This is a genomic window from Ruegeria sp. SCSIO 43209 (assembly GCF_019904295.1).
GTDB lineage: Bacteria > Pseudomonadota > Alphaproteobacteria > Rhodobacterales > Rhodobacteraceae > Ruegeria.
The window spans coordinates 403,700-461,370 of sequence record NZ_CP065362.1 but is presented as its reverse complement, the minus strand read 5'-3'; the positions used below and the strand labels follow the sequence as shown (position 1 = coordinate 461,370).

The 57,671-nt window shown below is 58.0% G+C and carries 44 protein-coding genes (1 of these 44 cut by a window edge); 23 read left to right on the top strand and 21 right to left on the bottom strand.

Translation table 11 applies throughout. The features are described 5' to 3' along the window. Positions 1-333: 333 nt before the first annotated feature. From I5192_RS21445 to I5192_RS21410, 8 genes are all read right to left on the bottom strand, one after another. Positions 334-1,839, bottom strand: coding sequence for a M81 family metallopeptidase (locus tag I5192_RS21445; protein ID WP_223118518.1), 1,506 nt, complete (start codon positions 1,837-1,839; stop codon positions 334-336). Between the two features lies 1 nt (position 1,840). After that, a complete protein-coding gene (locus I5192_RS21440; RefSeq protein WP_223118517.1) occupies positions 1,841-3,484 on the bottom strand; it encodes an amidohydrolase in 1,644 nt (547 codons plus the stop codon). Positions 3,485-3,487: 3 nt separating this feature from the next. After that, entirely contained in the window at positions 3,488-4,432 is a 945-nt protein-coding gene (locus I5192_RS21435; RefSeq protein ID WP_223118516.1) for an ABC transporter ATP-binding protein, read from the bottom strand. Next, positions 4,429-5,409, bottom strand: coding sequence for an ABC transporter ATP-binding protein (locus I5192_RS21430; protein ID WP_223118515.1), 981 nt, complete (start codon positions 5,407-5,409; stop codon positions 4,429-4,431). The genes I5192_RS21435 and I5192_RS21430 overlap by 4 nt, the downstream gene beginning before the upstream one ends. Then, positions 5,406-6,263, bottom strand: coding sequence for an ABC transporter permease (locus I5192_RS21425; RefSeq protein WP_170512064.1), 858 nt, complete (start codon positions 6,261-6,263; stop codon positions 5,406-5,408). Before I5192_RS21425 ends, I5192_RS21430 begins: the two co-directional genes overlap by 4 nt. Positions 6,264-6,274: 11 nt before the next feature. Then, entirely contained in the window at positions 6,275-7,213 is a 939-nt protein-coding gene (locus I5192_RS21420; protein ID WP_170394255.1) for an ABC transporter permease, read from the bottom strand. An 86-nt stretch (positions 7,214-7,299) separates the two neighbouring features. Beyond that, positions 7,300-8,865 carry an ABC transporter substrate-binding protein gene (locus I5192_RS21415; protein WP_223118514.1) on the bottom strand — a complete coding sequence of 522 codons (1,566 nt, stop codon included), beginning with the start codon at positions 8,863-8,865 and terminating at the stop codon, positions 7,300-7,302. Between the two features lie 25 nt (positions 8,866-8,890). Further along, positions 8,891-10,867, bottom strand: a complete 1,977-nt coding sequence (locus tag I5192_RS21410) for a CocE/NonD family hydrolase (protein ID WP_255612224.1) — start codon at positions 10,865-10,867, stop codon at positions 8,891-8,893. Between the two features lie 131 nt (positions 10,868-10,998). Here I5192_RS21410 and I5192_RS21405 point away from each other — a divergent pair, with 131 nt between their 5' ends. Further along, positions 10,999-11,802: a helix-turn-helix transcriptional regulator gene (locus tag I5192_RS21405; RefSeq protein ID WP_170422944.1), complete on the top strand. Its 804-nt coding sequence runs from the start codon at positions 10,999-11,001 to the stop codon at positions 11,800-11,802. Positions 11,803-11,867: 65 nt separating this feature from the next. Here I5192_RS21405 and I5192_RS21400 read toward each other — a convergent pair whose 3' ends face one another. After that, positions 11,868-12,905, bottom strand: coding sequence for a zinc-dependent alcohol dehydrogenase family protein (locus I5192_RS21400; protein WP_223118673.1), 1,038 nt, complete (start codon positions 12,903-12,905; stop codon positions 11,868-11,870). 384 nt (positions 12,906-13,289) lie between these two features. Between I5192_RS21400 and I5192_RS21395 the strand changes: the two genes are divergently transcribed. Together I5192_RS21395 and I5192_RS21390 are read left to right on the top strand one after the other, a co-directional pair. Further along, a complete protein-coding gene (locus I5192_RS21395; RefSeq protein WP_223118512.1) occupies positions 13,290-26,501 on the top strand; it encodes an autotransporter outer membrane beta-barrel domain-containing protein in 13,212 nt (4,403 codons plus the stop codon). Positions 26,502-26,519: 18 nt separating this feature from the next. Then, complete coding sequence (locus I5192_RS21390) at positions 26,520-26,999, top strand: invasion associated locus B family protein (protein WP_170407630.1); 480 nt, start codon at positions 26,520-26,522, stop codon at positions 26,997-26,999. A 173-nt stretch (positions 27,000-27,172) separates the two neighbouring features. Here the strand turns inward: I5192_RS21390 and I5192_RS21385 are convergent, their stop codons facing one another. From I5192_RS21385 to I5192_RS21370, 4 genes are all read right to left on the bottom strand, one after another. Further along, positions 27,173-28,534, bottom strand: coding sequence for an aminotransferase class III-fold pyridoxal phosphate-dependent enzyme (locus I5192_RS21385; RefSeq protein WP_255612223.1), 1,362 nt, complete (start codon positions 28,532-28,534; stop codon positions 27,173-27,175). A gap of 29 nt (positions 28,535-28,563) precedes the next feature. Then, on the bottom strand, positions 28,564-29,667 hold the full coding sequence (locus tag I5192_RS21380) for a mandelate racemase/muconate lactonizing enzyme family protein (RefSeq protein ID WP_223118511.1): 1,104 nt from the start codon (positions 29,665-29,667) through the stop codon (positions 28,564-28,566). Between the two features lie 13 nt (positions 29,668-29,680). Next, a complete protein-coding gene (locus I5192_RS21375) occupies positions 29,681-30,796 on the bottom strand; it encodes a mandelate racemase/muconate lactonizing enzyme family protein (RefSeq protein WP_223118510.1) in 1,116 nt (371 codons plus the stop codon). 71 nt (positions 30,797-30,867) lie between these two features. Next, on the bottom strand, positions 30,868-33,342 hold the full coding sequence (locus I5192_RS21370; RefSeq protein ID WP_223118509.1) for an FAD-dependent oxidoreductase: 2,475 nt from the start codon (positions 33,340-33,342) through the stop codon (positions 30,868-30,870). Between the two features lie 214 nt (positions 33,343-33,556). On the opposite strand from I5192_RS21370, the gene I5192_RS21365 reads away from it, so the two are divergent. Together I5192_RS21365 and I5192_RS21360 are read left to right on the top strand one after the other, a co-directional pair. Next, positions 33,557-34,648 carry an aromatic ring-hydroxylating dioxygenase subunit alpha gene (locus I5192_RS21365; RefSeq protein ID WP_223118508.1) on the top strand — a complete coding sequence of 364 codons (1,092 nt, stop codon included), beginning with the start codon at positions 33,557-33,559 and terminating at the stop codon, positions 34,646-34,648. Positions 34,649-34,849: 201 nt separating this feature from the next. Then, positions 34,850-35,233: a carboxymuconolactone decarboxylase family protein gene (locus I5192_RS21360; RefSeq protein ID WP_170394285.1), complete on the top strand. Its 384-nt coding sequence runs from the start codon at positions 34,850-34,852 to the stop codon at positions 35,231-35,233. Positions 35,234-35,319: 86 nt separating this feature from the next. Here the strand turns inward: I5192_RS21360 and I5192_RS21355 are convergent, their stop codons facing one another. After that, positions 35,320-35,613 carry a hypothetical protein gene (locus I5192_RS21355; RefSeq protein WP_170407642.1) on the bottom strand — a complete coding sequence of 98 codons (294 nt, stop codon included), beginning with the start codon at positions 35,611-35,613 and terminating at the stop codon, positions 35,320-35,322. A 218-nt stretch (positions 35,614-35,831) separates the two neighbouring features. Here I5192_RS21355 and phnC point away from each other — a divergent pair, with 218 nt between their 5' ends. From phnC to I5192_RS21330, 5 genes are all read left to right on the top strand, one after another. Further along, positions 35,832-36,647, top strand: coding sequence for a phosphonate ABC transporter ATP-binding protein (gene phnC / locus I5192_RS21350; RefSeq protein ID WP_170394291.1), 816 nt, complete (start codon positions 35,832-35,834; stop codon positions 36,645-36,647). A 57-nt stretch (positions 36,648-36,704) separates the two neighbouring features. Beyond that, entirely contained in the window at positions 36,705-37,616 is a 912-nt protein-coding gene (phnD, locus tag I5192_RS21345) for a phosphonate ABC transporter substrate-binding protein (RefSeq protein WP_170509511.1), read from the top strand. Positions 37,617-37,681: 65 nt separating this feature from the next. Continuing rightward, complete coding sequence (phnE, locus tag I5192_RS21340) at positions 37,682-38,557, top strand: phosphonate ABC transporter, permease protein PhnE (RefSeq protein ID WP_223118507.1); 876 nt, start codon at positions 37,682-37,684, stop codon at positions 38,555-38,557. Next, positions 38,554-39,879 (top strand): phosphonate ABC transporter, permease protein PhnE, encoded by a 1,326-nt coding sequence (phnE, locus tag I5192_RS21335; RefSeq protein ID WP_170422924.1) that lies wholly within the window; start codon positions 38,554-38,556, stop codon positions 39,877-39,879. The genes phnE (I5192_RS21340) and phnE (I5192_RS21335) overlap by 4 nt, the downstream gene beginning before the upstream one ends. Then, positions 39,879-40,496 (top strand): DapH/DapD/GlmU-related protein, encoded by a 618-nt coding sequence (locus tag I5192_RS21330; RefSeq protein ID WP_223118506.1) that lies wholly within the window; start codon positions 39,879-39,881, stop codon positions 40,494-40,496. Before phnE (I5192_RS21335) ends, I5192_RS21330 begins: the two co-directional genes overlap by 1 nt. Here the strand turns inward: I5192_RS21330 and phnF are convergent. Beyond that, a complete protein-coding gene (phnF, locus tag I5192_RS21325) occupies positions 40,493-41,212 on the bottom strand; it encodes a phosphonate metabolism transcriptional regulator PhnF (protein WP_223118505.1) in 720 nt (239 codons plus the stop codon). The two genes, I5192_RS21330 and phnF, sit on opposite strands and share 4 nt — an antisense overlap. An 81-nt stretch (positions 41,213-41,293) precedes the next feature. On the opposite strand from phnF, the gene phnG reads away from it, so the two are divergent. From phnG to phnN, 7 genes are read left to right on the top strand one after another with little or no spacing between them, the layout of a single operon-like run. Then, positions 41,294-41,749 carry a phosphonate C-P lyase system protein PhnG gene (gene phnG / locus I5192_RS21320; RefSeq protein ID WP_170394307.1) on the top strand — a complete coding sequence of 152 codons (456 nt, stop codon included), beginning with the start codon at positions 41,294-41,296 and terminating at the stop codon, positions 41,747-41,749. Further along, positions 41,749-42,312, top strand: a complete 564-nt coding sequence (phnH, locus tag I5192_RS21315) for a phosphonate C-P lyase system protein PhnH (RefSeq protein WP_170818202.1) — start codon at positions 41,749-41,751, stop codon at positions 42,310-42,312. The genes phnG and phnH overlap by 1 nt, the downstream gene beginning before the upstream one ends. Beyond that, positions 42,312-43,400, top strand: coding sequence for a carbon-phosphorus lyase complex subunit PhnI (locus I5192_RS21310; RefSeq protein ID WP_223118504.1), 1,089 nt, complete (start codon positions 42,312-42,314; stop codon positions 43,398-43,400). Before phnH ends, I5192_RS21310 begins: the two co-directional genes overlap by 1 nt. Further along, positions 43,397-44,248 carry an alpha-D-ribose 1-methylphosphonate 5-phosphate C-P-lyase PhnJ gene (locus I5192_RS21305; protein WP_170509531.1) on the top strand — a complete coding sequence of 284 codons (852 nt, stop codon included), beginning with the start codon at positions 43,397-43,399 and terminating at the stop codon, positions 44,246-44,248. Before I5192_RS21310 ends, I5192_RS21305 begins: the two co-directional genes overlap by 4 nt. Next, positions 44,245-45,015 carry a phosphonate C-P lyase system protein PhnK gene (gene phnK / locus I5192_RS21300; protein WP_170394315.1) on the top strand — a complete coding sequence of 257 codons (771 nt, stop codon included), beginning with the start codon at positions 44,245-44,247 and terminating at the stop codon, positions 45,013-45,015. Before I5192_RS21305 ends, phnK begins: the two co-directional genes overlap by 4 nt. A gap of 3 nt (positions 45,016-45,018) precedes the next feature. After that, complete coding sequence (gene phnL / locus I5192_RS21295; RefSeq protein ID WP_223118503.1) at positions 45,019-45,702, top strand: phosphonate C-P lyase system protein PhnL; 684 nt, start codon at positions 45,019-45,021, stop codon at positions 45,700-45,702. Next, positions 45,699-46,250 (top strand): phosphonate metabolism protein/1,5-bisphosphokinase (PRPP-forming) PhnN, encoded by a 552-nt coding sequence (gene phnN / locus I5192_RS21290; RefSeq protein WP_223118502.1) that lies wholly within the window; start codon positions 45,699-45,701, stop codon positions 46,248-46,250. Before phnL ends, phnN begins: the two co-directional genes overlap by 4 nt. Here the strand turns inward: phnN and I5192_RS21285 are convergent. After that, positions 46,226-46,897, bottom strand: a complete 672-nt coding sequence (locus tag I5192_RS21285; RefSeq protein ID WP_223118501.1) for a DUF1045 domain-containing protein — start codon at positions 46,895-46,897, stop codon at positions 46,226-46,228. The genes phnN and I5192_RS21285 overlap by 25 nt on opposite strands. 49 nt (positions 46,898-46,946) lie before the next feature. On the opposite strand from I5192_RS21285, the gene I5192_RS21280 reads away from it, so the two are divergent. From I5192_RS21280 to I5192_RS21270, 3 genes are all read left to right on the top strand, one after another. Continuing rightward, complete coding sequence (locus I5192_RS21280; RefSeq protein ID WP_223118500.1) at positions 46,947-48,089, top strand: alpha-D-ribose 1-methylphosphonate 5-triphosphate diphosphatase; 1,143 nt, start codon at positions 46,947-46,949, stop codon at positions 48,087-48,089. A 445-nt stretch (positions 48,090-48,534) separates the two neighbouring features. Next, positions 48,535-49,683, top strand: a complete 1,149-nt coding sequence (locus I5192_RS21275; RefSeq protein ID WP_170732767.1) for a TolC family protein — start codon at positions 48,535-48,537, stop codon at positions 49,681-49,683. 371 nt (positions 49,684-50,054) lie between these two features. After that, complete coding sequence (locus I5192_RS21270) at positions 50,055-50,399, top strand: hypothetical protein (RefSeq protein ID WP_223118499.1); 345 nt, start codon at positions 50,055-50,057, stop codon at positions 50,397-50,399. A 464-nt stretch (positions 50,400-50,863) separates the two neighbouring features. Here I5192_RS21270 and I5192_RS21265 read toward each other — a convergent pair whose 3' ends face one another. Next, complete coding sequence (locus I5192_RS21265) at positions 50,864-51,862, bottom strand: zinc ABC transporter substrate-binding protein (protein WP_223118498.1); 999 nt, start codon at positions 51,860-51,862, stop codon at positions 50,864-50,866. A gap of 56 nt (positions 51,863-51,918) precedes the next feature. On the opposite strand from I5192_RS21265, the gene I5192_RS21260 reads away from it, so the two are divergent. The 3 genes from I5192_RS21260 to I5192_RS21250 are packed head-to-tail and all read left to right on the top strand — an operon-like array spanning position 51,919 to position 53,977. After that, positions 51,919-52,431, top strand: coding sequence for a Fur family transcriptional regulator (locus I5192_RS21260; protein WP_223118497.1), 513 nt, complete (start codon positions 51,919-51,921; stop codon positions 52,429-52,431). Positions 52,432-52,433: 2 nt separating this feature from the next. Continuing rightward, on the top strand, positions 52,434-53,180 hold the full coding sequence (locus tag I5192_RS21255) for a metal ABC transporter ATP-binding protein (RefSeq protein WP_170407697.1): 747 nt from the start codon (positions 52,434-52,436) through the stop codon (positions 53,178-53,180). Then, positions 53,180-53,977 (top strand): iron chelate uptake ABC transporter family permease subunit, encoded by a 798-nt coding sequence (locus I5192_RS21250; protein ID WP_170801716.1) that lies wholly within the window; start codon positions 53,180-53,182, stop codon positions 53,975-53,977. Before I5192_RS21255 ends, I5192_RS21250 begins: the two co-directional genes overlap by 1 nt. 14 nt (positions 53,978-53,991) lie before the next feature. Here the strand turns inward: I5192_RS21250 and I5192_RS22715 are convergent, their stop codons facing one another. The 4 genes from I5192_RS22715 to I5192_RS21230 all read right to left on the bottom strand — a co-directional run. Beyond that, the gene (locus tag I5192_RS22715; protein ID WP_223118496.1) at positions 53,992-54,573 is read right to left on the bottom strand and encodes an XRE family transcriptional regulator; all 582 of its coding nucleotides are present in this window, start codon (positions 54,571-54,573) and stop codon (positions 53,992-53,994) included. A gap of 147 nt (positions 54,574-54,720) precedes the next feature. Continuing rightward, positions 54,721-55,500: a carnitinyl-CoA dehydratase gene (locus I5192_RS21240; protein ID WP_170407705.1), complete on the bottom strand. Its 780-nt coding sequence runs from the start codon at positions 55,498-55,500 to the stop codon at positions 54,721-54,723. Between the two features lie 3 nt (positions 55,501-55,503). Further along, the gene (locus tag I5192_RS21235) at positions 55,504-57,519 is read right to left on the bottom strand and encodes an acetate--CoA ligase family protein (RefSeq protein WP_223118495.1); all 2,016 of its coding nucleotides are present in this window, start codon (positions 57,517-57,519) and stop codon (positions 55,504-55,506) included. 7 nt (positions 57,520-57,526) lie between these two features. Further along, positions 57,527-57,671: the 3' portion of an acyl-CoA dehydrogenase family protein gene (locus I5192_RS21230; RefSeq protein ID WP_223118494.1), read on the bottom strand. 1,016 nt of this gene lie beyond the right edge of the window; the window shows 145 of its 1,161 coding nt (coding positions 1,017-1,161); the start codon falls outside the window, past its right edge; it ends in the stop codon at positions 57,527-57,529.

Here is a 57,671-nt window from a genome sequence, read left to right as displayed (position 1 = left end):
GGGCTCAAGACGCGCTTTATGTTCGCCAGCCAACCAATATAAGTCAGACATCTTCACCGCTCGATTTCGAACCGTGAATCGCGCTAGCAAGGTCCGTTCGCTGGGTCGGGATTTGCTGCAGGGTTGCTCTGTCAAAGCTTGGTCGTAATGGGCTTGGGTTTCTGCCGAACAGAAGCGGTTTAAGCCCTATCTTCTGTAGGTTTGAAGCGAGTGATGACGCAGCATTGTCAAAACGTGAAGCGAGAAGTTTCCAATCTCTTAGTTTACGAGCGGGATCTCGATGCAGTTTCTGCGCCTGCTATGTCGATTGCGAGCTGCGATGCGGGGGGGAAATCAATGGTTTCTGGTTTTGGGTCCACTTGTTTCGATGCGGCGTTTGCCTGCGATGTTGTAGTAGGGGATCTGGTCCAGATCGCAGAGAAAGGTGCCTGGAGCGGCAACGGCTTTCACGTCGCTTGCGATGGGTTGGAAATCCGCCCGGAAATGTGTGGTGCTTTTGACACAGATCACTGAATAGGATGTGGGATTCAGGCCGATATGGGTGAAATGAGCGCGGTCTAGGCATTGGTTGCGCACACTGGTGACGACCAAGTCTATCTTCGCGCCAGACTCTATCATCCTCAGAGCGGCCGTTTTGCCAAGCGTCGCGATGCCGCCTCCGTACATCTCACCTGAGTATCGGCAGATGCCATCTCCGATGGCCAGAACTTCGAACTTTGCCTCAACGGGGTGGAGCCCGGGCAGACCTGATTTTCCGCCGATGGCCAGGTTCAGTTTTGCGCCTTGGCCTGCACGATGCGCTTTCTCTGCGCTTTCGGCGTCGTGGAAGAGACCCATCAAAACCTCCTGCGCTTCCCCCTCGATCAAAGCGGCCAGAAGTCCGGTGGTATCGGATGTGCCGCCTGCGCCTGCGTTGTCCTGTACATCCGCTAACACGAGCGGTTTGTCGCGATGCGAACGACAGGCCAGAACGGCTTCGTCCAACGACAACATAGAGCAGTCCACATCAGGTTCGCGGGCCAGAAAAAGGTCGACTATTTGATCTACTGCGGCGGTCGCTTGCGCGGCACTGGTCGCGTAGGCAACGCAGGACGGACCAGTATCGGGATAATCTGCCGCTGTAAAACCCAGTGCGATTTCTGCATAGACATGGGCCTGTTCGAACCGGGTGGGCAACTGATAAATCTCATCAAACGGTGCGGCCCAGGTGTATTGCGCATGTAATGGGATCAGATAGGGCACCTGCCGGAAGGCTTTGTGCAGCTTTTCTCCTGCCAGTAGCCTTTGCAGAACCGGTACGCATCGTGCACCGGTTTCGCCCATATCGAGGTGCGGGTACGTGCGGAAAATTGCCAGATAGTCCGCCTGCGAGATCATCTGGTCAGAGATATTGGCATGCAGGTCCAGGCTCGCCACGACCGGAACGTCCTGCCCTACCAGATCACGTACTCGGCGCAACAGTTCTCCCTCACCATCGGCAAGGCTTTCAGTCACCATGGCACCGTGCAGGTCGAGATACACTCCGTCCAGCGGTCCCGCGCCGCGAAGGCCATCCAAGATCATAGTACATATCTTCTCGAACGCGTGATCCGTGACATGAGCGCTAGGTTCTGCCGCACACCACAGGATTGGGAAAAGCTCGAAACCTGCCTGGTTCGCGGCGGAAGAAAACCCGGCGATGGGTAGGTTCATGCCTTTGGTGTCTGCGATGACACGCGCGCCATGCAACATTTCGGGCCAGGAATCTGCCATCTCGAACTCGGGCAGACCCGCTTTGGTCGCTCCGAAGCAGTTGGTTTCGTGTTGAAATCCGGCAATGGCAATGCGTTTGGCTGTCATTCTAAAATTCCAGTTCTTTTCTGGATTTGGTGGCGCCAAACACAATCTGTCCTCGCCGGATGGTTGCAACAATTGATGTGTCGAGCAGCCGTTCAGGATCATCTAGGGGATTGCGAGAAAGGATGGCGAAATCTGCCAGTTTTCCGGGCTCAATCGAACCGCGCTGATCTTCTTTAAACACTTGCCACGCCGCATCGATGGTTTGTGCCCGTAGCGCAGACAGTACGCTGACCTTTTCCTTTTCACCCAGTTGCCGGCCGGATGCAGTCAGTCGATTCACCGCGCAATGCGCCAGATGGATTGGCCGCGTTGGCGTAACCGACGCGTCATTGTGGATCGTATAGCGTACACCGTATCGTTCCGCAGTTGCGGCTGGCGAAATCCGTTCAGCGCGTTCCGGGCCGAGGAAGGTATCGTAGTGTCGGTCCCCCCAGAAATGCACATGTGCTGAAAAGAAGCTGACAGTTATTCCAAGCCGCGCCATGCGGTCCAGTTGATCGTCGCGCAGAACCTGGCCGTGGATGATGGTATGGCGGTGATCGTCTCGCGGATGCGCTAACAAGGCCTTGTCCACCGCATCGATGAACATCTCGGCCCCGGCATCCCCGTTGCAATGGCAGTGGATCTGAAACCCCATAGCGTGTAGACGGAGAACCTCGGTATCCATGTCGACCTGCGTGGCATAGATCATGCCACAGGGGTGATCGGGGTCCAGCGACTTGTAGTAGGGCGCAGACAGATAGGCAGTCTGCAATTGGAATGCGCCATCGGTAAACAGCTTGCGCGCACCCAGCGTAAAATGTGGGTTTCCGGGCCAGTTATCGTCGATCCAGCCCTGGCTCAGAGCCGGTTCCAGATCGGCAATTGGCAATAATTCCAAATCAATGCCGGGATCCTGATCGGCACGAAGGCTGGCAAAGTGGTCGAGCATAACCTGCGATGCCCAAGCGTTCTGTGCATAAGTTACTCCGTGGGACAAATACTCATCACGGCAGGCGTTGAACCCTTGCCAGAACCTGTCCCGGCCGATCAGAAAATCAGTATCGCCCATTTCGCCCATGGCCGACAGCCCTTCGACCAGCCCCGTCAGGGCGCCGGTATCGGGGTCGCGGCCATAACGCCCTCCGGCCGGGTCCGGGGTGTCGCGATTGACGCCATGCAGCTTCAGCGCCATCGAATTGGCCGCGCCGTTGTGACCCGAAGCATGCAGAACCCAGATTGGATGCGCCGTTGAGACATCATCCAGTTCGGCCCGGGTAGGCATGCGGCCTTCTGAAATGGCGGTGTTGTCGAACAAAACGCCCATAACCCAATCGCCCTCGGGCGTCTCTTCGGCCCGGCAGCGCAGCTTTTCCAAAGCTTGCGCCATATCCATACACACGCCGCGCGGAGGTGATGCAAGATCAACCCGAAACAGCTGGATGAAGCCGGGATCTGGGAAGTGGCCGTGCGAGTCGATGAAGGCTGGGATCAGGGTCTGGCCAGCTAGGTCATATACACCCGCATCGGATGACATCCGCCGACGCAGCGTTGCTTCGTCCCCCACCGCAATGATGACATCGTCCCGCACCAACACCGCCTCGGGTCGGGAATTGTCGGCGTCCATCGTCAGGATGGGACCGCCGAAATAGAGTGTTTCCCTCATCCTTTAGTGACCCGGAGCAGGCGCACCCGACAAGGGTGCGAGACAGCGCAGCCCGTGGCCCGCCGCAATCTCCCATTGCGGTGTCTGTGTGCAGATGTCTTTGGCAAACGGGCATCTTTCGCGGAACTCACAACCCGACGGGCGTTGCAAGAGGCTGGGCGGCTCACCTTTGAGCGCGATCCGTTCAAGGCGCGCATCGGGGTCCGGCTCGGGGTTGGCGCTGAGCAGGCAGCGGGTATAGGGGTGGCGCGGATCGTCGAAGATCGCCTCGGTTGTGCCTTCCTCGACCAGTCGACCCAGATACATAATGCCCATGCGGTCTGCCACGTGGCGCACCACGTTCAGGTTGTGGGTGATGATCACCATCGCCAGGCCCAGGCGTTCCCGCAGGTCGTTGAGCAGGTTCAGCAGCTCACCCTGTACCGAAACATCCAACCCTGCCGTTGGTTCATCCGCCAGGATCAGTTTCGGCTCCAGCGCCAAAGCGCGGGCAACACCAACCCGTCGTGCCTGGCCACCGGACAATTGATAGGGGTAGCGGTCCGCGAAATGCACCGGCAGGTTCACCATTTCCAGCAGACGCTTGGCTTCGGCATCCAGATCGCGATCTTTCATGCCCTGAATGCGATAGGGTTCCGTGATCAGGCTTCGAATTGTCAGGCGTGGTGACAAGCTGCCCACAGGGTCCTGAAACATCATCGCCATGTCTTTGCGCAGCGGACGCATTACCCGTTCCGGCGCGCCTCGTATCTCTTGCGTGTCAAACACGACCGAACCGGCCTGCGCCGGGGCCAGGCCCGCAATCGTACGGATGACAGTTGTCTTGCCCGAACCGCTTTCGCCGACAAGCGCATAGGTTTCGCCAGCTTCGACCTCAAAGCTGACGCCCGCCAGCACGTTGACCGGGCCATAGCTGGTTTGCAGGTCTTGGACATTCAGCAGGCTCATGTCACGGCCTCCTCATGGTTCAGCCAGCAGGCGGCGTGATGCCCTTCTTTCAGACGATCCAAGGGCGGAACGTCCGTTGCGCAGCGTGGCATCGCCTGATCGCAGCGGTCGCGGAAAATACAGCCGCCGGGCAGGTTGGCCAGATCGGGCACTTCGCCCGGAATAGTTGGCAGAACCCGCGCGCGTTCCTTGATATGGCCGGGATCACAATCAATCAGACGGCGTGTGTAAGGGTGCTTGGGATTGTGAAAAATCTCGCGCACCTCGCCGCTTTCGACCACGGCGCCTGCGTACATTACCACTACGCGATCACAGAGTTCCGCGATCACACCCAGATGGTGCGAGATGAACAGGATGGCGCAATCGAACTCGCGCTGCAGCTCTTGCAGGCGTTCGATGATCTGCACCTCAAGCGTGGCGTCCAGCGCGGTGGTCGGCTCATCCGCGATCAGCAGGTCGGGTTTCGACATCAACGCCATGGCAATCGCGATCCGCTGTCGCATTCCGCCAGAAAACTCGTGGGGAAACCGCTTTAAGCGCGCTTCAGGGTCCGGAATTCCAACAGCCCCCAGCATCTTTGCCGCATTGGCCAGTTTTACCTGCCTGCTTGTCTTTGATCGATGCTGAATATCAACCATCTGCTGGCCAATGGTCAAAACCGGATTGTGGGTCTGCATCGGGTCTTGAAAGATGATCGAGATATCTGACCCGCGCAGATCCCGCATCCTGCGTTCAGGCACTTGCAACAGGTCTTGCCCCTTAAAGCGTATTTCGCCTTGCCGGAACCGCGTGTTCGGTGCGGTCAGCCGCAGGATCGACGAGATCAAGGTTGATTTTCCGCAACCAGACTCACCGACAATACCCACGATCTCACCTTTGCGGATGTCAAAGGTGATATCCCGCAATGCCTTGAGATCTCCGCGTGCCGTTTCATAATCGACGCTGAGGTTCTCGATTTCCAGAAGAGTTTCGGTCATCGCTGTTTCCTCAGTTTGGGATCAACCACGTCGCGCAGGGATTCCCCTAAAAACGTAAAGCCCAGGGTTGCCAGAATGATCGGCAGACCGCCGCCCACCACCAGCCAAGGTGTCTGTCGGATCAGGGAATACCCGTCCTTCAGAAGTGCGCCCCAACTGGGGGTTGGGGGCTTCACGCCAAGCCCGAGAAAGGACAGCCCCGCCTCAAGCGCGATCACCGTCGGGATGTCCATAGCAGCCAGGACGGCCAGAACCCCCACGATATTTGGTAGCATGTGCACACCCAAGATGCGGGCCATGCTGGCCCCCATCGAACGCTCGGCCAGAATGAACTCGGAATTGCGCAACGTCAGGGTCTGCGTTCGCGCCACACGGCCATAGGTTGGGATCGAAGTCGCCATCACCACGAACACAACCGTTTGCAAACTGGGACCGACCAGGGCCACAACGGCCAGCGCAAACATTACGGTCGGGAAGGACCGGATGGTGTCAAAGAACAACATCAACAGGTTGTCGAGCCATTTTGGCCCATACCCCGCAATCATTCCCAAGGTTAGGCCAATTGCCATAGCACCAAAGACGGCAGGCAAGGCGACTTTCAACGCAACCTGACCGCCGGCAATCACGCGGGAAAACGTATCGCGGCCAAGTTGGTCCGTACCCAGAAGGTGCTCGGCAGACGGGCCTTGCAACCGGGCTTTGATATCCATGGCCACAGGATCATAGGGCACAATCCAATAGGCGAAAATCGCACAGAAGACGATGGTGCCGACAATGACCAAACCAATCAGACCCAGAGGGTCGCGGGCGACGCCGACAATGATCTGACCAAGTTCAGAACGAGATTTTTCCATTTCGGCTTTCCTCAATGCGCTTGTCTAGCGCGTGGGTCGAGCCACGCATTGATCAGGTCCGCCAGTGCGGTCGACACGACGAACAAACCGGTTGAGATCAGAACCGAGCCCATGACAATCGGGTAATTGCGGGTGGTTATGCTGTCGATCACCAGCTTGCCCAGACCCGGGCGCGCGAACACTATTTCGGCGAATACGGCCGAGCTCAGCAGGAAACCCATGCCGACGCCGATCACCGTGACAACCGGAAGAATGGCGATACGCAAGGCATAAACCATCACCACGCGGCGCTCTGCGATACCGAAGGCTCGTGCGGTCCGAACGTGGTTTTCGCCTAAGACTTCCAACATCGAGGCGCGCACCAACCGCGCGATGTAGCCCACCCAGCTTAGCCCGATGGCAAAGGCGGGCAAGACGAGGTGATCAATGCGGCCCCAGAAGCCTTCGCCCGCGCCGATGGCTGGAAACCACTGAAGATGCACGGCAAAGACCAATAGCGACAGAAGTGCTACGACAAAGGCGGGTGCTGCAACAAAACTGACCGAAATCGCCGCCGCAATGCGATCGATCAGAGTGTTTGGATGGGCAGCGGCATATGCCCCAAGTGCAATTCCCAAAGTGGCGGACCACAGGATCGACGCAAAGATCAGTTCCAGAGTGTAGGGTAGCTGCTGGAACACGATATCTGTCACTGACCGGCCCGAGAATACGTCGATTCCCAGATCGCCACGGGCCAGGTTTCCATAGAATATGACCAGCTGTTTCCAGATTGGTTGATCCAGCGCCAACGCAGCGGTGAGCTGGGCCTGAAGCTCAGGTGTTGCGCGTGGCCCCAACATGATCTGGACCGGGTCCCCGGGGACGGCGCGGATCATCAGGAACATGACGGTAACCGCCACGAAGAGGATAAGCAGCGCTAGCCCGAAGCGGCGGGTTGCAAACTTCAACATGAAAAGCTGGCTCCTTGTGGATGGGTGGCGAGCTGTTTTGTCCGGCGGGCGTCAAATCCCGCCGGACGTAGCCGACCTTTGGGAGGTCAGGTCGCCTTGCCGAAGTACCGCAGCAGTGCCAGACCGTCGGGTCTTAGCGCGGGGGTGACACGCGCCGAATGAATCACCGGTGTCGCCTCGTGGGTGATAAAGCGGTAGGCACCACTTTCTTCCATCAGATACTGCGCCCGCTGATACATCTCAGCGCGTTTGGCCACATCCGCTTCCTTGAATGCCGAGTTGTGAATTTCGTCAAATTCAGCGTTGCTGAACCGCTCCCAGTTCCAGATGCCGACCTGTTCGGTGGTGAACCAGGCCGTCGCATAATATGGATCGGGGGTCATCGAGAAGCGGTTCAGAACCAGTTGCAGGTTCTCGTTGTCTCCGCTTGCCCAGAATGCACCGGATTCCAGTACGTTGACTTCGACCGTGATCCCGATCTGCGCCAGAGTTGCCTGAATGATCTGAGCCGTCGTGGTGAAAGTGGTCTTGTTCAGCGTGTCCAGCGTAAGCGTCACATTGGTCTCGCCAGATTCCGCCAGCAATTGCGCCGCTTTCTCGAAGTTTGCCGCCGGAGGGACCAGAGATTGCGGGCGGTGGCCCGCAAGGCCAGGTGCGATGATGCCTGTCGAGGGTTCAGCGGCTCCAAAATAGGCCGCCTCTAGGATGCTTGGTACGTCGACTGCATGTTGAATCGCCTGACGCAGTTTTGGGTTCTGAAGCTTGGGGTGATCCAGATTCATGCCCAACCAGACATAGAACAGTGAGGGTTTCTCGACCAAAGATCCGCCGTTCGGAACACCGGCCCGATAGCGTTCGACCGATCCCAGCGAAACCCGAGTCATGTCCAGTTCGCCCGCCTCAAAGGCGATCTCGGCGGTGTTTTCGTCGTCGATCGGCAGGATTTCGATTGTGTCCCATGTTGGTGCGTCACCCTTCCAATCCGGGTTGCGCTTAAGCACGGTTTTTTCTTTGGGTGACCAGCTGTCCCGCAGATAAGGGCCGGATTCAGCGACCGGATCAGCCCCGATGCGGCCCCCTGCGGCCTCGACCGCAGCTTTCGAGACGATGTTGCCGGTTATGTAGGGCAGGGCGATCGACCAAATCGGAGCAAACGGCTCGTTCAGAACGATGGTACCTTCGCGTTCGCTGCTCACTTCGACATGGCTGAACGGACCCAAATCGGGCTTGTTCGGGCTTTCGGTCGCATCGTCCACGATGCGCTCCATGCTGAATTTCACGTCTTCAGCGGTCATCGCACCGAAGCCATTGGTGAAACCGATATCATCGCGTAGGGCGAACTTGATATGGGTCGGGTCAACCTGCTCGATCATCGCCGCCGCATCCAGCTGCCAACCCCATTCCTCGCCGGGCTTGTATTGGATCAACTTGTTGTAAATCGAGGCATGCACTTCTTCTTCGACAACACCGACGGAATGTGCGGGGTCCATGTTCTGGGCATCACCGTAGGCGCGCACCCGCAACACCCCGTCATCAGCGGCGAAGGCGCGATTGGCCCAGCTTGCAGGCAGCGCGGATGCCGCCCCAAGCGCAGTTGCCCCTTTCAAGAAGCCCCTGCGCCCGACATTTGCTTTTGTCCATTCGATTTTCATGATGTTCTCCCTTGGGTCAGATCGTTTACAGAAGCCTGCGCGGGATGGTTTCGTTCCATTCCTTTGTCAGAACTTCTGTTTTGTCCGCGCCTTCGGTGGCGCGCAGTTTTCGATGCAGATAGAAATTCTCGACGTCACAGGTCATCGCGTTTTCGGTGCTGATCTCGACCTGCCATTCGTCCCTCTCGAACGTGAAACGCCAGCCCGCCGTGAATTGCGCGGTCGCTGGGTCATCAGGATGGATCGCATAGCGCATGGCGACGTGGCTTCCGACGATCAGGCCGTGGCCGGGGTCCTGTGCTTTGCCGTAGTCGTCGAATGTCTCAAGTATGACGGTTCCGTCCGCTTCGATGCGCCGTTCGGATCGGCCCGACGGCGCGCGCAGCTCGGTGCTTTGCAACGTCGGATAATCCTGCGCTGGTCCGGGATGTGCAGGATCAGCTTCCTCAGACATCGTCCGAACCGGCAAATACAGCGCCGAACCTTGCAGTTGCAACGTCACCTCTGCTGCTTCTGGCGCGGGCCAAACGATTGGCCAGTAAGAGGTAGACAGCGCAAGACGCAGGATTTGACCGGGTTTCACGCGATGCGCGCACTCATTTAGTGCAATTTCCGCACTGTAGACCTGACCGGGAATCAACGCTTCAGGGGTCTCGTGGCTCTTGTAGTGCGTCAGGTTCAGCGCCCGATAGGTGATCCGCTGAGAAACCCCATCCGGGGCGACATCACACAATCGCGCAATCAGTTGGGCTACCGGTCTGTCCACGGTGAAGGACAGTTTCAGTCGCGCCCGTCCAAGCAGTTCAAGCGGCTTGTCCAGCGGTGCCGTATCGAAACAAAGCGACAGTGCGTCATCGGCTGCCTGATCTTCGGCCAACTCATTGTCGATCCGCATGCCCGGGCAGAAATACCCGCCAGCCTGTCCGATATGGGCCGGATTCGATACGGTTGTCTCGGCCGTAATGGCGACGTCGGAAAACCCACCCAATCCCAAATGCCAGACTTCATCACTGACATTGGGCGACGGCCATTCTGTCTCGGCGATCCAGCGGCCCTGCCTGGGTTTGTTCTTTTTGCTCGGGCCAAAATGATCCTGCATATAGGTTCGGTAGGCGGGCAGGTCTTCGGCGCCATTCTGCTGCCCCTTCAGCCAGCGATCAAACCAGCCGATCACCTCGGAGTGGAAATCCCCAGCCTCTAGTTTCGAGATATGCGGATAGCGGTGCTCCCACGGTCCGATCAGCGCTTTTGACGGCACGGCCAGATTTGCTGCCAGCGCTGGCGGAGCGTTGACATATGCATCCGACCAACCCGTTATCGCAAGAACCGGAGCTTGAATCGCCGACCAATCCTCGCAAACCGAGCCATGTTTCCAGAACGCGCTGCGCGTTGGATGACGCAGCCAATCGGCTGCTGAGAATGGTACATTCTCAAGTCGGGCAAGCCAGTCTTCTCGCCAATCAGATCGCAGCTCGGGGTCTGCGGGCCGTGTCAAATAGGCGAACATCTGACTGCCCCAGTTGATATTGTCGCTTAACAGGCAGCCGCCCATGAAGTGTATGTCATCGGCGTACCGATCCACGGTCGAGGCAACACTGACCACCGCCTTGAGCTCGGGCGGATGGCGAAAGGCCAGCTGCAGCCCATTGAACCCTCCCCAGGAGATACCGATCATCCCAATGTTTCCGTCGCACCAGTTTTGTGCGGCGATCCAACTCAGAACGGCTTCACCATCGCGGAGTTCCTGTTCCGAATACTCGTCGTCGAACTGCCCCTCGCTATCACCGGTCCCGGCAATGTCGACGCGGATGCAGGCGTATCCTGCCTCGGCAAATACTGGATGAGTGGTTGCATCTCGCGGCGCAGTTCCATCCCGTTTGCGATAGGGGAGGTATTCCAGAATGGCGGGTGACGGCCCGGTTTCGGGCAACCAAATTCGTGCAGCCAGTTTCCGACCATCCGGCAGGGGGATCCAGGTGTTTTCGATGATTTTTGTGGACATTCGGAGCGAGGTCCCGTTGTTGCGTTTGGTACAGCCAACCCGCATTCCGAAAATTATTGAACTGAGCTACTTTACGCGCTTTTATTCAATCTTTAGCATTATAGCGTCAAAACGCGAAAGAAATGACGCTTATGTCCGAAAGTTTTTCCGCAAATTTACGGTCTTTGTGCGCCGAGCGAGGCAATATCTCGCAAGTCTGTCGAGAAATCGGCCTGAACAGGCAGCAGTTTAATCGCTACCTCAACGGCGAAAGCTTGCCATCTGCCCACAACCTACGCCGTATCGCTCGGTATTTCGATCTGCCTGAGGCACAGCTTTTTGCGCCTCGGACGGAGTTTGAAGAAACATTAAAAGACTCGATCGTCCGTCGGAAAGAAACTCCTGCCAGCTTGTTTGTTAAGCCGTACAGTGATCAGGTGAAGAATCTCAGACGCTATGTGGGCTTCTATCATTCTTTCTTTTGCACCCCGTCTTGGCAGGGGCGCATTTTTTGTTCTCTGATTCGACTTAAGGAGGTGGATGGCGTCGTGACGATCCGCTCGCACGAAAACGCCACGTCCCCGGACAAAAGCGTTCGGCAGATTTCGCGCTACGAAGGGCTGGTTGCCCTGCGCGGTAACAGGATCTTCGCCACCGAACATGAATGCGGCAAGGAAGGAAGCATTGCGCAGACCATCCTTTATTCCGCCCATCGCCAACAGCTAAAATACTTGCGTGGCATGACAATGGGTGTGGCTTGGCGGCCGTTTCCACACCCTTATGCGGCGAAAACAATCTGGAAACGGCTTGATGAGCGCATTACCGCCCGTGAAGCGCTCACTGCCTGCGGTGTCTATTCAGAACAGAGTAAATCAATCGACCTGGCGGTCCGAAAGTACCTTTTGGGATCAGGCGATGCCCATTTTTCAGCGATACCAACAGAACTTGCCAATTGAGTGATGCATTTTTAAATCGCCGTTTAGTGGCGCCATTTTCGCACGGGGCGGATCCTGTTTGTGACTCAGAACCTTGTGATGACCGTCGCACCGATTGAGGTAAACTTATCCATCCCTATCAAGGCCTTGGGCGCGTCTTCCAGGCTGATTTTTTCCCCCACCAACCGGGCCGGATCCAACTTGCCATTTTTAATCATGTCGAGCATCGCGCCATAGCGATGCGCCTGCATCCCGTGCGAACCAAGCAATTCGATCTCTTGTCCTACGATCTTTGGCATGGGTACTGCTGGCGAAGCGTGATCACCCAGCATCAGACCGACCTGAATGTGCTTGCCGCGCGGACGCAGGCAGAGGATTGAGTTGGTCATAGTGACGGGATGACCCAAAGCGTCGATTGACACATGGGAGCCGCCTTTGGTGATTTCGCGGATCGCTTCGGGAACATCAGCATCTGTACCGTTAATGGTCGCAACTGCACCCAGTTCTTGCGCAAGTTCGAGTCTGGCTTCGTCTAGATCAACCCCGATGACATTGGCCCCGACGGCGGCAGCAATCATAACGGCTGACAGACCGACCCCACCGCAGCCATGTACGGCAACCCATTGACCGGCCGAGACCCTTCCTTGATCGACGACCGCGCGGAATGAAGTGGCAAACCTGCAGCCAAGGCTGGCGGCGGTTGCAAATTCCATGGTTTCAGGCAGCGCGACCAAATTAAGGTCAGCCTGATGAATTGGTACATATTCCGCGAAACTGCCCCAATGGGTAAAGCCGGGTTGCTCTTGATACAGACAGGTTTGCTGATGCCCTGCGTGACATTCGCTGCACGTTCCGCAGCCGCAGACGAAAGGCACGGTTACCTTGTCGCCAACTTTCCAGTTCTTTACATCCCGTCCGACGGCTTCGACCACGCCAGCCAACTCATGACCGGGTATGTGAGGCAGCTCGATATCACTGTCATGCCCCATCCACCCGTGCCAATCGCTACGACAAACGCCGGTGGCTTCGACCTTCAGAACAACGCCATGAGTATCGGGTGCAGGGTCGTCGACTGTGACAACCTTGGGGGTTTGTTGGAACTTCTCGAACAGGACAGCCTTCATAGTGTGCTCTTTCATTTTTTCGAAAAGTTGTGTGAACCTAAACCAACTCAGCCGAACTGATCCAGCCTTAGGGATGAACCCAGGTTGTGGCATTTTAGCACTATTTTAACCAAATCCAGTTTTAGACAAATTTAAGAAATCCACTCTCCTTAAACTTGCGCATATCTTTCTTTAGGTGGTGATGGGGAAATTCCCAAAAGCAATGTGTTGCTTTTGGGTGCAGCTCTTCTTTGCCTTCTGTGCTGGTGAATTGGGTTGTAGGGTCTCAAGGTGTCAAAGTTTTCAAACCTGCTGTTTGCGCTTTCTATTTTTCTATTTAATTCAACACCTTTGCTTGCCGCGCCGACCGCAGATTCAATTGTTGGAGACACTGTTAACAACCCTGTGACTGGTCTGGATACGACAGTCACCGCACTGATCGTGGATCCCGCTTCAACACCTACAGCCGGGACGACGGCTTTTGTTGAGACGGCGGATGGCTATGTGTTTCTCGTCAAAGATGCCGGCGATACAATTTACAACTCCGACAATCCCCCACTGGCATTTGAGATTGTATCCATAACGGGAACAACGGCTCAGATCAGTAATTCTGGTGCGACCGGAACGGCCAGCTTGTCCACTCAGCTGACCCTGTCTCAGTACAACAGCAACTTCAACAGTTCGGGTACTCCTGGCTCTGTCACCCCGCCGGTGAACGTCTCCGGACCCAACGGTGTGAGCCAGGTCGTTTACGGGCGAGATGGCAGCAATGGGCGCGATGGTGCGCTTGTTGTGCCACCAAGTTCAGGTGGAAACGGTGCCGATGGCCCAACCCAGACACAAACCCTGAGCGGGAATGTCAACGCAACCAGCAATGTCGGTTGGCAAGTGGGTAGCGTTGGCGGTGACGGTGGTCAGGGCGGCGACTCGTATCTGAGCTTTTGGGACGGGCGCGATGGCGGCGACGGCGGGGAAGGCGGCACGGTTAACGCAACACAATCCTCCAGCAGCACGATCCAGACATCGGGCGACGGCTATGACGGTATATTTGCCTTCAGCCGCAGCGGCGAGGCTGGTGATGGCGGAAGCGGCTTCGCGGCTCCGGGTGGGGGCACCGGTGGCCACTCGGCAGATGGTGGCGATGTAACAGTTACGCAGCGGGGTGACATTTCTACGTCCGGCGACTCGGCTGATGGCATCTATGCGCTGAGCGTGTCGAACAATGGCGGTAATGGTGGGTCACAATGGGGGCTGGTTGGCTCGTCCGGTAACGGAGGCTATGGCGGTAGCGGTGGCACCGTAACGGTAAACACGGCCTCAAGCGGTAGCATCTTGACGACCGGCGACTACGCGAACGGGATTTACGCCCAATCCATCGGCGGTTCGGGGGGGTCAGCGGGGACAAGTGGCAACTTGTTGGTTTCGCTCATTGGCGGGGCCGATAATGGCGGAAATGGAGGCAGGGTTAACGTCTCGCACGGTGGCGCGATTGAAACACAAGGTGATTTCGCGCGCGGTATTGTTGCCCAGTCCATCGGCGGCGGCGGCGGTTCGGGCGGAACTGCAGGCGGTCTGGTATCCCTTTCTCTTGGTGGCGTGGGCTCGAACGGCGGTAGCGGGGACTCGGTGAATGTCACTGTGCAAGGTTCGGGAAGCATCCTGACTTCGGGCATTGGGGCTGACGGTGTCATGGCGCAATCCATCGGCGGCAGCGGCGGAACCGGTGCAAACTCCTATGGGCTTGTTGCGATTGGTGGCACAGGATCTCGGGGCGGAACGGGCGCTGCAGTGAGCGTCAGCAACTACGGGCGTATTGTAACCGAAGACGACAACGCCCGCGGGATTATCGCGCAATCCATCGGCGGCGGTGGCGGTGATGGTGGCTCGTCCGGTGGAATGGTCTCGGTCGGTGGCAATGGCAGCGGCGGTGGCAGCGGGTCCACTGTGACGATCGTGAATGACGGGATCATCACCACTTCGGGTGATGATGCGATGGGTATTCTGGCCCAGTCGATTGGTGGCGGTGGCGGCAATGGTGGTTCGTCCGGTTCGGTAGGTGCGTTTGTCGGGGTAGCCATCGGTGGTGATGGCGGGGCCGGAGGGACCGGTGGCAATGTCAATGTAACCTTATCCAACACCGATGGCAGCCAGCCGTCGGCTATCCGGACTTCGGGCGCGCGCTCGGCAGGTGTATTTGCACAATCCGTCGGCGGCGGTGGCGGCAACGGTGGCGGAGCGGTCTCGGTTGCGGTTGGCGCATTTGGCGCGGCATCGGTCTCGGTTGGTGGGTCCGCTGGCAATGGTGGCAACGGTGGGACGGTCACGCTTAGCGGCAGCGGTTCAGCTTCTGTACAAACCGGTGGTGACGACTCGGTTGGGGTGATGCTGCAATCTGTTGGCGGTGGTGGCGGCAATGGTGGCTATGCCGTATCTGTCGCAGCGTCAGGCGGCCCGGTATCGGGTTCGCTGGCTGTTGGGGTTGGCGGTGACGGTGGTACGGGCGGCACGGGTGGTCCGGTCACGGTTGGCCAGTTCGATGGTAGTGGCGTCGCAACAGCAGCTGGGTTTGAAGGCACTGTCGTCACGACCGGAAACCGGTCGACAGGTATGCTGTTTCAGTCCGTCGGCGGTGGTGGTGGCAATGGTGGATTGGCGGTCGCCACGACCGGTGGCGCCTCGGCACTATTTTCGGGCAACGTATCAGTTGGAATTGGCGGCAAGGCCGGCAGTGCGGGCAATGGTGGACTTGTTCAGGTCTATACCAATGCTGACGTGACCACGACTGGCACAAGCTCCAGCGCGATCATCGCCCAATCCGTGGGTGGCGGTGGCGGTAATGGTGGTGGAAGCATCGCGGCCGGTATCAGCGCAAGCGGAGGCGCTGCGGTCGGGATCAACGTCGGTGTCGGCGGAGATGGTGGAGGTGCCGGTATCGGTGGCAACGTCACTTTGCGTGCCGGTGGGACCTCAATCGAAACCAGTGGCGCATTCTCCAGCGGTGTCGTTGCGCAATCCGTTGGCGGCGGCGGTGGTAATGGTGGTTATGCCATCGGTGCCAGTGCCGATATTGCGGGCGGCGCTGCCGGGTCCATCAGTGTAGGCCTCGGCGGTAAAGCTGGCGGTGGAGGTGCGGGCGGTACAGTGACGGCCCAAGTTGATGCGGATGTTACAACCCGTGGGGACGATGCCGGTGCGGTCGTGGTTCAATCCATCGGCGGTGGCGGTGGCAATGGCGGCTTCAGCGTCGCTGCTGGCTTGGCGGCCGGCGGTGGCGGTGCCGGAACGATTGGAGTCGGACTTGGCGGCGACGGAGGCAGCGGCGGCATAGGCGGTACGGTAACCGGCGTGCGCGTCAACGGCGACGTTCGGACCGAAGGTGCACGCTCGACGGCTGTCGTTATTCAATCCATCGGCGGTGGCGGTGGTAATGGTGGTTTCAATGTCACCGCCGGAGTGGCAGCGGCAGGAGCCGGTGCTGGGTCAATTGGCGTCGGGCTCGGCGGCAACGGCGATACAGGCGGCAATGGCGGCGTGGTTGAAGGCCAGGTTGCAGGAAACGTCACAACAGTGTCCGAAGGTTCAGGCGGCGTAGTTTTCCAATCCATCGGCGGCGGTGGTGGCAATGGTGGCTTCAACGTGACGGCCGGTGTTGCTGGTTCGGGGGCAGGTGGCGGTGCCGTCACCGTAGGCCTTGGTGGCGACGGCTCAGGAGGTGGAATCGGTCAATCGGTGACCGGTCGCGTCACAGGCACAGTAAGCACCGGTGGCGCGGACTCAACTGCCGTTCTGGCACAGTCCGTTGGCGGCGGCGGTGGCAATGGTGCTTTTAATGTTAGCGCGTCACTTGCAGGGGCTGGGGTTGCGAGCGGTGCAGTTTCAGTTGGCCTTGGCGGCGACGCAGGTACGGGCTCGACGGGTGGCACAGTCAATCTGACGATTACAAATACGATTGTAACTGTCGGGGACCGTTCTTCAGGCGTCGTCGCCCAATCCATCGGCGGTGGTGGCGGCAATGGTGGGTTTAATATCTCGGGGACTGGGGCCGGTGCAGGTACTGCAAGCGGTGCGGTCAGCGTCGGGCTTGGTGGAACGGGCGCAGGTGGCGGTAATGGCGGGTCGGTTACGCTACGATCCAGTGGGACAATTCTGACGCAAGGCGACTCGGCGACAGCATTCCTTGCGCAGTCCATCGGCGGTGGCGGAGGTAACGGCGGGTTTAACGTCAGCGCATCGGTTCAGGGATCGGGCACTGCAGGGGCTGGCGTCTCGGTCGGATTGGGTGGCAACGGCGGCGGTGGCGGCGATGGCAGCACGGTCGATGCCACATCGAACAATGCGGTTGAAACGCAGGGGGATCAGTCCTCGGGCGTCGTAGCGCAATCCATCGGTGGCGGAGGCGGCAACGGTGGGTTCAACGTAGCCCCGGTTCTGTCGGGCGCAGGTACAGCCAGTGGTGCGGTGAGTGTAGGACTGGGTGGTTCAGGTGATACCGGCGGCAATGGCGGCATTGTCACGCTGACCTCGAATGGCACCATCCTGACGGATGGCTTCGCCTCTAGCGGGTTTGTTGCGCAGTCGCTTGGCGGTGGCGGTGGTAACGGCGGGTTCAATGTCTCGCCCACCGTGTCCGGGGCTGGAACGGGTGCGGGATCAGTTTCGGTTGGTCTGGGCGGCTCAGGGTCCGCCGGGGGTGACGGCAGTTTGGTGACGGCCAGCACAACAGCTAACGTGGTAACCCGAGGGGATGCTTCGGTGGGTATCCTCACGCAGTCCGTTGGTGGCGGCGGTGGTAATGGTGGCTTCAATGTCTCACCGGCTTTGGCTGGGGCCGGCACCGGATCGGGCGCGATCAGCGTTGGTCTGGGTGGGTCCGGTGGCAGCGGCGGCACGGGGGGTGTTGTTGGCCTGACGGTTGCCAATAGTGTTCAAACCGAAGGTGCGCAGTCCAGCGCAGTTGTGGCGCAATCAATCGGCGGCGGCGGCGGCAATGGCGGGTTCAACGTTTCTGCTTCCGTCGGTGGCGCAGGTACGGGTTCTGGCGCTGCGGCAGTTGGCTTGGGCGGCCGTGGAACTGGCGGCGGTGACGCCTCGGCGGTCACGGCGAATGTAACCGGGAATCTGATCACGCAAGGTGAAACCTCTAGCGGTCTCTTGGCACAATCTGTGGGCGGCGGCGGTGGCAATGGTGGCATGAACGTCTCGGTCGCAGTGGCCGCGGCGGGCACCGGATCAGGTGGCGCGTCAGTAGGCCTTGGCGGCGCGTCCGGCACCGGTGGCAACGGAGGCACAGTTGAAGCCACATTGAACGGCAACGTTTCGACACAAGGCGATGAATCCGGCGGGGTGATCGTGCAGAGCCTTGGCGGCGGTGGTGGCAATGGAGGCATGAATGTTTCCGCCACAGTCACTGTTGCCGGAACCGGCAGCGGCGGTGCGTCTGTCGGTCTTGGTGGCAGCGGTGGCGACGGTGGCGACGCGGATACGGCCGAAGGCACGGTCGTTGGCAATGTTACCACTACCGGTGACAATTCTGGCGGCGTCTTGGTGCAATCTGCTGCAGGCGGCGGTGGCAATGGCGGGCTGAATGTATCAGCCGCCGTGAACATCTCGGGCACCGGAGGCGGCGCCGTCGGGGTTGGCATCGGTGGCTCGGGTGGCGATGGCGGTGCTGCGAGCGCGGCGACGGGGTCGGTCACCGGCGATGTCACTACCAGTGGTGAGAACGCGACGGGCGTTCTGGTCCAATCCGTTGGCGGCGGCGGCGGTAATGGCGGCGTCAACATTTCGGGCGCTCTGAGCATCGCACGCACTGGATCGGGTGCGGCAGGTATCGGCGTGGGCGGCTTCGGCGGCAGTGGCGGGACCAGCGGGGTAGTCGACAACACGTTCTCTGGCAATGTGAGCACCTCGGGTCCGCGGTCGGCTGGTATTATCGCACAAAGCCTTGGCGGAGGTGGCGGCAATGGCGCCACAAACATTTCCGGGGCCATTTCTGTAGCCAGCAACTATTCCGGGGGTTTGGGGATCGGCGTCGGCGGCTTTGGCGGGGACGGTGGTGCGGCAGATAACGTCACGCAGCGGGTCACCGGAGATGTCATGACAACCGGTGATGACTCGGTCGGCATTCTGACGCAAAGCCTCGGCGGCGGTGGTGGCAACGGCGGCACCAACATCTCGGCAGCGTTGTCTCTGTCCCGATCAGCCAATGCGGCGGTCGGCATCGGTGTGGGCGGCTTTGGCGGCGGCGGCGCTGATGCCGGAGCGTTGGTGCAATCGACAATCACCGGCGGAGTGACCACGACCGGCGATCGCAGCACCGGGATCCTGACACAGAGCCTTGGCGGCGGTGGTGGCAACGGCGGCACTAATATCTCGGCCTCGTTGGGTATCAGCCAGGAAAATGGCGGCTCGGTCAGTCTGGGCGTTGGCGGCTTCGGTGGCGGGGCGGGTAACGCTGGCGAAGTGAACAGCACATTGCGCTCAAGAACGGACAGCAGTGGCACAACTTCGGTGGTAACCACTGGCGTAGACAGTATTGGTGTCATGGCCCAGTCGGTCGGCGGCGGCGGCGGTAACGGCGGTCTGAACGTTTCTGGCGCTGTCAATCTCACCGGCAAATCCGGTGCAGCGGTTGCCCTGGGACTTGGTGGCTTCGGTGGCGGTGGTGGCAATGCCGATGCGGTCACGTTGGATGTTCAAAGCGATGTAGTGACGGCGGGTGACGGGTCGCATGGTCTGTTTGCGCAAAGCCTTGGTGGCGGTGGCGGTACCGGGGGCGTGAATATTTCGGGCACTCTGGCGCTGACTAAACCATCGGGGTCGGACACGATCTTTTCGGTTTCAGCGGGTGTTGGCGGCTTTGGCGGGGCTGGCGGTGACGCAAGTGACGTCGATCTGGACTATACCGGCAATGTGCAGGCCGTTCCGATGGTCGAGCAACCGGATGGAACATTCGCTGTTGATGAAAGCAAAGGAGCCAGTGGCATCATTGCTCAGTCGCTTGGCGGCGGCGGCGGTGACGGTGGTACGAACGTCTCGGGCGGCCTCGCGATCAGCGGCAAACCCGGCGCAGGCCAGACAGATAGCAGCAAATCCTACGCGGTTGTCGTGGGCGTCGGGGGCTTTGGTGGCGGCGGTGGAGACGCCGGAAATGTCGATGTGAACATTGGCGCAGGCAGTACGATCACAGCTCACGGCACTGGCCAATCCGGCCTGCTGGCCCAATCCGTTGGCGGCGGCGGTGGCAACGGTGGTCTGAACGTGTCAGGCGGGATCGTATCCGACAGCTCTCTGATCGTGGGCGTCGGTGGTTTCGCAGGCGATGGCGGTCAGGCCGGAGACGTCACGGTCACCTCGCAAGCGGATATTACGGTTACAACGAACCCGGATGATATCTCGATCCCCAACACAACGACCTTCGAAGACAAACTGCGTGATTTCCTGGGCGACTCGATCGTAGATGAGACCGAGGAATTGGCGTCGAACTTCGGGTTGGAACGCCTGTTCATCGACATGGGTGTCTTCAACGAAGAAAAGCCGGATACTGACGGTTCGGCGGGTCTACTGGCGCAGTCCATCGGCGGCGGCGGCGGCAATGGCGGTCTGAATGTCTCGGGTGGAATCGCGCTCAGCAAAGATGGCAAGATCCCTTCGGTTACGTTTGGCGTCGGAGGCTTTGGCGGTGACGGCAATGTCTCGGGCAATGTGGGCGTCAATCACGCGGGAACTGTGTCAGTCGCCGGCAACTGGAAACATGGAGTTTTGGCCCAGTCGATCGCAGGCGGCGGTGGCAACGGTGCTTTGAACGTGACCGGGCAGCTGAACTATGGCGACTCCAACAACTCGGACGGCAAAACGGATCTGAGCATTGTGGGCGGCCTTGGCGGCCACGGAGGTACTGGTGCGGATGCGGGTGACGTGTCGGTCACTCAGACCGGCAACATCGCAACAAATGGCTATCACGCGCGCGGAATCTTTGCCCAGAGCATCGGCGGCGGCGGTGGTACCGGCGGCATTAATGCGACCTTTGTTGGTACCAAGGACAGCTCACCTATCGCGATGGGGATCGGCGGCTTTGGCGGCGGTGGCGGCGATGCGGGTGACGTGACCGTCGCGCGTGGCACAGCGGCCCTTGCTGCGGGGACAATCACGACCGATGGCGTTGGATCGCACGGTATCGAGGCGTCAAGCATTGGCGGCGGCGGCGGCGATGCGGGGATCAACGCAGTTGTGGGTATCAGCAAGACCACCGGCAACCAAAGCAACGGCGGCACAGGCGATTCATCCGATCGTAAGACACCGACCAATACCGGCGTCGATGACTCGGTCATCGCCAACTACAACGCGGTTTTGGATGAGCTTGAAGGCAAGGTGAACCCTGCAGATTCCTCTGGCAATAAAACCGGTGTGTCAGCGGTGGTTGCCATCGGTGGCGATGCAGGTACGGCAGGGGACGGTGGCGAGGTCGATGTTGATCACTATGGTGATATCGTCACCTTGCAAGATGGCAGCCACGGTGTGTTTGGGCAATCCATCGGCGGTGGCGGCGGCAACGCCGCCTTGAACCTCGGCATGACCTATGAGCTTGCCTCCGACGCGACCAACAAAGGCTTTGGCTTGGCTATTGGCGGCGGCACGGGTGAGGGCGGCATCGGTGGTTCGGTGGATGTGCGCAATACAGGCGACATCGCGACCTCGGGCGCAGATTCCCATGGTCTGTTTGCGCAGTCCGTTGGCGGCGGCGGCGGCAATGCTGGCTACAATTCGGCATCGACGTCGGTTGATGGCGGCAATGTAAACATCCAGATCGGCCGCACGGGTGGAACCGGGGGCAGCGGCGGGGACGTCTATGCCAGCTCGAACGGCGCGATCAGCACGACGGGCAACCGGTCTTATGGCTTCTTTGCACAGTCCATCGGCAATGGCGGGGGTAACTCGTCATCAACTTCGGTCAGCATCGGCACCCCGAAATCCGGCGACAGCAAAGGCAACAAAGCCAGCCTGTCAGTCGGGCTTGAAGGCGGTACGGGTGGCGCGGCAGGCGATGTGACTTCTGTGGTGGCGGGCACCGTCGTCACGCAGGGCGATGACGCACATGGCTTATTTGCGCAGTCCGTTGGCGGCGGCGGAGGCAATGGCGGTAAGGCCAGCAACTCGGCTGGCAAGGGCACGTCAATTGCCTTGTCCATCGGTGGTACCGGCGGCACCGGAGGCGTTGGTGGCACGGTGGACGTGACCAACACTGCCCAGATCGCAACGTTCGGAGATCGCTCGATTGGGCTGATGGCGCAATCCATCGGTGGCGCAGGCGGAACTGGCGGCATGGTACAGGCCGGACAATCGAACCTCGATACCATCAAAGCTGTGGTCAACCCGTCCACAGTCGGCACCACAGCATCGATCAACATAGGCGGTACAGGTGGGGACGGTATGACCTCGGACATCGTGACCGTTGTGAGCGACGGAATAATCAGCACAGCAGGCACCATGGCCCATGGTATCTTTGCGCAGTCCGTCGGAGGCGGCGGCGGCATGGGTGGTGTCGTGGAAAACCGCATCATCAGCCTGCGTAAAGAGATTGGAAACACCGCGACATTATCCATCGGCGGCAACGGCGGCTCGGGTGCGATGTCGGCGGCGGTATCTGTGACCAACCGGGACGTGATCCTGACCACGGGCGACAAGTCGGTGGGTATCTACGCGCAATCGGTCGGCGGTGGCGGTGGTGATGCACAGCAGGTTCGAAACATTATTCTGGGCCGGTCCTCGGAGGGGTCTACGACAAACGCGATCCTTATTGGTGGCACCGGCGGCACCGGTGGTTCTGGCAGTACAACCACTGTTGTGAACGAAGCCGATGGTACGATCGTGACCAGCGGAGCGGAAAGCCACGGTATCTTCGCGCAGTCTGTCGGCGGTGGCGGCGGCAATGGCGGATCGACAATCTCGGTTGATGGTCGCTATGGCGGGGCCGAGGCGAGCACTCGGCGGGCGTTGCAGTTTGGCCTGGGTGGCTCGGGTGGTTCCGGTGGAACCGGAGGCAACGTGGCCGTCACAAATGCGGGCACGATCCTCACCATTGGTGCAGGTGCGCATGGCATCTTTGCTCAATCCGTTGGTGGCGGCGGCGGCAACGGTGGGAGTTCGATTACTGGGACGCTGCGGCTAAAGACTGGGGACAACAGCTCTCCGACCGCGCAGTTGAACATCGGTGGTTCGGGTGGCAGTGGCAATGCTGCCGGAAACTCGGTTGTCACCAATACCGGCGACATCCGCGTTGATGGCGAAGGGGCCTACGGTATCTTCGCGCAATCCGTTGGTGGGGGCGGCGGTAACGGTGGTTTGGCCGTCGCGATGGATGTGAACGACCTCAAAAACACCATGACCGGCCAGTCATACTCGAAGATCGCCATTGGCGGTTCTGGTGGCGACGGTGCGGATGGTGGAGATGTCACGGTCAACCATACCGGTACGATTGTCGTGAACGCTGAAAACGGGTTCGGTATCTATGCCCAATCCGTAGGTGGCGGCGGCGGTAATGCGGGATATTCGGTATCGTCGCCCTTGGTCTCGGCGCTGGACTACACGATCTCTCATGTGTTGGGCGCGCGAGAAGGGACCACCGGATCGGTGGGAACCGCGACTGTCAATTCAACCGGTGACATTCTGGTGAATGGTGCAGGCAGCGAGGCCATCTTCGCACAATCCGTCAATGGCGGCGGCGGCAACTCCGAAACATCGGTCGACTTTACGACCGCGACGGCAAGCGCGGGTGGAACCGGCACTGTTTATATCAGTGACATCTCGCTGGGCGGTGATGATGTTTCGGGCACGGCGGGCAGCCAGGTTGCCCAGTCGCACGTCGGTAACATAGCGACCACCAGTGACCGCTCGACAGGTCTGATGCTGCAGAGTGTTGGCGGCGGTGGTGGCACATCGGCCAACAACATCAGCCTTCAGGATGGCGACGGTATCGAGATTGATGCGCGCCTGGGCGCGATTGATACGAATGATGCAGCAGGTGGCGATGTGTTCGGCAGCCGGACTGGCGATGTCGGCACTGATGGTGCGTTTTCCTCGGCAGGTACGGCGCAATCTATTGGCGGCGGCGGCGGTAAGCTGGTGCTCAACAGCACGGGCACGGCTGATACCAACAGGTTTGCTTCGGTAATCCTGGGGTCCGATCCAAGCTTCCGCAACAGCGGCGGTGATATCGATCTTGATCTGAATGGAGATGTCTTCACCAGCGGTGACCGGTCCTTTGGCCAAAGCGTTCAAAGCATCGGCGCGGGCGGTGGTGAAGCTGTCGTTGCTGGTCTTGGAGGCGTCGATGTGACCCTCGGGGCGCAGGACGATTCAACTGGAGATGGCGGCAACGTCGATTTCACCAATGCCGGTGACGTAAACACAAGTGGTATCGGATCGCATGCGTTCGTGATCCAGAGCATCGGCGGCGGCGGTGGTCTTGTCACGACAGACCTGGACCCCAGCCAGGTGACCGTAAATCTGTCAGCTGCAAATGGCGGGGACGGCGGGGACATTCTGTTCTCGCAAACTGGTAACACAGTCACCAGCGGAGAGAACGCGATCGGTGTTGCAGCGCAATCGCTGGGTGGCGGTGGCGGCATCGTCGACTCCATATTCCGGGGTGCCGCAGGTGGCGCCGGGTCGGGCGGTGCTATCGACATGACCCTGACCGGCAATGTGATGTCGGTCGGCGACGGTGGCATTGGTGTCTTTGCACAATCCGAAGGCCGTGACGGTGCAGACGCCATTATGCTTGGGTTCGATGGTGTTGTCATGGGCGGCACCGGGCAAGCGATCTCGGTTGCCTCGATCATTGTCGAAGGAGGTACCGACAACACGCTGACCCTATCAGAAGACACGGTGCTGATCGCGGGCAATAACCAACTGGTGAACGGCGGCGATGGCAATGAACAAATCACGCTGTCCGGACGCGCGCTTGGGAACCTGAACCTTGGTGACGGGACGAATGGCCTGACCGTGGAAGATGGTGCAACCTTCTATGCATTGGATACCGTGAATCTGGGCGACGCCGGGCTCATGCAGGTGGATGGCAACTTGGTTCTGGGCGCAAATTGGGGCGTCGACGGAGGCCTGACGGCTGCTGTTCAAGCGGATGATTTTTCCTTCACCGAGAATGTTAGCCAGACCACGAACGTGACCGGAAGTCTGGCCTTTGGCGGCACTGCGACTTCAACGTTCGACGTGTATTTCCGAACCACTGGCATATCGGGTGGAGACAGCGATCTGATCAATGTCACCGGGGATGCCACCATTGGTGGTACATTGGTGCCGCGGTTGAACACGCTCGAACGCGCATTGCCGCTTGTCATCATCAATCCCGATGGAACGGCCGCAGATGCTGGCACGACCATCCAAGACACTGTGGTTCTGGATTACTCCATTGGTTTGAACGGGGCGACGTCGGACGGCAGTTCGATCGATCTGGTGATCACACCAGACTATTCGACGCCTAGGATGAACTCCAACCAGACCGCGATCGGTGACTATATCAATGATGTCCTGAACGGGCGGGGAACGTCCGACCAGGGCGAGCTTTTGGCGCTGATCGGGAACATGCAATCCGAGGCCGATGTGATCGCGGCCATTGAGAGCTTGTCGACAGCGGACTACGCCGCAGATGCGGTGGATGCGTATTTTGGCACGCGGGTATTCGCGGATACGCTGCAAAACTGCGAACGCTACACCAATTATCAAGCCGGGGATGATCCGCGTAACTGTATCTGGTTTACCGGCGGCCGCTATTTCTTCGACCGCGAGCAGACCGGGATTTACAACGATCTGAACGTCAATAACACCAATTGGTCGGCGGGTGTCCGTCTACCGGTGGGGGATGAGTTGTATGCAGGGTTTGCCCTGGGCTACGACCAGATCAGCCTGCAGAACGGATCGCAATACAATGCATCCGGCGATCGGTTCAATCTGGGTGCATCGCTGACCAAATACACAGGCGCGTGGGAGTTTGCGGCCATGCTGTCGGCAGGTTGGTCAAACTACGATACAAGCCGTGCAGGTGGGATCCGGGGCGTTTTGCCCAATGGCACAATTGTGGACACCGTTGGTGTCAGCGAGATCAAGCACAAGATGAACCACCAGAACCTGCGGCTCAGCCTGGCGTATGATCAAAGACTTGGCGCTGGTGGAGCGTATCTGCGCCCCGAACTGGCCGTCGATGCGACGCGGTTGGCGACGGAAAGCAATGGCGATGCCACTTTGTCAGGTATCGTCTTGCAGGACGACAACGAGATGATCTATTCGCTGACGCCGTCGATTGAGATCGGGACCGAGCAGATCCTGAGCGCCTCGCAGAAACTGCGTGCGAGCCTGCGCGCCGGTGCCATCCTCTCGTCTGACGACACGGTGTCGGTAACCGCTGGCTTCAGTGGGGCCAGCGCCGCCGACGGAGGGTTCGTGAATACCAGCTATATCGGTGACGCCCACGGCGTCGTGTCCGCGCGGTTGGGATTGTTTGCTTTGGATGACAGCAGCTTTATCAACCTGAGCCTGGACCATATGTTTGGGGACTCAACCGAAGCCCTGCAGGTTGGCATTGGCCTTGGGATACAATTCTAGTTTATGAGGAACAGCAGTATGAAAACTTGGATCTACGCTTTGGTGGCGTCGTTCGGTTTGACAACTCAACTTGGCGCACAGGAAAACGAAGCGCCATTGTGGTCGGTCAACTGCAGCAATCAGGTCAACGGAACTGAACTGATTTGTGAAATGACCCAGACCATTATCTTAACCGAGAATAATCAAAGGCTTGCTTCGATTGCGTTCGTCAAACCTGCCGGCAGAGACGAGATCGAAGCGGTGCTGACACTGCCATTTGGCCTGCTGTTCTCTGAAGGGCTGATTGCTAAAGTGGATGATGCCGAGATCGCGCGGCTGGATTTTCTAACCTGCGAAGCACAGGGTTGTTTTGCCCGTTCTCCTGTTTCTCAGGACTGGATGTCAAAGATGCGCGCTGGCAATCTGTTGAGTATTGAAAGCGTAAACCGGGTCGGCGATCCAATTTCCTTTGGTTTCGATCTGGCGGGATTTAGCAGAATATCCGATATGCTGCCGTGATTGCCTGGCCTTCCTTCCAGAAGGCCGCGCAAGCCTTCTTGGTCAGCAACGCGTAGAAGGGTCTGACCAGAGCGTTCATTTTGTGATTGCGCTCGCAACGAGCGGAGGCTGCGGCGTAGGGCTATGTGATGGCTTTGGATTTCCGAAATGCGATCGTTCGCGCCGACTAGTTCTCAGAGACACTCCCGGTCGGCGATGTCGAGGGTGCGGTCCAGAATCGCCAGCCCTGTCATCAGGTCGTCTTCACTGATGTTGAGCGGTGGGGTCAGGCGGATCACGTTCGAGAAGAAGGACAGGTAGAGGCCTTCGTTCATCGCAAAGCTCATCATCTCGCTCATGGGTTTGGCGTCCGCACCTTTGGCGGCAAATGGCACCAGCGGTTCGCGGGTGTCGCGGTTCTTGACCAGTTCGATGCCGTTGAACATGCCCTTGCCGCGAATATCCCCGATCGAGGGGTGTTTCTTTGCCAGCTTGTGCAGCTCTGCGCGCATCTTTTCCCCCACCGCGTTGGCGTGGGCCAGCGTGCCTTCTTCCTGCATGGCTCGGATCGCGGCAATGCCAGATGCGCATGCCAGCGGATGGCCGGCATAAGTCAGGCCTCCGGGCAATGGGTAATCGCGCAGCCAGTCATGCAGCTCGGTACTGACGGACATGGTGCCAAGCGGCACGTAGCCCGAGTTGATGCCCTTGGCCGAACAAATGATGTCCGGCTGAACACCCCAGTGATCGACGGCGAACCATTTTCCGGTCCGGCCAAACCCGGCCATGACCTCATCCGCGATCAGTAGGATGCCGTATTTTTCGCAGGTTGCCTTAATAGATTGCAGATATCCGTCGGGTGGCACGATGATCCCGTTTGTGCCGACAATAGGTTCCAGAATGACAGCGGCCACGGTGTTGGGGTTTTCATACATCAGGATTTCTTCCAGATGCGGCCCGCCTTGGGCGACCGGGCACTGGGCCGGGTCTTTGTGGCCTGTTGGTAACCGATAGACGTAAGGATCAAGCATCCGCACGATGCCCGGCATATCGGCGCGGGTCAGATGGTGGCGCGGGTCGCCGGTCAGCGATAGCGTGCCACCGGTTGCCCCGTGGTAGGAACGGTAGCGGGCAATGATCTTTGTCCGACCGGTGTAATGCCGCGCCAAACGGATCGCGGTTTCATTGGCGGCGGACCCTCCTGTTGTAAAAAAGGTTGATGAGATGTTGGCAGGTGTGATCTCGGTCATGATTGCCGCGAGTTCTGATCGAACATCCGAGCCCATGGCCGGGCCGATATAACAAAGCTTGTCCGCCTGATCCTTAATCGCTTGTACGATCTTGGGGTGCTGATGACCCATATTGGCGTTCACCAGCTGGCTTTGAAAATCGAGGTAGCGTTTGCCGTCGCTGTCCCAGAACCAACTGCCCTGAGCACCTGTTATGACGCGCGGGCGGCTGCCCTGCTTTGACCAGCTTTGCAGGTAATGGTCCGCGTGCATGTCTTTGACCCATTCGGGATCATGGGAGGGGTAGGCGTTGCTGAAGTCTTCCATAACAGGCCTCTTGGCGTGCGGGGTTGGGATCAATCGATGATGGTTACTGGCTGGTCCAAAGCGTCTGCATCAGGCGTGACGCCAAGGCCGGGGCCTTCGGGTGGGGCGATGCGACCGTTCCGGCGGCTAGGTGCATTCGGATCGAGACGCGGTTTGACATAGTGGGACAAATCGCAGGTATTCATGATGCCGCGCGCTGGGGTTGAGGCTGCAAGATGCAGCGAGGCGGCGGTCGTAACATCGCTGCCCCAAGTGTCCTCGATGCACATCTGCGTGCCAAGCGACAGGCAGAGATCGCGGATTTGACGCATCGTCGAAAGGCCGCCCATCTTCGACAGTTTCAGTGCGGCGGCATCCATGCAGCCAGCGCGGTGTCCTGCCAGAACCGAATGAATGTCACAGGCGCTTTCGTCCAGCTTCATCGGCAGACCAGTCGCGGCGCGGACATGGGCGCATTCCTCAATCGTGGCGCAGGGTTGTTCCAGCATTATGTCCAGATGCGAGACAGCGCGACCAACTCGTGTAGCGGTCAGCGTATCTGACCCGCAATTCCAGTCTCCATAAACCAACGGGCCATCACCTACAGCCTCGCGCACCTGAATCAAACGAGCAACGTCGGCTTCCCAGTTGTTGTCCGCGCCCAGCTTCACCTGAAACTGTCGCATGCCCTGATCAAAGGCATCGCGCGCCATGTGCGCCATTTCATCCGGCGCGATACAGGTGATAGAGTGATACAGCGGTATATCCGCAACCGCCCGCCCACCCAGCAAAGCATGAAGCGGCAGTCCTGCTGCCTGTGCGGTCAGATCCCAAAGCGCTGTATCAATGGCTGACTTGGCGTAGCCATGCCCGATCAGATGCTTATTAAGGCGCTCCATCAGCGCTTCGGGACCAACCGGGTTAGCGCCGATGAGAACGGGTGCCATCTCTTCAAGCGCTGGAGCCACGCCCTTGGCATAGGCGGGTAAATAATGCGGGATCGGACAAACCTCTCCCCAGCCCGATGCGCCGGTGTCGGTATCCAGGCGGACGACCACGGAAACCGTCGTATCGCAGGTCTTGCCCTCGGCCATGTAATAGGTGTCATGCGAGGTCAGCGGGACTTCCCAGGCGGTGATGCGAGTAATCTTCATCAAGCGGTTTCCATCAGGCGCAGGATTCGTAGGTTGCGACAGGTGGGCCAAGGCTGTCAAAGTCCGGCGTCACCCCAAGCCCCGGAGTATCTGTGGCATAGAGTTTGCCGTCCCTTACTGTGGGGCCGCCAATCCCGGTGTTACGGGTATTGTAGTTCATCAGATCGGTCGAGTTGATCAGCATCTCTTGGGGTGTCGAGGCCGCAAAATGGGCAACTGCGGCGGTGGTGATCTGACCGCCCCATGTGTCCTCGGAGACAACCGGAATACCGTGATCAATCATGAAATCACGCACCCGGCGGGCTTTGGACAGGCCGCCCAGGTTAGAAATCTTCAAGCAACAAATTTCGGCACCCCGATCGTTCACGATGCGTCGGGCCATTTCAATCCCGGTGACGCATTCATCTAGTTTCATTGGTTGCTCGGCTACGCGGCGCACCTGCTGGCACTCGTGGTAACTGTGGCAGGGTTGTTCGAGGATAAAGTCCAGATCGCGGGTTGCGCGGGCCACACGGATGGCGTTGTCAACGCGCCAACCCTGATTGGCATCTGCCATAGCCTTTTCACCGGGTTTCAGCAGGGGCACGCCTTCGCGGATACGGTCGATATCAGTCACCCAATCCCCGCCAACCTTGATCTGGAACTGCCGGTATCCCGCTGCCCGGTGCTGTTCCATCTCGGCAATGGTCTCTGCCAAGACAGGTTTCTGCGGTACAACCCGGTACATCGGTGCACCATCGGTGAGTTTGCCGCCCATCAGCATCCAGACAGATTGTCCGGTGGACTGCCCCAGAATATCCCAACACGCTGCATCAAAGGGCGCTTTGGCATAGCCGTGGCCTTGTACCATGTTATCCATCAGCCGTTCGATCTTGGACAGCTGGCGGGGGTCCTCACCCAGTAAATGCGGGGCGGCAAGGCGGGCAAAGGCCTCGACCCCTTCGGAATGAGCGATCATGTAGTTCTCGCCGCAAGGGGCAAACTCGCCGCAGCCCTGCAGCCCTGCATCCGTGTCGATCACCACTACCGAAGACATCGACGTTGTGATCGCGTTGCCCGCCCCCCAGCCATATGAGCCGCCGATATAGGGCAGGGGGGTCTTGAAAACTTGGATACGCGTTATCTTCATGGTTTCACCACAGGGCTCCTGCGATGGCCGCCATGCGCTGAGGAGCAATCCCCGGCGCACTGACATTCAGATCACGCCAATTCACGAACCGCATCCGTACGTGGGCGCTCAGATTTCGGATCATAGGCTGCTTCGCCGAGGACAAGCCCTTTGCGGGGTACACCAGCGATAACTACTTCGATCTCTGTGCCCGGAACATTCACGTGTGGCTTGACGTAAGCAAAGGCGAGGATTTTGCCGACGCTGTGGCCATAGGCGACCGAGGCCGCTGCACCGACAACCTCGCCTTTGATCCGAATAGCCTCGCCCCCATGACCATCTTCGACCCCATCCGGTTCGATCTCCAAATAGGCGCAAATCCAAGGCATCTCGCCCGCCTCAGACTGAGCGGCACTGGCGCGCGTTGCTTCGACACCTAGATACTCTTTGTCCAGCTTGAAGAACCGGCTGACATTGGCCTCTGGCAGCGTGACCTCGTTGGTCAGTTCTCCAGCACCGGGGAATGCTTTTTCCATGCGCAGGCTGTTCATCGCAAACGAGCCGTAGTTTTCGATGCCAAATTCCTCGCCGGCAGTCCACAGTGCGTTGTAGACGTCAACGCAGGCTTCATCCGGCATGTGGAATTCCCAACCCAACTCGCCCGCATAGGACATGCGAAAGGCCCAGACCTTGTGCCCCGCGATGGTGATTTCCCGAGCCGACAGCCAGCGGAACCCGGCGTTGGACAGGTCCGCGTCGGTGCATCTGGCCAGCACCTCGCGGGATTTTGGCCCGCTCAGGGACAAAGCCGACCAATCTTCGGAGAGCGTTTTGACAAAGACTGTCTCTCCCGTGAGGTTCTGGTTCAGGTGATCGACAAGGCGTTGTTCGAAGAAGGCGGCACATACAAGGTAGAAGCGTTCTTCGGCCATGCGAACGATCGTCGTCTCAAGCTCGATCCGGCCTCGGCGATTCAAAAAGTGGGTCAGCGTGATCGAGCCGTCTTTTTGCGGCATCTTGTTGGCCGTCAGACGGTCAAGATAGGCATAGGCATCGGGGCCGGAAACTTCGACTTTGGTGAACGCGGTCACGTCCATGATGCCGACGCGTTCACGTACGGCCTGGCATTCCAGCGCCACCATGTCGAAAACCTCGTTACGGCGGAACGAATAGTGATCACGCTGTTCAACACCATTGCGCGCGAACCAGCGGGGGCGTTCGTGGCCGAAAACCTCTTCATAGACCGCGCCTTTTTCCTTGAGGATTTCATAAAGCGGCGAGGGTTTGATCGGACGCCCTGCAAGGCGGTTGAAATGCGGAAAGGGGATCTCGTGCCGCAGCTTGTAATCCTCATGCGCCTTGATGACCTGCCAGTCTTTCTTGGCATAGCTGCCAAAGCGGCGCGGATCATAGTCACGCATGTTGATATCGGCAGCACCGTGTACCATCCATTTGGCCAGTTCACGGGTCAGACCAGGCCCCCAACCGATGCCGATCTGCGTGCCACAGCAGCACCAGTAATTCTTGACGCCGGGTGCGGGGCCGACCATCGGGTTGCCATCTGGCGGGTGGCTGATTGCACCATGGACTTCGCGGGTGATGCCCAGTTCAGCAAAGATCGGCATCCGTTCCAACGAGTTTTCCAGCCATGGCATGACACGGTCATAATCCGCCTCGAATAGCCAGTTTTCGTATTCCCAAGGGCATTCATCGTGCCAGACAGAGTTTGCGTTCTCTTTTTCGTAGATTCCGATCAGGCCCTTCTTCTGTTCCATGCGGATATAGCCCGAGACCATCTTGTCATCGCGGATCACCGGCAGCTCAGTTATCAGGTCTTTGAATTCAGGCACATCTTCAGTGACAAAATAATGATGGGTCATCGAGGTCATGGGTAATTGCAGGTTCGACCATTCGCCCATCTGACGGGCATAGGTGCCGCCTGCATTAACGACGTGTTCGCAGATGATGGTGCCTTGTTCGGTTTCCACCACCCATTCACCTGCATCGTTCTGGGTGATGTTGGTCGCGCGACAGTGGCGGAAAATCTTCACACCTTTCTGGCGGGCCCCAGCTGCCATCGCCATAGTCACGTTCGAAGGATCAACGTGACCGTCATCTGGCGTGTAAAGCGCGCCAATGACACCGTCGAGGTTATAGTAGGGGTGCTTTTCAGCTATAAAATCAGGCCCTACCAACTCGATGTTGAATCCCAGCGCTCGGCCAACTGATAATGTGTGGCGCAGCCAGTCCATCTCATCCTCGGTATAGGCCAGACGGAATGAACCGCAGCCATGCCACGTGACCGCTTGACCGGTTTCTTCCTCAAGTGTCTTGGAATAAAGGCCAATGTTATAGTCGACCATTTTGCCCAGCCCGTAGGAACTGGTGGAGTGAGTAATCTGACCAGCGGCATGCCAGGTGGAGCCCGAAGTTAACTCGGCCTTTTCCAACAGCACCGTGTCTTCGCCCCAACCTTCATGGCCCAGGTGATAGGCCAGTCCGCAACCCATGACGCCACCGCCGACAATGACGACCTTTGCGCGTGCAGGCAGTTCCTTTTTAGACATCGCAACTTCCTGTTTCCGAGACATGGAATTCTGTGGACTTCCTATTGCTACATATGTACCACTGTCAATTAAAAATGGCACAAATGTACATACCGAGGTAAGCAATGTGCGGTACAGATGTTTCAAGTGGTATTGTGACGCGTACGGATGTTACGAATCCTGACGCGATCTTTTTGACTGAAACACCAGCTCGGTTTGTATCAGGAGAAAAAATATGACTGTCCTGCCAACCCACTCGCTCGAGGCCCGGTACTATACGGATCCTGACATATTCGACAAAGAGATGAACGGCCTGTTGTGCAGAACTTGGCAATACGCAGGTCATGCGGCAGATATCCCAAATGTAGGCGATTACTTTGCGTTCGAAATCGCTGGTCAGAACCTTTTTGCCATTCGCGGACGCGACAATCTTGTCAGGACTTTCTACAACGTATGCCAGCATCGTGCGCATGAACTGGTGACCGGAACTGGGAATACCCGTGTAGTGGTTTGTCCCTATCATCAGTGGACCTATGAGCTTACCGGCGGCCTGCGGTCTGGGCCGAACATCAAGAAAGTTCCCGGTTTTGATCGCGCGAAAATCTGTCTGACCGAAGTACGGACCGAAGACTTCCTTGGGTTCATCTTTGTCAATTTGGACGATAACGCGGCAACGATGGACGAATGGTATCCCGGTGTCCGGGACGAGTTGTCTGAGTTCGTGCCGAACACTAACGCTCTGGCCCCCTTAGAGTGGGTGGAAATTCCCGAGAACTGCAATTGGAAGGTTTCGATCGAGAATTACTCGGAATGCTATCACTGCCCAACTAATCACCCGACCTTTGCAGAAGGCGTGATCAAACCGGAAACCTATGACATTCAGCCCGATGTGTCGGGAGGTTACGTGCTGCGTCACACGACCGAGTGCCAAAGCCTCGAAAAGATGACCTATCCGATTGATCTGGAAAGCAACATGCACGCGGGCGACTATCAAAGCTGGTTCCTGTGGCCGATGTTCTCGTTCCAATGCTATCCGGGAAATGTTCTGAACACCTATCATTGGCGGGCAAATACAGTGGACAGCTGTACCGTTTGGCGCGGGTGGTACACAGAAGGCGGTCATGAAAGCGACGTGATCCGTGGCCTTGCCACTCAGGATCGCGAAACGACTGTGGCCGAAGATATTCGGTTAGTGGAATCCGTTCACCGCGGCCTGAAATCCAAAGGGTACAAACCGGGACCGCTGGTGCTTGATCCGGCCTGTGGCGTCATGAGCGAGCATTCCGTTGCGAAGCTTCAACAATGGATGCGCGAGGCGATTGAATAACGTTACGTGCTGTGGATGGGCCAGATAAGACATCACCGAAGCCAACGCTGTGCCAAAGGGCACACCCGACCAGAACGACGCGATCGAGCCCCTTGCCTTCGGTGGTGGGGTTGGTTGTAAGACAGGGGCGGCGGCTTTAGCGGAATATCGAGCCAGGACCGACTAAGTTGCAGATCGGTCGTTTCACCTGAGGAGAGAATGATGGACGACAACCTGTTTGAACATGGCCTGAAGCAGCGCAAGTCGACGCTGGGCGCCGAGTATGTTGAGAAGAACCTGGCAGCGGCGGATGATTTTACCCGCTCATTCCAAGAGAACATGACTGCTTGGTGCTGGGGCTTCGGCTGGGGGGATGACACGATCGATCACAAGACCCGTTCGATGATGAACCTCGCTATGATTGGGGCACTCGGCAAGATGCATGAATGGGAAATCCACTGTAACGGCGCGTTGAACAATGGTGTCACCAAAGAGGAAATCCGATCAATCATTCATGTGATCGGCATTTATTGTGGCGTCCCGCAGTCTCTTGAATGCTTCCGTGTCGCTCGCAAAGTCCTGACCGAACGTGGGCTGCTGGACTGACCTGATCCCTTCGCGAGATCTTTAGAAGGAACAACACAATCAGCGAGATTGCGCGTCTGCAGTTCGCGCGGTCTGCTGACACCTGCCTAAGCCGGGTCTGGCACCTCACCTTGCCAATGGTCCCCCATCGCGACGATGCATGAAGTACCGTTGGCGTAGTTCTGAACGATCATCCAGTCTCCGCTTGTACGTTTGACCCAAACCTCCAGCATCGTTTCGGGATCGCGCAAACCCATGCCCTGACGTTCGGCCCCCAGAACCTGTTTCAGTGTCTGTGCCATCCGCGCGCTGTCATCACAGCTGACATCCGCCATTTTAGACTGCGCAGTAGAAGGCACCGCAAGGCATAGAAGAAGAAGGCTGGCATGAAGACGGGTCATAGGTGAAGGTTAGTTCTTTCTGCGCTCAAGCGTAACAGTTTTGTGACGCCCTGTGGATAAAACTCGCGTGGAGCCCTGCGAGATACGACACTCGCTGCAGAAACAGGCAATCATCGCGCCTGTCACAAATCTTTCGCGTAGATGTAAACGAAACGATTCAAAAGCGTCACGAAGCTTTTGTTTTGACGTTCTATCCGCCTCGCAACGATGGGGGCGATATGCTGAGAATTGAAAAGCTGACCAAAAAGTTTGGTGACAAACGGGCCGTGGATTCGGCGAATATCGTTGTCGACAAGCCAACCATGATCGGGATTATAGGCAGCTCCGGAGCTGGAAAATCCACGCTTTTGCGCATGGTCAACCGTCTGAGCGATGCAACGACCGGCACAATTACTTTTGAAGGCGAAGAGATCTCTGCGCTTCGCGGTGCTGCCAAACGCGAATGGCAATCGCGCTGTGCGATGATTTTCCAGCAGTTCAATCTTGTACCGCGCATGGATGTCGTCTCGAACGTTTTGCATGGCACGCTGAACAGGCAATCGACCTTTTCGACGATGTTCAACCTGTACCCGCGGTCGGATATTCATAAGGCGATTGAAATTCTGGATCGGCTAGGCATTGCCGAGCAAGCACCCAAGCGAGCCGAAGCCTTGTCAGGCGGCCAGCAGCAACGCGTCGCCATCGCCCGCGCGCTGATGCAGGACCCGAAGATCATTCTGGCGGATGAACCGATCGCCTCGCTCGACCCGATGAATGCGCAGGTTGTGATGCAATCGCTGCGCGCCATTCACGAAGAAGACGGCCGCATGGTCATTGCTAATCTGCACACATTGGATACCGCACGTCGCTACTGCGACCGGGTCATCGGAATGCGTGATGGTCGGATTGTGTTCGACGGCACCCCTGCGCAGCTGACCACGGGCGTAGCGCGCGACATCTACGGTGCAGGTGCAGACTTTTCCGAGGCCGCAACCTCGACCGAGATCGAAACACTGGACAGGCCAGAGGTCCGCGAAGCGGAAGCCTACGTCTGAGCCAGTTTCCCCCGCGTCCGTCGCGGGCCACCTTCATCTAACCGAACGGAGAAAATGATGAAAAAGACCCTCGCACTGGCGTTTGCCGCCACGACCGTTTTGAGCACTGCTGCTCTTGCCGAAGAAATCACCGAGTTTCGCATTGGCATCCTCGGTGGTGAAAATGCCCAGGACCGCATGAACTCGTACCAGTGTCTTGCAGACTATACCTCTGAGGCGTTAGGAGTTGAGACCAAGCTATTCGCCCCGGCGGATTACAACGGTGTGATACAGGGCCTGTTGGGCGGTACACTCGACATGGCATGGCTGGGTGCCTCTTCTTACGCAGCCACCTATCTGCAAGACCCCGAAGCAGTTGAGCCCGTTCTGATCAAGGTCAATGTGGATGGTTCAATCGGGTATCACTCGATTGGGTTCGCCCGCAAGGATAGTGGCGTCACCTCACTGGACGACATGAAAGGCAGAGTGTTTGGGTTTGGTGATCCGAACTCGACCTCAGGTTATCTGATCCCCTCGATCGAAATCCCGCAATACAAAGAAGGTATCACCATGGAGTCGGGTGAGTATTTCGGTGAGGTCAAATTCACTGGTGGCCACGAGCAGACGATCGTCGCTGTGAATAATGGCGACATTGATGGTGGTGTGACCTGGGCCGATGGTCAGGGTAACTGGGAAGATGGATACAATTCTGGTGCCCTGCGCAAAGCGGTTGACGCAGGTCTTGTCGACATGAACGACATGGTCCAGATCTGGAAATCGAACGTTATCCCCGAAGGCCCTGTGGTTCTGCGCAAGGCGTTGCCTGCCGATGTCCGTGCGACCATGACAGATCTTGTCGATGGCCTGCACGAGCGTGACCCCGATTGCGCTTATGGTGTGGCGGCAGGCGAGACGCTGGGTTTCCAGCCGGTATCGCATGACACCTACATCTCGATTGTTGAGGCCCGCAAAGCCAAAATCGGTGGCTAACGCGCGCACATGACGTTTCCGGCAACCCATTGGGGTTGCCGGTCTTTATTCATTCGGGGCTAGGGATGGCAGATTTATCAATCGGTGCGGCGCCAGGCGGCGTCGAGACCATTCAATCCAGCTATATGGCACAAGTTCACAAGCGCAGGCTTTATGGTGGGCTGACGTTGCTGATCTTTGTGGTCCTGATGGTATCAGGTTTCAACATTGCGGATTCCCGAAACGCGGGTGGGTTCTGGGACGGATTGCATCAGATCGGTGATTACCCGACGGATGTGTTCTCTGAAGCTTGGGAAAAGCGGGCCGATCTGCCTGGCCTGATCGTGAAGTACTTCCCTGCACTGGTTGAGACGGTGAACATTGCCGCAGTTTCCACGTTGATCGGGGCCATCGGTGGTCTGATCCTGTCGCTTCTTGGCACACGCGGGCTGGCGAAATGGCCGGGTTTAATCCCGGTCTTCCGGCGTATCTCGGATGTAATGCGCGCAGTGCCGGAAATCGTTATCGCGCTTGTGCTGATCTTCGTCCTTGGGGGCGGTCCGGTGCCGGCGATGATCGCTATCTCAATCCACACCGCAGGGGCGCTTGGTAAAATGTTCTCGGAAGTATCCGAAAACGCTGACCTGAAACCGGTTGAGGGGTTGGCTTCGACCGGGGCGACTTGGTCGAAACAGATGATGCTGGGTATCCTGCCACACGTCGCGCCAAACTATATCAGCTACACGTTGCTGCGATTTGAGATCAATATTCGCGCTTCTGCCATCCTCGGCTTTGTCGGCGCGGGAGGGTTGGGTTACGAACTGCGCAATGCCATGGCTTGGGGTCCGGGTCGTTTTGACGAGGCCGGCGCGATTTTCATCCTGCTATTCAGCACCATCGTATTCTTCGATCAGGTGTCCAGCCGCTACCGCAACCGTCTGACCGAAGGGCAGGGCCAATGACCACAATTGATTGGAACTTCGGGCTGGACGGGGCCAAGCTTGACGCCGAAAAGCTATTTCAGCGTAAACGATTGATCGGCTTTAGCATCCCTGTCGTGATCCTCGTTTATCTCACCTACATCTTCTTTGCCTTCGACCTGCCGGGCCTTGCGCAACGTGCCAATCTGGACAACGCCGTTACACTGGCTTCTGATAGCTGGTCACACAAAGTGCATGTCACACGCAATAACCGGTCCGGCCAGGTGACCTATGCTGTTGAGGGCGAGCGTAAGGGCACTTATCCCGAAGGTCAGCGCCCCGATTGGGTATCGGGTGAAGAGGTGACGACGATCGATCTGGGCCGCAATCATATCGTGCGGTTCCTGCCTGACAACCGGACCGAGATTGAAATACCCGACTTCCAGCTGATCGAAGTGCAGGCCAAGGGACGTCGCCTGACGACAAATCTGCCCTCTGAACTGCCCGACTGGATTTCCGCATCTGAACGGCGTGTTGGCGTCACAACGCCTGAGGGCCGGATCACCATGACGGGCGCTCGGACTGAAGTGTTCAACTATTTCCCGGGTTGGGAGTTGTTCTGGTTCACGCTTGACAGTCCCTACCACGGCCATGGGCTTGGTGAAATCCTGTTTGGCGCGCAGATCGATCCAAGCCGTTCGAATATCGCAGGCGCAGTCTCTGACTGGTGGAACAACGCGATGTGGCGGCATAAGGATGTGGCCTGGGCCATCGGAGAAACGATCCTGATGGCATTTCTGGGTACGATGGGTGCCGCTATGATCGCGCTGCCATTGGCCTTTCTCGCCGCCAAACGGTTTTCGCCGATCATGTTGCTTCGCGCCGCAACGCGCCGTCTTTTCGACTTTGTGCGCGGTGTGGACGCATTGATCTGGACTGTGGTTCTGGCTCGGGCCTTTGGCCCCGGACCATTGACCGGCGCGTTGGCGATTCTGATTACCGACACGGGCACGTTTGGCAAGATCTTCTCGGAGGCGTTGGAAAACGTTGATCAGAAACAGATCGAGGGGGTGTCCTCGACCGGGGCCAAACCGCTACAGCGATACCGGTTCGGGGTGATCCCGCAGGTTGTTCCTGTGCTGCTGGCCCAGATTCTATATTTCCTCGAATCCAATACACGTTCTGCGACGATCATCGGTGCGATCACCGGTGGCGGCATCGGACTGATGCTGACGCAAGCCATCCAGACGCAGAAAGATTGGGAAGAGGTCGCCTATTACATTGTCCTGATCATCATCATGGTGATGTTCATGGATTGGGCCTCGGGCTGGTTGCGCGGCAAGCTGATCGGGCGGAAAGACTGATGGCGCGGCTTTCAGCGGAACAGCCCTGCATTCACCCCGAATGTGAGATTACCGAAAGCACGTTCGGGGCCTATGTTGAAATCGGCAAGGGCAGTCGCGTCGTACATACAAAAATGGGCGACTACAGCTATTGCGATCGTTATGCCGACATCGCCAACGCGAAGGTCGGTAAGTTCGCCAACATCGCCGCGTTTTCGCGGATCGGCGCGACTGATCACCCGCTGCACACGGCGTCCTGTCACCATTTCCTGTATCGCTCGAACGATTATTGGGACGATGCGGATCGGGACGAGGTGTTTTTCAGTCACCGCAAATCCCGAATTGTCCATATCGGGAACGATACATGGATTGGCGCAGGCGCGATGATAAAGCCCGAGGTCACACTGGGTGACGGGGCTGTTGTGGCTGCGGGTGCCTTGGTGACGAAGAATGTAGACCCCTACACAATTGTTGCCGGTAAACCTGCAAGACCCTTGCGACTGCGTCAGCCACGACACATCGCCGATCGGTTGATCGCATTGGCCTGGTGGAATTGGTCTCATGACAAGTTGCGGTTGGCGCTCGACGATTTCCGTGCTCTGACGGCTGATGCGTTTCTGGAGAAATACGAGCCTTAACTCTCAAGGGTCAGTGTCACCCGATCTCCAACAAACCAGGTTCGGCCAAATTCAACCGGTTGTCCCTTTTCGTCCACATTCACCCCGGATGATCTGAGAAGCGGATCACCTTCCGAAACCTGCAGATGCAGAGCTTGAGTGGCCGTGGCGCGCGTGGCCGTCAGACGGGTTGAGGCCCGAGTATAGTCAGTGACACCCGACCTGTTTAACGCCTCGGTAACGCTGCTGGTGTGTTGTAGCGCTGCGCAGATGCCTGGCAGTCGATCAAGAGGAAACATGCTTTCGAACACGGCAATCGGGTGCCCGTCCGCCAATGAGAGGCCGTGATACGCACAGATCTGATCACCGGGTGAAACAGTCAGCGCGGTGGCCTCGCCCTCGGTCGCTGCCCGTTCTTCAACATGAAGCACCCTCTTTTCTGGTCTGCGACCAGCAGCGATGAGGTTTTCATGGAATCGCACCCGCGAGCCGATGGGGTAATCGGTGGGCGTGGCTGCCACGAAAGCGCCCGCGCCCCGGCGCGTTCGGATTAGGCCCTCATCCACAAGGGCCGAGATGCCGTGACGCACCGTATGGCGGTTCACACCGAACCGCTCTGCCAGTGCCGCTTCGGTTGGCAGCTTATCACCCGGGCCATAGCGCCCTTCGGCCATATCGCTGCGAAGTGCGTCGGCGATGGCCTTCCAGATCGGGGTTTTGGTGGGAGTGTCACGCAAGTTTCACAAAATTCCTCTGTCTGACGGCGGCAAATATGATAAGATGTGTATAGTTGTATAGTATATGGAAAAGTTGTCGAGATGAAAGACACTTTTGATGAAAACGCGGACCGGAAGGCTTGGATGAGCCTGCTGGCCAAAGCGCCGGAGGGGCGCGTGGCCGCCCTATTGGATGCAGCGATGCCTCGCCCCGGCTTCACATGGCTGCGTGCTCCTGAGATTGGCAGCACCATGGTTCGGGCTCGCGCTGGCGGGACCGGTGCGCCGTTCAATCTGGGCGAAATGACGGTAACACGCTGTGCGCTGACTCTGGGAGCGGGCGAAGTCGGACATGCCTATATACAAGGCCGTCGGAAAGAAGATGCCGAAGTCGCCGCGCTGGTTGATGCACTGATGCAGACAGATGTGTCTGATCTGTTGCGCACAAAAGTGCTGACCCCTTTGCGAGATGAGCTGACCAATGCAAAGGCCGCGCGTGCCGCCAAAGCCGCAGCCACTAAGGTTGATTTCTTCACCATGGTACGAGGAGAGGATTGATGCAGTCAGAAGCCCTGATCGGCGGTTTCAAGGATCCCGCGATCCAATCTGCCCACGCCTTTCGCAGCGTGATGGAAGCAATGGCGCGTCCTGGTACCGTGCAAGAGATTTCTGGCGCAGTTCCTCCGGCCCCAATGTCACCAGCAGCAGGTGCGGTGTTGTTGACGCTTTGCGACACTGAGACGCCCGTTTATCTGGCAGGTGCGCTAGATTGCGACGCCGTACGCAGCTGGCTTGCATTCCACACAGGCGCACCGCTGACCGGCCCGTCGCATTGTATGTTTGCCATTGGTGCGTGGTCGGATCTGGGACCATTGAACGCATACCCGATCGGGACGTCTGAATATCCGGATCGTTCTGTCACGTTGATCGTGGAATGCCCCGAACTCATCGCTTCAGGGGCGACACTGACAGGTCCGGGAATCAAGGATAAAGCCGCGCTTTCATTGCCCGAGCTTGAGGCGTTTCAGCATAATCAGACGCTATATCCACTGGGGCTCGACTTCATCTTCACGAATGGCAGCCGCCTAGCGGCTTTGCCAAGAACGACCGAGGTGTCCTGATGTATGTCGCAGTAAAAGGCGGTGAGCGCGCGATTGAGAACGCCCACGCTTGGCTTGCCGAAGAACGCCGCGGTGATACCGATGTGGCGGAACTGAGCATCGCGCAAATCCGCGAACAGCTTAGCCTGGCGGTCAATCGGGTTATGGCCGAAGGCTCGTTGTTCGATCCTGATCTGGCCGCGCTTGCGATCAAGCAGTCGCGCGGCGATCTGATTGAGGCCATCTTCTTAATCCGCGCCTATCGAACCACGTTGCCACGCTTTGGCGCATCCGAGCCTGTTGATACCGGGGCAATGGCTTGTGACCGGCGCATTTCGGCAACCTTCAAGGACTTGCCGGGCGGGCAGGTGCTTGGGCCGACCTTCGACTACACTCATCGCTTACTGGATTTCAAACTGGCTGCTGATGGTGAGGTGCCCAAAGCCCCAGCGCGCGAAGCTGAACTGGGCGATGTGCCGCATGTCACTGATTTCCTCAATCGCGAAGGCCTGATCGAGGAAACGCCGAATGACGATACGCCGCCACCTGATCTGACCCGCGAGCCGCTTGAGATGCCCGCCGATCGCGCCCTGCGCCTTCAGGCGCTGACCCGCGCGGATGAAGGTTTCACCCTCGGTCTGGCGTATTCCACACAGCGCGGATACGCGCGCAATCACGCCTTTGTTGGAGAGCTTCGGATCGGGTCCGTGCCGGTTGAAATGGAGATCCCTGAACTCGGCTTTGCCATCGAAATCGGTGAGGTCGTTCTGACCGAATGTGAAACGGTTAACCAGTTCAAGGGCTCCAAAACCGAGCCGCCGCAATTCACCCGAGGTTATGGGCTTGTGTTTGGTCAGACGGAACGCAAGGCGATCTCGATGGCTTTGGTCGACCGTGCGCTGCGGTGGGAAGAACTGGGTGAGGATAATGTTGGCGCACCTGCTCAGGATGCCGAGTTTGTCCTCTATCACGCGGACAACATACAGGCGACGGGGTTTCTAGAGCATATCAAGCTGCCGCATTACGTCGACTTCCAGTCTGAACTGGAACTGGTGCGCAAACTACGCCGCGAGGCTGGCGCGGATCAGGTGCAGGAGGCTGCGGAATGAACGCCTATAACTTTGCTTATCTGGACGAGCAGACCAAGCGGATGATCCGCCGTGCAATTCTGAAAAGTCTGGCGATCCCGGGCTATCAGGTGCCGTTTGCCTCGCGCGAAATGCCTATGCCGTATGGCTGGGGTACGGGCGGTGTGCAGGTCTCGGCCGCTGTGTTGACCCCGGATGACACGTTCAAGGTGATCGATCAGGGCTCGGACGATACCACAAACGCGGTCTCGATCCGCACCTTCTTTGAACGCACTGCAGGGGTTGAAACAACCACAACGACAAGCGACGCCTCCGTGATTCAGACTCGCCACCGGATTCCCGAGGAGCCGCTGCAAGAAGGTCAGATTCTTGTCTATCAGGTGCCTATCCCTGAGCCGTTGCGCTTTCTGGAACCGCGAGAGAGCGAAACCCGCAAGATGCACAGCCTTGAGGAATACGGGCTGATGCATGTGAAGCTGTACGAAGATATCAGTCGTCACGGGCATATCGCGACGTCGTATGCTTACCCGGTGAAGGTCGAAGGCCGCTATGTAATGGACCCGTCGCCAATCCCGAAATTCGATAACCCAAAGCTTGGTGATATGGCTGCGATCCAGCTGTTCGGAGCTGGGCGTGAACAACGGATCTACGCGCTGCCACCCTACACGCAGGTTGTCTCACTGGATTTTGAGGATCATCCGTTTGAGGCGTCCAAGGCCGACCAAGCCTGCGGCTTGTGCGGTGCAGAGGACAGCTATCTGGACGAGGTAATCATCGATGACGCGGGTGGGCGGATGTTCGTCTGCTCGGATACCGACTATTGCGAGGCGCGCCAGGCGGCGGGTCACAAAGGAAAGGACGCCGCATGACACCTTTGCTGTCTGTTCGGGACATCACAAAGCGCTATGGCCCAAATATCGGCTGTGCCGATGTGTCATTCGACCTCTATCCCGGCGAGGTCATGGGGATCGTTGGCGAAAGCGGGTCAGGTAAGTCGACACTGCTGAATTGCATGGCCGGGCATCTGACCCCGGATGCCGGAGAGGTTGTGTTCGACACCCGCGCAAAAGGTCCGCAGGACACGGTAACGATGTCCGAGCCCGAGCGCCGGATGCTGAGCCGTACCGATTGGGCATTTGTCCACCAACATGCACGCGACGGGTTACGCATGGGCGTCAGCGCCGGTGGGAATGTAGGTGAACGGCTGATGGCCGTTGGAGAGCGTCACTATGGCGACATACGTGACAAGGCCACGGATTGGCTTCAACGAGTGGAGATCGATGCCTCCCGTGTGGATGATCGCCCGACGACATTTTCGGGTGGGATGCAGCAGCGCCTGCAGATTGCACGAAACCTCGTGACCGGTCCTCGGCTGGTGTTCATGGATGAGCCAACGGGCGGTCTGGACGTGTCCGTTCAGGCGCGGTTGCTCGACTTGTTGCGTGGGTTAGTTCGCGACATGGGCTTGTCGGCGATCATCGTCACGCATGATCTGGCCGTGGTGCGCCTGCTGGCAGATCGGTTGATGGTGATGAAATCGGGCCGCGTGGTCGAGGCAGGCCTGACCGATCAAGTGCTTGATGACCCGCAACACGCTTATAGCCAACTTCTTGTCAGTTCCGTTTTGCAGGTGTGAGCAATGATTGAGCTTAACAACGTCTCAAAGACTTTCACTCTCCATAATCAAGGTGCGGCCGTGATCGAGGTGCTGAGCGATGTATCCTTCTTGGTCTCTCCGGGCGAATGCGTAGCGCTGACGGGCGCGTCTGGAGCGGGCAAGTCCACCCTCATGCGTATGATCTATGGCAACTATCTGGCCCGAAGCGGAGAAATTCGCATCGGTGATGTGGATATCGTGCAGGCAGAGCCTCGGACAGTTATCGCCCTGCGCCGCGAGGTTCTGGGTTATGTCAGCCAGTTTCTCCGCGTGGTTCCGCGCGTGCCCACCGTCGATGTCGTGGCCGAGCCCTTGCGGGCTGTGGGCATTTCCGCTGCTGACGCGAAGGCGCGGGCTGAAGCTCTGTTGCGGCAACTGAACATTCCCGAGCGGCTCTGGACCCTTTCACCGACTACCTTCTCGGGTGGTGAACAGCAGCGTGTCAACATCGCACGCGGGTTCGCCCATTCCTATCCCGCGATGCTGTTGGATGAGCCGACTGCCAGTCTGGATGCGGCCAATCGCGAGGTTGTTCTAAGGCTCATCGAAGAGGCAAAGGCGCGTGGTACTGCAATCATCGGCATTTTCCATGACGAAGCGGCTAGGGCGCGCGTTTGTGATCGCGAAATCGACGCCAGTCAGTTTTCACCCGAGGTCGCGGCATGACCCGGGGTCGCCTCATCGCTGTGGTTGGCCCGTCGGGGGCTGGCAAAGACAGTGTGATGCTAGGGCTTTGTGACTTGTTGCCCGATTTGCATTTGGTGCGCCGCGTCATCACCCGTGCACCAGAGTTGGGCGGGGAAGACTATGACGCCGTCGAACTCGCCGAATTTGAAGAAATGGCGGTGAATGGTGCCTTTGCGGTGCATTGGGTTGCTCATGGGCTTTGCTACGGGATACCGGTTGCCGTCAAAGATCGGCTGAGTGATGGCGCAGATTGTCTGGCAAATTTCTCCCGTAAAGCTCTGCTCGAGGCCGCAGAAAAATTCCCGCGCTTCATTGTCCTGAATATCACCGCGAAGCCGGAAACTCTTGCTCGGCGTTTGGCGACTCGCGGCCGAGAAAGCGATAGTGAGATTGCAAGTCGGCTTGCTCAGGCAGAAAAACCCTTGCCCGATGGGTTGGACGTTATCACCATTTCCAACGATGGCCCACTGGCCGAGACGGTTGCGCGCGCCGCAGGGGTCCTTCAACCAGCGAGCGCGTACCGATGAATAAGCTCGAAACGCCCATCAATGCGCTCGCCGCACAAGGCAATTTGGTCGATGATGAAGGGCTCGGGCAAGGCTGGCAAATGGCGGCGCAGCGCCTCGGTCCATACAGGAATATCACCATTCGGCAGCCGACCCGTCAGCGTCATGTGAAACCGAAACTCGTCCATCACATAGGGATAACCCCACTCGATCAACAGTGCGTCTTGACGTGGGCTCAACCTTGCACCGCGCCGCCGCTCAAGTTCAGCCTCATTGGTTGGGGCGCGAAACGGGTCAAGCTCACGTACACAGGCCGCAGCAATTCTTTGCAAGCCGCTCACATCGCCCTGTGGGGTCAAAGCGAGAAACCGGCCCAGCCTCGTCAGACTCAGCCCTTCACAGCTCGAAGGCGCCAGGCCAGCGGCCATCTCAGACGCCGCCGCTTTCAGGGCTTCAAGCGAATAACCTCCGGCAAGTTGAAAGGGTGGTTTCAGCGTTCCGTGAAAGCCGTATTTGCGCGGTGTCATCGTAACGTCATGCAAATCGGGCAGATCGGGCTGAGGCACCTCGCAGCCCTGCACGACATCCCATCCCAGCCAGCGCGCGCCGAACTGTTCCAATGGTCCTTCGGGCGGCACGTAGTAGATTGCAAATCGAGAGTATGACATGAATTCCCCTTTTCCCGCGCCCTCTTTGGCAAAGGCTTGTGACAGCGATATGTCAGATAATCTGTGCCTTGCGAATGCCCAGCTTGTGATGCCCGATCGGGTAGTAACCGGTTCGGTGACAATCGAACAGGGCGTCATTTCCGAGATCACCGAAGGGGATCATGTTCCGACCGGCTCAGTCGATTGTGCAGGTGATTACATCCTTCCGGGACTGGTCGAGCTGCACACCGACAATATCGAACGTCATATCGAGCCTCGCCCGGAAGTGGACTGGCCTCATCTTCCGGCCCTGATCGCGCATGATAGCGAGCTGGCTTCGACCGGAATCACAACCGTGTTCGACGCCATGCGAGTAGGTTCCATTCACAGCGGCAAGGGCCGTTACATCGACTATGCCCGCAAACTGGCGGACGAACTGTTGTCGGCGCGCGCCGCAGGCTATTTCAAGATCAGCCATTTCCTTCACCTGCGGGCCGAGATCTGCTCGGAGACACTGCTTGAGGAATTGGCGACCTTCGGGCCGGAAGACAGGGTTGGCATTGTCAGCCTGATGGACCACACGCCGGGTCAACGTCAATTCAGCGATCTGAGTGCATTGAAGACCTATGTCGCCAAAAAGCGCGGTATGACCGACGCCGATTTCGTTGCACATGTCGAGAGCCTGCGTGGTCTACAGCAGCGTTTCGGAGAAAAGCACGAAGCCGGTGCAGTGATCGAGGCCGCCCGTCTTGGCGCCGCGCTGGCCAGCCATGACGATACCACGGCGCAGCATGTCGAAAAATCGTCCGAAAATGGTGTGGCTTTCGCCGAGTTCCCAACCACGTTCGAGGCGGCCGAGGCCTGCCGTACCCGCAACATCGCCGTCATGATGGGTGCCCCGAATCTGATCCGTGGCGGCTCGCATTCCGGCAATGTCGCGGCTGAAGATCTTGCAAAGGCCGATCTTCTGGAAATTGTGTCTTCCGACTATGTGCCTTCTGCGCTACTGTTGTCGGCTTTTCATCTTGCCAATGTTTGGGACGACCTGCCACGTGCTGTGGCCACGGTTACACGTAATCCTGCAATGGCTGTCGGTCTTGATGACCGTGGCATCCTGAATGTAGGTCTGCGTGGTGACGTTCTGCGTGTGCGTCGCATGGGTCAAACACCAGTTTTGCGCGGTGTCTGGAGCCAAGGCAACAAGGTTGGATGAGTTGTGATTGGTTGAATCAAACTTGCTAAACAGAACATTGCTGGCGGCCGAAAGCTCGCGGATTATCAGATGGGATTTGCGCCCTTGCTCCGCTTGATTTTTCTGGACCCGCATCTTGATAAACTGATGTCGTGCCAGAACATTAAACTCGTAAAGAATATGGTTACCTTTTTACCGCACTTTCTCCTGTAACGCAAAATGCGGGCAGCAAGTTCCACGATTAACTGACTGGAAATTTGTTGCTTATCTCAGAGTTGAAATCAGGAGCTTTGGCGGGATGAGGGCATGGTTGTCGGTTGTGATAGCCACTATTATTTTGGCGGGCTGCAGTCAGGATCTACAGGGAACCAAGTCCTTTGATCCCGGGGCGACACCAGCCCCCGCTCCCTTATCGGGGGGGAATAATCTGAAGGGAAACGTCGCACGAACTGAATTCGCTGAGTTGGTGCGAAGGTCTGTCGCGACATCGCCCACCACCGCAGCCGGAGCCGCCAGCGTTCTGGCTTCGAAATCCCGCATTGATGCCGAGCAAGGCGCGTTCCTGCCGCAGATCGAGGCCGAGACATCCCTGACGTCCGATGGGGATACCGTACCGATCCTGCGGCTTAGTCAGATCATCTATGATGGTGGCAAAGTCTCGGGTCGTGTGGGTTTGCGTCAGATTGAAGCCCGGCAGACCTGGTTAAACGAATTGTCAGAGCTGAGCGCGCTGAGCTTCGAGGCCATCGAAACCATAATTGATCTGGATCGAAATCGCCGCCTCGAAGAACAAGCCCAGCAGAATCTGGATCGTACGGACGTTTTGGTCAGCGACCTCCAGTCCCGTTTTGATGCCGGGGCGGGGTCGGTGGCGGATTTGCTGGCGGGGCAGGGGCGGAAGTCTAATGCCGAGACAGAATTAGCGCAGGCTCAGACGGATGTGGAACTGGCGACGGCAACATGGGTCGAAGTCTTCGGAACGCGACCCGGTGCTATTCCGACCATCCCCCCCGCACCCATTCTGGCAGCGGCCACCTCGCAGCAAATGGTTGCACGCAGCCCGCGTCTGCGTACTCAGGTCGCCTTCAGTCAAGTGCGTGCGCAAGAGGTTGTGGTTGCTGAAAGAGCGACCCGCCCAACACTCTCTGCGATTCTTGAGACAGATTTCGACCAGGGCAGTATCGACGACGGTGTGCAGGCCCGATTGGGTGTAACGGTCCCGATTTACCAAGGGGGATCCGCGCGCGCCAATGTCGAAACCGCAAGGGCGAATCTTCAACAAAGCCGGGCTGATGAAGAAGAATTGCGGCGCGAGTTGCAACGTAATCTCTCCCAGGCCTTGGAAGAGACCAATTCAATTCAGCGACGGCTCGCCACAGCCCGGCGCGCTGTCGAGATCAATGAGCAAGCGCTGGATGCAGCTCGTGGACAGTTTGATATCGGGCGCAGCACGCTGGTACAGATATTGGATGCGTTGCGCGAGTTGAATCTTGCGCAGGTTCGGGTGATCCAGCTTGAGGCTCAGGCACGTCGTGCAGAATATGCCGTGCTGGCGGTCACGGGCGATATCCTGGACGCGTTGGGTGTTGCACAGCCGACCGATCCAACCTTGTGATATCCGTCGTGAACCCGACTGCGACTAACCCGCTGAATACGCACCTCCGACTACTGACAGAGCATTTGGGTCTTGGGTTGTCCGAGGTGGATATCTTTCGGGTGTTCTAGGGCAATGAAGTCGCCTAGGCGGTCAGCGCAGTGGAAGCGGTGGGCTACAGTCAGGTTTTGGGAAAGCGCGGTTACTGAAACTGGACCTGAACTTGTTTCTGGTCCTGGCGTTTGCCCCAGATGTTCAACCTTTAGTGGTTCTGGATCGAGAAGACACCGACGCTTTCTTGTGATCGATGCCAGCAGCGGATTCAGCGAACCTCAGATCTGGCGGCGACAGGAAACACGACTGCGCAAGACGCGCAGGATATTGCGAGCATAATGCTCGCGCCGCTGGAACGAGAATCGTTTAGGCCACAAGGTCATCGGTTTTGGTCCGCGTTCAGCGATCTGCGCGGGGTCTACATTCAGATCCTATTGGCCGCGATGGTGACAAGCGTGCTTGGGCTGGTGACGTCGCGGTTCACCATGGTCGTTCATGACCCCATTCTGCCAAACGAAGTGGTTGATAGCTTGCTGGCTCTAGTCGTCGGGGTTGGCCTTGCACTGTTGTTCGATTTCCTGATCAAGAACCTGTGGACACGGTTCATCGATACAGCGGGAAAATGGGCGGACCTGAAGATCACCGAACGGCTGTTCAATCAGTTGATGGCGCTTAAAATGTAAGCCCGGGGCGGGCAGAATGGACGCATGGCCTGGATCCTTCGGGATTTTGAGGTTGTCCGGGATTTCTTTACGTCTGCCTCGCTGGTTGCTTTGGTCGATCTGCCCTTCCCTTTCGTATTCGTGGCGTGATCTAGGCGATTGGCAGGCCGCGACGGGCGATTGCGATCGCGTCGCGCGCGAGACTTGAGGCTCAGATATCCGGACAAGAATTTGATCTTCCCGACCGTACAGGTGTGGAGGCGGCGTTTCTGGAGGAATAGATTGGCGTGATCCAACCTATGGTCGAGCGCGGCATCGAAAGTCCGCTGGCGATGATTGACTTGCGCCGGCAGCTTAACCGCCAAATTGGGCAGCTTAGGGAGGCCGGTAGCCGAATACTGATGACTTTGTCGGAGCGATGAGCGGAAAGACCACTCAGACTTCAGCTCGGTTGGAACCAAATCCCGACCGGGCTGTTGATTGAGTCAGAGGCACTCAGACAGTGTTTTGGCCAGATTGCGGATGAGTTGCGGGTAAAGATCCGCTCCGGGTTCCAGATCAGATCCGAGCGGGTCCATGATGCCGGTTTTGGCTTCAGTACCTTCAAGAACGGTTGTGACGATCCCGGGGTTGAACTGCGGTTCGGTCATAACACAATCCACACCTTCGTCGCGGATACGGCTTTGAATTTCGGCGATCCTTGCCGGGCTTGAGGCAGTCGCGTCGCTGAGGGAAATTGCGCCCGAGGCCGGGAAGCCAAAGGCATCTTCGAAATACTGATAGGCATCGTGGAATACGATAAAGCTGCCACCTTTGACTGGTTCCAGTGTTTCGGTCACTTCCGCTGAAAGAGTGGCCATTTCTTCACGCGCGGCTGCTGCGTTTGCAAAGTAGGCATCTGCGTTGTCTGGGTCAGCTGCAGAAAGCTGCGCGGCGATCGTGTTCAGCCAGATTTCCGCGTTTGCCGGAGAGAGCCAGGCATGAGGATCGTGCGCGCCATGTGCGTGGCCCTCATGAGCTTCTTGATCATCATGAGTATGCTCTTCCTCGTGACTATGCTCATCATGCTCTTCGTCCTCTGCATGATCATCGTTGTTTTTTTCGTCGCCATGGTCATGCGCTTCGAATGCTGCGTTTTCACGGATATCAAGCAGAACCGTTCCGTCCGACTCAAGCAATTCCGTAACCGATGCACCAGCGCTGAGCGTATCGACAGCGCCTTCCATCCAAGGGGTCAGGTCCTCGCCAATCCAGAATACCAGATCGGCCTCTTGCAGTGCGGCTGCTTCTGATGGACGAAGGTTGTATTCGTGAGGCGATGCGCCAGGTTGTATGATCAGATCAGGTGTTCCGACACCTTCCATCACCCGGGCCACCAATGAGTGAACGGGTGCGATGTCAACCGCAACCTTGGGTGCATCCGCCACGGCGGTTCCGGCCATCAATGCAGTGGTCATGGCTAGTGGGAGCAACTTTCTGGACATCAGGTTCTCTATGTGATTTTATAACATTACGACCGACCTATATGATATGGAGTAACATGACAAGCGAGACGCACCCTATTTCGGTTGTTGAAGATGCGCCGGTAGGATTTCAGGAGCATGATCACAAGAATTGCGTCGAAACGGCGTTGGCCACAGCGGATGCTCGGTGCAGGGAAGAAGGGTTGCGGCTAACCCCTGTGCGGCGAAAAGTTCTTGAAATGCTGTTGCAAGATCACAAGTCGCTTGGGGCTTACGCTATACTTGATCGTTTGCGCGAAGCCGGTTTTGGCTCGCAGCCGCCGGTGGCTTATCGCGCGCTGGATTTTCTGGTCCAGTACGGGTTCGTCCATAAAATTGAACGTTTGAACGCCTTTGTGGCCTGCTCTCATCCCGGAGAGGTCCATTCCCCGGCCTTCATGATCTGCAGAAAATGCGACGCTGTCGCCGAAGCTCAGTCGGCACCGTCCAATGGCGTCCTCGGCGCAGCCGCGCGCGCGGCGGGTTTCGAAATCGAACGAACCGTTGTAGAAGCCGAGGGACTCTGCCCAGACTGCACCGAGAAGGCGTAGACATGACCCTGATCACCGTTGAAAATCTCAGCGTGCGTTATGGCGCGAATACCGTTCTGCGCCATGTCGGCATGACGATTGAGGCTGGTGAAATCGTGACGATCGTTGGTCCAAACGGATCGGGAAAGACCAGCCTGTTGCGTGCCGTCATTGGCGCGACCAAGCCTGCGGAAGGTAAGGTTACACTGAAGCCTGGGCTAAAAATCGGGTATGTCCCCCAAAAACTGCACATTGATCCGACCCTGCCGATATCAGTCGAAAGATTCATGCGTCTGACGGATCGTGTCTCTAGGCTTCAATGTACAGAAGCGCTTGAAACTGCTGGGGTGCCGGATCTGCTAAAGCGCCAAATGTCGCAATTGTCAGGCGGACAGTTTCAGCGCGTCTTGCTGGCGCGGGCGTTGATCAATCGGCCCGACGTTCTGCTTTTGGACGAAGCCACTCAGGGTCTCGACCAACCGGGGTCTGCGGCGTTTTATCGTCAGATCGAGGAGGTCCGGCGTGAAACCGGATGCGCCATACTGATGATCAGCCATGAATTGCACGTGGTCATGAGCGCGTCGGACAGGGTGATCTGCCTCAATGGTCATGTGTGCTGCCAAGGGTCCCCCGCAGTCGTAGCTTCGGCCCCGGAATATCGGGCCCTGTTCGGAACGGGTACCGGAGGCGCACTGGCCCTCTATCGCCATGATCACGACCATGATCACGATCACGGTCACTGTGAAACCTCTCAGGAAGCCGCAGAATAATGCTGGATGATTTCATGACGCGCGCGACGCTTGCAGGTGTTGGCGTTGCTTTTGCTGCGGCACCGCTGGGGTGTTTTGTTGTCTGGCGTCGAATGGCCTATTTCGGGGATGCCACCGCCCATGCGGCAATCCTGGGTGTCGCTTTGTCGCTGACGTTTCAGCTGTCCATCTTTACTGGGGCGCTAGCTGTTGCGCTTGCAATGGCACTTACCGTGACACTGTTGTCCGGACGTGGCTACGCGATGGATACACTGCTGGGTGTTCTAGCACATTCTGCACTTGCCTTCGGTCTAGTCGCCGTATCGTTCCTGTCCGGTGTTCGCATCGACCTGATGGCCTATCTCTTCGGTGATATTCTGGCCGTGTCACGCACCGATCTGGTTGTGATCTGGGGGGGCGCAGCGCTTGTCGTGGCCCTGATCGTATGGCGCTGGTCGCAGCTTTTGACGGCGACCATGAATGAAGAGTTGGCCTATGCCAGCGGCTTTGACCCCAAGCGAGAGCAGTTGATCCTGACGCTGTCTCTGGCAGTTACAGTGGCCGTGGCGATAAAGGTCGTAGGTGTTCTACTGATTGCTGCAATGCTGATCATCCCGGCGGCGGCTGCGCGCAGTCTGGCCAGATCTCCGGAAGCGATGGCATTGATTGCGGCGGCGATTGGCGCATTCTCCGCAATCGCCGGGCTACGGGCTGCTTACATGTTTGATACGCCTGCAGGGCCATCCATTGTTTGTGTTGCTGCAGTAGTGTTCGCGTGTTTCAGTCTGATCGGATGGCAAACGCGGCGTGGAGCCTAGGGCATCTGCAAAGATCAATGCGGTCGCGTCGACACGGTCACGAATTCAATTTCGTCTGACAGGATGACCCGTACCCCATGTGGGAGCTTGGCGTCGAAGCTGAGCGTGTCACCTTCTGACATCTGGAACTCTTCGGTCCCACAGCCATAGATGGCGCTGCCTTCAATCATGTAGATGAAGACGTAGCCTTCGTGCTGATAGTTAGGCAACTTGCGTTGGTCTTGTTTTGAGATGCGGATGCGTGCGGATTGGAATGACCCGCTAGGCCCGCTGTGTTTGCCGAGCAGTAGATAGTCATGGGCATGGTCTGGTGTGATACGCCGCGACCGCAACCCGGTTCCCGCCTGAACGTGATGCACATCCGAGGTCGTGTCGGTATGGCTGAACATCGCCATCAGAGAGACAGATAGTGCATCTGCCAACGCGTGTAAGGTACCAAGGGACGGCGACACATGACCATTTTCGATCCGGCTGATCATCGGCGCGGAAACCTTTGACTGCGCGGCGAGTTCGGTCACCGTGAGCTGACGTTCCTGTCGCAAACGCTGCAGGGTTCGCCCGATCTCAAGTTCTGGTTCTGTTTTCTTGTCCTGCATCGGGCCGCTTTGACATTCCTTCTTCCAGTTAAAGTAGCTGTGGCCTGAATTGCAGGATAGTAAAAGTGTGTTCTGACAAAAAACAAGCTTAGCTGAGCGATTGGAGCAAAACTGCGCCAATGCGATGAAGGCAGCGGTGTTTTGAACTTATTTTCCTTTCCAGACCGGATCACGCTTTTCAGCGAAGGCTTTTGCGCCTTCAAGCTGATCCTCGCTGGAATAGAGGATATCGACGGTGCGCAGCTGGCGCTTGGTGATGCGGTTCATGGCGTCCTGAAATTTGCTGTCTTCAGCTTCGCGCACGACCTCTTTGATCGCAGCATAAACCAGCGGAGGACCCGAGGCGAGCAGACGCGCCAATTCCCAGGCACGATCCATCAGTTGATCGGCAGGCAGGACTTCATTGACCAAGCCCCAACGCTGACCTTCTTCGGCATCGAACCAGCGTCCAGTCAGCAATAGCTCCATCGCGATGTGGTAGGGAATGCGTTTGGGTAGCTTGACGCTCGCCGCATCTGCAACGGTTCCGGATCGAATCTCAGGCAGGGCAAAAGTTGCGTGTTCAGCGGCCAGGATCATATCGGCTGAAATCGCAAGCTCGAGCCCGCCACCACAGGCAATACCATTGATGGCCGCGATGACCGGTTTGTTCAGATCGCGTAACTCCTGCAAACCGCCAAAGCCACCGACACCATAATCTCCATCTACGGCATCGCCTTCGGCGGCTGCCTTCAGGTCCCAGCCAGGGCAAAAGAATTTGTCACCTGCTCCGGTCAAGATCGCGACGCGCAGTTCGGGATCATCGCGAAACTCGGCAAATACCTGCCCCATGATGCGGCTGGTAGCTAGATCGATCGCATTGGCTTTTGGCCGATCCAGCGTCACTTCGAGAATTGCGCCGTCACGGCGGGTCTTGATCGGGTCCATTTCTCAGGCCTTTCTGATAAGCGCATCCACCGCCACCGCCCGGGTGGGCGTGCAGAGAAGCGGGTTGATTTCGACCTCGCCGAGCGTTTCGGCATTTTGCATTACATAGTCTTGAACGGCCTGAATGGCGGCAACGATTTCATCCATATCAGCCGCTGGTTGGCCGCGATAGCCTGCCAGCAATGACGCGATCTTTAGTTCGCCGAGAGCAGCGCGAATACTGTCGGATGTTGCCGGGACCAGAAGAGAGGTGGTATCGCGCAATATTTCGGTCAAGACACCACCGGCCCCTATTGTCAGCACAAAGCCATGGGCAGGGTCCCGCACCACACCGACGAGGATTTCAGCCACCGCACCCGTGATCATCTCTTCGATCAGAATCTCATCAGTTCCAATATCCGCTGCCACACCTGTCACATCGGCAGCCTGAACCCTCAATCGTACAGCGGAATGTTCGGACTTGTGGGCAAGGCCGACGCCTTTGACAGCAAATGGCGCTTCCATTTCTTGCGCCGCGCTGAGGGCTTCCTTTGCGCCACGAACGGACCTGTTCCGAGGGATGCGCAAACCATGGGCAGCCAGAGCTTGCTTGGCCTCGGCTTCGAACAGCGTATGCGTGACATCAGACGTACCCGGCAAGCAGACTAGCACGCTTGCAGGTGCGGCGACCTGACCCGCCGCGCGCGTGGCAGAAAGGGCTTCGCGGAGACCCATGAAGGGTACCACACCGGCCTCCATTAGGGTTTGTGCTACATCCTCAGGTAGCAATTCGGGCAGGGTAGAAACCACGGCAAAACGCGCACCCGTATCTGCCCGCACTTTTTGTGCTGTACGCGTGGCAGCGGCCCAATCTGTGGGATCGGTGGTCGGGTAATCAACGATCGTGAATGTCAGATCTATGTCGTCGCCAGTCATTCCCGCCCAGGCGTTCGCCATCGCCTCTTCATCGCGCCAGATATAGGTGTGGTAATCGAGTGGATTGCTTAGTGCGACCATCGGACCAAGCGCATCGCGCAATCGGGTTTGCTTGTCTCTGGACAGTTCTGGAAATCTGAGGCCAGTGCCGATCGCCATATCTGCGATCAGGCTGGCCTCGCCGCCCGAGCAGCTGATCGACGCAATGTTGCCCCCCGGCAAAGGCCCATAGCAATGTAACAGTTTCAAGGATTCCAGAAACTCGGGCAGCGAGGACAGGCGCGGGATGCCCAGCCGGTTTAGCAAAGCCTGCGCACCCGTATCGCTCCCAGCCAGTGAGGCGGTATGAGAAACTGTTGCTGCCTGCGCCTGTTCGGATGCACCCACCTTAAGTGCGATCAGAGGCACGCCTTTCCGATGTGCCTTGGCAGCAAGGGCCTCCCATTCGCGGATATCCTTGAAGCCCTCGATATGTAAACCGACGGCAGTGACCCGTGGATCATCGATCAGCGACATGGCAATCTCAGCCTGGCTGGTCTGCGCCATGTTCCCGCAAGTCACCATATAGGCAATCGGCAGGGCTCGTTTCTGCATAGTCAGGTTGATCGAGATGTTGGAGCTCTGGGTCAGAATGGCAACGCCTCGATCTACCCGAGCGGCTCCATGCTGATCGGGCCACAATAGCGCACCATCAAGCGCATTGATAAAGCCATAGCAGTTTGGCCCAAGAATGGGCATGCTGCCTGCTGCATTGATCAACTCTGATTGCAAATCTCCTCCTGCCTGATCCTCGGCTGCAGCTTCCGAGAAGCCAGAGGCAAAGCAAACTGCGCCGCCGCTGCCCATGTCTGACAGAACCTGAACGGCCTCAACGGTGGCGTGACGGTTGATGCCAACAAAGGCCGCGTCCGGGGACGATGGCAGGTCTTCAATCCGTGCGTAGGCCTTGTGCCCGGCAATTTCATCCGCCTTGGGATAGACAGGCCAGATTTTCCCTGCGTAGTCCATGCGTTCCGATTGCAGGATAACCTGCTTGCACCACGCGCCGCCGCCGATCACCGCGATGGATTCCGGGCGTAGAAGACGGGAGATATCCTTGCTCATTCGGGCCTCAGGCACCCAGAGGCCGCAGCAGATCACGACTGATGATATGCCGCTGGATTTCACTCGTACCATCCCAGATACGTTCTACGCGCGCATCCCGCCAGAACCGTTCGATCGGGAAGTCGTCCATCAGACCCATGCCACCATAGATT

Excerpts from the sequence above, each read along its gene's own strand:
- I5192_RS21235 (WP_223118495.1), bottom strand. The coding sequence starts at position 57,519 with ATGAGCAAGGATATCTCCCGTCTTCTACGCCCGGAATCCATCGCGGTG.
- I5192_RS21405 (WP_170422944.1), top strand. The coding sequence starts at position 10,999 with ATGTCCGAAAGTTTTTCCGCAAATTTACGGTCTTTGTGCGCCGAGCGA.
- I5192_RS21440 (WP_223118517.1), bottom strand. The coding sequence starts at position 3,484 with ATGAGGGAAACACTCTATTTCGGCGGTCCCATCCTGACGATGGACGCC.
- phnE (WP_223118507.1), top strand. The coding sequence starts at position 37,682 with ATGGCAGATTTATCAATCGGTGCGGCGCCAGGCGGCGTCGAGACCATT.
- I5192_RS21355 (WP_170407642.1), bottom strand. The coding sequence starts at position 35,613 with ATGACCCGTCTTCATGCCAGCCTTCTTCTTCTATGCCTTGCGGTGCCT.
- I5192_RS21370 (WP_223118509.1), bottom strand. The coding sequence starts at position 33,342 with ATGTCTAAAAAGGAACTGCCTGCACGCGCAAAGGTCGTCATTGTCGGC.
- I5192_RS21305 (WP_170509531.1), top strand. The coding sequence starts at position 43,397 with ATGAACGCCTATAACTTTGCTTATCTGGACGAGCAGACCAAGCGGATG.
- phnH (WP_170818202.1), top strand. The coding sequence starts at position 41,749 with ATGCAGTCAGAAGCCCTGATCGGCGGTTTCAAGGATCCCGCGATCCAA.
- I5192_RS21360 (WP_170394285.1), top strand. The coding sequence starts at position 34,850 with ATGGACGACAACCTGTTTGAACATGGCCTGAAGCAGCGCAAGTCGACG.
- I5192_RS21270 (WP_223118499.1), top strand. The coding sequence starts at position 50,055 with ATGCTCGCGCCGCTGGAACGAGAATCGTTTAGGCCACAAGGTCATCGG.
- I5192_RS21415 (WP_223118514.1), bottom strand. The coding sequence starts at position 8,865 with ATGAAAATCGAATGGACAAAAGCAAATGTCGGGCGCAGGGGCTTCTTG.
- phnL (WP_223118503.1), top strand. The coding sequence starts at position 45,019 with ATGATTGAGCTTAACAACGTCTCAAAGACTTTCACTCTCCATAATCAA.
- I5192_RS21390 (WP_170407630.1), top strand. The coding sequence starts at position 26,520 with ATGAAAACTTGGATCTACGCTTTGGTGGCGTCGTTCGGTTTGACAACT.
- I5192_RS21285 (WP_223118501.1), bottom strand. The coding sequence starts at position 46,897 with ATGTCATACTCTCGATTTGCAATCTACTACGTGCCGCCCGAAGGACCA.
- phnE (WP_170422924.1), top strand. The coding sequence starts at position 38,554 with ATGACCACAATTGATTGGAACTTCGGGCTGGACGGGGCCAAGCTTGAC.
- I5192_RS21260 (WP_223118497.1), top strand. The coding sequence starts at position 51,919 with ATGACAAGCGAGACGCACCCTATTTCGGTTGTTGAAGATGCGCCGGTA.
- I5192_RS21280 (WP_223118500.1), top strand. The coding sequence starts at position 46,947 with ATGTCAGATAATCTGTGCCTTGCGAATGCCCAGCTTGTGATGCCCGAT.
- phnC (WP_170394291.1), top strand. The coding sequence starts at position 35,832 with ATGCTGAGAATTGAAAAGCTGACCAAAAAGTTTGGTGACAAACGGGCC.
- I5192_RS22715 (WP_223118496.1), bottom strand. The coding sequence starts at position 54,573 with ATGCAGGACAAGAAAACAGAACCAGAACTTGAGATCGGGCGAACCCTG.
- I5192_RS21445 (WP_223118518.1), bottom strand. The coding sequence starts at position 1,839 with ATGACAGCCAAACGCATTGCCATTGCCGGATTTCAACACGAAACCAAC.
- I5192_RS21380 (WP_223118511.1), bottom strand. The coding sequence starts at position 29,667 with ATGAAGATTACTCGCATCACCGCCTGGGAAGTCCCGCTGACCTCGCAT.
- phnN (WP_223118502.1), top strand. The coding sequence starts at position 45,699 with ATGACCCGGGGTCGCCTCATCGCTGTGGTTGGCCCGTCGGGGGCTGGC.
- I5192_RS21330 (WP_223118506.1), top strand. The coding sequence starts at position 39,879 with ATGGCGCGGCTTTCAGCGGAACAGCCCTGCATTCACCCCGAATGTGAG.
- phnD (WP_170509511.1), top strand. The coding sequence starts at position 36,705 with ATGAAAAAGACCCTCGCACTGGCGTTTGCCGCCACGACCGTTTTGAGC.
- I5192_RS21365 (WP_223118508.1), top strand. The coding sequence starts at position 33,557 with ATGACTGTCCTGCCAACCCACTCGCTCGAGGCCCGGTACTATACGGAT.
- I5192_RS21240 (WP_170407705.1), bottom strand. The coding sequence starts at position 55,500 with ATGGACCCGATCAAGACCCGCCGTGACGGCGCAATTCTCGAAGTGACG.
- I5192_RS21430 (WP_223118515.1), bottom strand. The coding sequence starts at position 5,409 with ATGACCGAAACTCTTCTGGAAATCGAGAACCTCAGCGTCGATTATGAA.
- I5192_RS21385 (WP_255612223.1), bottom strand. The coding sequence starts at position 28,534 with ATGGAAGACTTCAGCAACGCCTACCCCTCCCATGATCCCGAATGGGTC.
- I5192_RS21265 (WP_223118498.1), bottom strand. The coding sequence starts at position 51,862 with ATGTCCAGAAAGTTGCTCCCACTAGCCATGACCACTGCATTGATGGCC.
- I5192_RS21420 (WP_170394255.1), bottom strand. The coding sequence starts at position 7,213 with ATGTTGAAGTTTGCAACCCGCCGCTTCGGGCTAGCGCTGCTTATCCTC.
- I5192_RS21425 (WP_170512064.1), bottom strand. The coding sequence starts at position 6,263 with ATGGAAAAATCTCGTTCTGAACTTGGTCAGATCATTGTCGGCGTCGCC.
- I5192_RS21410 (WP_255612224.1), bottom strand. The coding sequence starts at position 10,867 with ATGTCCACAAAAATCATCGAAAACACCTGGATCCCCCTGCCGGATGGT.
- I5192_RS21375 (WP_223118510.1), bottom strand. The coding sequence starts at position 30,796 with ATGAAGATAACGCGTATCCAAGTTTTCAAGACCCCCCTGCCCTATATC.
- phnG (WP_170394307.1), top strand. The coding sequence starts at position 41,294 with ATGAAAGACACTTTTGATGAAAACGCGGACCGGAAGGCTTGGATGAGC.
- I5192_RS21250 (WP_170801716.1), top strand. The coding sequence starts at position 53,180 with ATGCTGGATGATTTCATGACGCGCGCGACGCTTGCAGGTGTTGGCGTT.
- I5192_RS21435 (WP_223118516.1), bottom strand. The coding sequence starts at position 4,432 with ATGAGCCTGCTGAATGTCCAAGACCTGCAAACCAGCTATGGCCCGGTC.
- I5192_RS21255 (WP_170407697.1), top strand. The coding sequence starts at position 52,434 with ATGACCCTGATCACCGTTGAAAATCTCAGCGTGCGTTATGGCGCGAAT.
- phnK (WP_170394315.1), top strand. The coding sequence starts at position 44,245 with ATGACACCTTTGCTGTCTGTTCGGGACATCACAAAGCGCTATGGCCCA.
- I5192_RS21310 (WP_223118504.1), top strand. The coding sequence starts at position 42,312 with ATGTATGTCGCAGTAAAAGGCGGTGAGCGCGCGATTGAGAACGCCCAC.
- I5192_RS21400 (WP_223118673.1), bottom strand. The coding sequence starts at position 12,905 with ATGAAGGCTGTCCTGTTCGAGAAGTTCCAACAAACCCCCAAGGTTGTC.